The organism is Burkholderia sp. Bp9012 (assembly GCF_003853825.1).
Classification (GTDB): Bacteria; Pseudomonadota; Gammaproteobacteria; order Burkholderiales; family Burkholderiaceae; genus Burkholderia; species Burkholderia diffusa.
Genome location: NZ_QTQA01000020.1, coordinates 113,908 through 155,863, shown reverse-complemented (window position 1 = coordinate 155,863; position 41,956 = coordinate 113,908). Strand labels below are relative to the sequence as shown.

General features: G+C 69.2%; 32 protein-coding genes, 1 tRNA gene and 2 riboswitches (1 of these 35 cut by a window edge). Of the genes, 17 read left to right on the top strand and 16 right to left on the bottom strand.

Annotation, left to right across the window (positions count from 1 at the left end; all coding sequences use genetic code 11):
* Window positions 1-102 precede the first annotated feature (102 nt).
* Together DIE11_RS25575 and DIE11_RS25570 are read right to left on the bottom strand one after the other, a co-directional pair.
* Window positions 103-1,968 carry a tetratricopeptide repeat protein gene (locus DIE11_RS25575; protein ID WP_124627972.1) on the bottom strand — a complete coding sequence of 622 codons (1,866 nt, stop codon included), beginning with the start codon at window positions 1,966-1,968 and terminating at the stop codon, window positions 103-105.
* Window positions 1,969-2,494: 526 nt separating this feature from the next.
* Window positions 2,495-2,570 (bottom strand) — tRNA-Arg (locus DIE11_RS25570).
* A gap of 252 nt (window positions 2,571-2,822) precedes the next feature.
* On the opposite strand from DIE11_RS25570, the gene DIE11_RS25565 reads away from it, so the two are divergent.
* Window positions 2,823-3,722: a cytochrome c5 family protein gene (locus DIE11_RS25565; protein ID WP_124627969.1), complete on the top strand. Its 900-nt coding sequence runs from the start codon at window positions 2,823-2,825 to the stop codon at window positions 3,720-3,722.
* A gap of 90 nt (window positions 3,723-3,812) precedes the next feature.
* Here DIE11_RS25565 and DIE11_RS25560 read toward each other — a convergent pair whose 3' ends face one another.
* Window positions 3,813-5,900 carry a UvrD-helicase domain-containing protein gene (locus tag DIE11_RS25560; RefSeq protein ID WP_059601965.1) on the bottom strand — a complete coding sequence of 696 codons (2,088 nt, stop codon included), beginning with the start codon at window positions 5,898-5,900 and terminating at the stop codon, window positions 3,813-3,815.
* A 392-nt stretch (window positions 5,901-6,292) separates the two neighbouring features.
* On the opposite strand from DIE11_RS25560, the gene DIE11_RS25555 reads away from it, so the two are divergent.
* On the top strand, window positions 6,293-7,732 hold the full coding sequence (locus tag DIE11_RS25555) for a glycosyltransferase family 2 protein (RefSeq protein ID WP_124627967.1): 1,440 nt from the start codon (window positions 6,293-6,295) through the stop codon (window positions 7,730-7,732).
* Between the two features lie 82 nt (window positions 7,733-7,814).
* Window positions 7,815-8,609, top strand: coding sequence for an FkbM family methyltransferase (locus DIE11_RS25550; protein ID WP_059601969.1), 795 nt, complete (start codon window positions 7,815-7,817; stop codon window positions 8,607-8,609).
* A gap of 21 nt (window positions 8,610-8,630) precedes the next feature.
* On the opposite strand, the gene DIE11_RS25545 is transcribed toward DIE11_RS25550, so the two are convergent.
* A complete protein-coding gene (locus DIE11_RS25545) occupies window positions 8,631-9,338 on the bottom strand; it encodes an SGNH/GDSL hydrolase family protein (RefSeq protein ID WP_124627965.1) in 708 nt (235 codons plus the stop codon).
* Window positions 9,339-9,581: 243 nt separating this feature from the next.
* On the opposite strand from DIE11_RS25545, the gene DIE11_RS25540 reads away from it, so the two are divergent.
* The 9 genes from DIE11_RS25540 to DIE11_RS25500 all read left to right on the top strand — a co-directional run bounded on the left by DIE11_RS25540 (window position 9,582) and on the right by DIE11_RS25500 (window position 21,943).
* Window positions 9,582-10,634: an oxidoreductase gene (locus tag DIE11_RS25540; RefSeq protein ID WP_124627963.1), complete on the top strand. Its 1,053-nt coding sequence runs from the start codon at window positions 9,582-9,584 to the stop codon at window positions 10,632-10,634.
* Between the two features lie 206 nt (window positions 10,635-10,840).
* Entirely contained in the window at window positions 10,841-11,209 is a 369-nt protein-coding gene (locus DIE11_RS25535; RefSeq protein ID WP_059601974.1) for a hypothetical protein, read from the top strand.
* Window positions 11,210-11,332: 123 nt separating this feature from the next.
* A riboswitch (glycine riboswitch) is annotated at window positions 11,333-11,440 on the top strand.
* A gap of 31 nt (window positions 11,441-11,471) precedes the next feature.
* Window positions 11,472-11,604, top strand: a riboswitch (glycine riboswitch).
* Window positions 11,605-11,688: 84 nt separating this feature from the next.
* The gene (gene gcvT, locus DIE11_RS25530; RefSeq protein ID WP_124627961.1) at window positions 11,689-12,807 is read left to right on the top strand and encodes a glycine cleavage system aminomethyltransferase GcvT; all 1,119 of its coding nucleotides are present in this window, start codon (window positions 11,689-11,691) and stop codon (window positions 12,805-12,807) included.
* 127 nt (window positions 12,808-12,934) lie between these two features.
* Entirely contained in the window at window positions 12,935-13,315 is a 381-nt protein-coding gene (gene gcvH / locus DIE11_RS25525; protein ID WP_057926424.1) for a glycine cleavage system protein GcvH, read from the top strand.
* 59 nt (window positions 13,316-13,374) lie between these two features.
* Window positions 13,375-16,302 (top strand): aminomethyl-transferring glycine dehydrogenase, encoded by a 2,928-nt coding sequence (gene gcvP, locus DIE11_RS25520; RefSeq protein WP_124627959.1) that lies wholly within the window; start codon window positions 13,375-13,377, stop codon window positions 16,300-16,302.
* Window positions 16,303-16,454: 152 nt separating this feature from the next.
* On the top strand, window positions 16,455-17,591 hold the full coding sequence (locus DIE11_RS25515) for an alginate lyase family protein (protein WP_124627957.1): 1,137 nt from the start codon (window positions 16,455-16,457) through the stop codon (window positions 17,589-17,591).
* A gap of 30 nt (window positions 17,592-17,621) precedes the next feature.
* Window positions 17,622-19,010 carry an L-serine ammonia-lyase gene (locus DIE11_RS25510; RefSeq protein ID WP_124627956.1) on the top strand — a complete coding sequence of 463 codons (1,389 nt, stop codon included), beginning with the start codon at window positions 17,622-17,624 and terminating at the stop codon, window positions 19,008-19,010.
* 138 nt (window positions 19,011-19,148) lie between these two features.
* Window positions 19,149-20,852 (top strand): thiamine pyrophosphate-binding protein, encoded by a 1,704-nt coding sequence (locus DIE11_RS25505; RefSeq protein WP_124627954.1) that lies wholly within the window; start codon window positions 19,149-19,151, stop codon window positions 20,850-20,852.
* Entirely contained in the window at window positions 20,849-21,943 is a 1,095-nt protein-coding gene (locus DIE11_RS25500) for an ADP-heptose--LPS heptosyltransferase (protein WP_124627952.1), read from the top strand. The genes DIE11_RS25505 and DIE11_RS25500 overlap by 4 nt, the downstream gene beginning before the upstream one ends.
* Window positions 21,944-22,003: 60 nt before the next feature.
* On the opposite strand, the gene DIE11_RS25495 is transcribed toward DIE11_RS25500, so the two are convergent.
* From DIE11_RS25495 to DIE11_RS25485, 3 genes are all read right to left on the bottom strand, one after another.
* Window positions 22,004-23,038 (bottom strand): helix-turn-helix domain-containing protein, encoded by a 1,035-nt coding sequence (locus tag DIE11_RS25495; RefSeq protein ID WP_124627950.1) that lies wholly within the window; start codon window positions 23,036-23,038, stop codon window positions 22,004-22,006.
* A gap of 185 nt (window positions 23,039-23,223) precedes the next feature.
* On the bottom strand, window positions 23,224-23,766 hold the full coding sequence (locus tag DIE11_RS25490; RefSeq protein WP_124627948.1) for a hypothetical protein: 543 nt from the start codon (window positions 23,764-23,766) through the stop codon (window positions 23,224-23,226).
* A 325-nt stretch (window positions 23,767-24,091) separates the two neighbouring features.
* Window positions 24,092-25,618, bottom strand: a complete 1,527-nt coding sequence (locus DIE11_RS25485; RefSeq protein ID WP_059602002.1) for an aldehyde dehydrogenase family protein — start codon at window positions 25,616-25,618, stop codon at window positions 24,092-24,094.
* A 317-nt stretch (window positions 25,619-25,935) separates the two neighbouring features.
* On the opposite strand from DIE11_RS25485, the gene DIE11_RS25480 reads away from it, so the two are divergent.
* Window positions 25,936-26,361, top strand: coding sequence for a pyridoxamine 5'-phosphate oxidase family protein (locus DIE11_RS25480; RefSeq protein WP_059602244.1), 426 nt, complete (start codon window positions 25,936-25,938; stop codon window positions 26,359-26,361).
* Between the two features lie 272 nt (window positions 26,362-26,633).
* On the opposite strand, the gene DIE11_RS25475 is transcribed toward DIE11_RS25480, so the two are convergent.
* Complete coding sequence (locus tag DIE11_RS25475) at window positions 26,634-28,238, bottom strand: MFS transporter (protein ID WP_124627946.1); 1,605 nt, start codon at window positions 28,236-28,238, stop codon at window positions 26,634-26,636.
* A gap of 151 nt (window positions 28,239-28,389) precedes the next feature.
* On the opposite strand from DIE11_RS25475, the gene DIE11_RS25470 reads away from it, so the two are divergent.
* Window positions 28,390-29,274, top strand: coding sequence for a LysR family transcriptional regulator (locus DIE11_RS25470; protein WP_124627944.1), 885 nt, complete (start codon window positions 28,390-28,392; stop codon window positions 29,272-29,274).
* Window positions 29,275-29,287: 13 nt separating this feature from the next.
* On the opposite strand, the gene eutC is transcribed toward DIE11_RS25470, so the two are convergent.
* The 4 genes from eutC to DIE11_RS25450 form a co-directional block, all read right to left on the bottom strand.
* Window positions 29,288-30,079 (bottom strand): ethanolamine ammonia-lyase subunit EutC, encoded by a 792-nt coding sequence (eutC, locus tag DIE11_RS25465; protein WP_124627942.1) that lies wholly within the window; start codon window positions 30,077-30,079, stop codon window positions 29,288-29,290.
* Window positions 30,076-31,473, bottom strand: coding sequence for an ethanolamine ammonia-lyase subunit EutB (locus DIE11_RS25460; RefSeq protein ID WP_124627941.1), 1,398 nt, complete (start codon window positions 31,471-31,473; stop codon window positions 30,076-30,078). The genes eutC and DIE11_RS25460 overlap by 4 nt, the downstream gene beginning before the upstream one ends.
* Window positions 31,474-31,579: 106 nt before the next feature.
* Window positions 31,580-32,992 (bottom strand): ethanolamine permease, encoded by a 1,413-nt coding sequence (eat, locus tag DIE11_RS25455; protein ID WP_124627939.1) that lies wholly within the window; start codon window positions 32,990-32,992, stop codon window positions 31,580-31,582.
* A 241-nt stretch (window positions 32,993-33,233) separates the two neighbouring features.
* Window positions 33,234-34,697 carry a mechanosensitive ion channel gene (locus tag DIE11_RS25450; RefSeq protein ID WP_124627937.1) on the bottom strand — a complete coding sequence of 488 codons (1,464 nt, stop codon included), beginning with the start codon at window positions 34,695-34,697 and terminating at the stop codon, window positions 33,234-33,236.
* A gap of 278 nt (window positions 34,698-34,975) precedes the next feature.
* Here DIE11_RS25450 and DIE11_RS25445 point away from each other — a divergent pair, with 278 nt between their 5' ends.
* Window positions 34,976-35,854: a GyrI-like domain-containing protein gene (locus DIE11_RS25445; protein WP_124627935.1), complete on the top strand. Its 879-nt coding sequence runs from the start codon at window positions 34,976-34,978 to the stop codon at window positions 35,852-35,854.
* A gap of 81 nt (window positions 35,855-35,935) precedes the next feature.
* Here DIE11_RS25445 and DIE11_RS25440 read toward each other — a convergent pair whose 3' ends face one another.
* Together DIE11_RS25440 and DIE11_RS25435 are read right to left on the bottom strand one after the other, a co-directional pair.
* Window positions 35,936-36,316 carry a zinc ribbon domain-containing protein gene (locus DIE11_RS25440; protein ID WP_124627933.1) on the bottom strand — a complete coding sequence of 127 codons (381 nt, stop codon included), beginning with the start codon at window positions 36,314-36,316 and terminating at the stop codon, window positions 35,936-35,938.
* Between the two features lie 10 nt (window positions 36,317-36,326).
* On the bottom strand, window positions 36,327-38,912 hold the full coding sequence (locus tag DIE11_RS25435) for a heavy metal translocating P-type ATPase (protein ID WP_124627931.1): 2,586 nt from the start codon (window positions 38,910-38,912) through the stop codon (window positions 36,327-36,329).
* Window positions 38,913-38,993: 81 nt separating this feature from the next.
* Here DIE11_RS25435 and cadR point away from each other — a divergent pair, with 81 nt between their 5' ends.
* Together cadR and DIE11_RS25425 are read left to right on the top strand one after the other, a co-directional pair.
* A complete protein-coding gene (gene cadR / locus DIE11_RS25430) occupies window positions 38,994-39,425 on the top strand; it encodes a Cd(II)/Pb(II)-responsive transcriptional regulator (RefSeq protein ID WP_059602032.1) in 432 nt (143 codons plus the stop codon).
* 68 nt (window positions 39,426-39,493) lie between these two features.
* Window positions 39,494-40,066 (top strand): PadR family transcriptional regulator, encoded by a 573-nt coding sequence (locus DIE11_RS25425; RefSeq protein WP_124627929.1) that lies wholly within the window; start codon window positions 39,494-39,496, stop codon window positions 40,064-40,066.
* 25 nt (window positions 40,067-40,091) lie between these two features.
* Here the strand turns inward: DIE11_RS25425 and DIE11_RS25420 are convergent, their stop codons facing one another.
* Together DIE11_RS25420 and DIE11_RS25415 are read right to left on the bottom strand one after the other, a co-directional pair.
* The gene (locus tag DIE11_RS25420; RefSeq protein WP_124627927.1) at window positions 40,092-41,522 is read right to left on the bottom strand and encodes an FAD-binding oxidoreductase; all 1,431 of its coding nucleotides are present in this window, start codon (window positions 41,520-41,522) and stop codon (window positions 40,092-40,094) included.
* A 12-nt stretch (window positions 41,523-41,534) separates the two neighbouring features.
* Window positions 41,535-41,956, bottom strand: the 3' portion of a protein-coding gene (locus tag DIE11_RS25415) for an ABC transporter substrate-binding protein (RefSeq protein ID WP_124627925.1). 367 nt of this gene lie beyond the right edge of the window; 422 of the gene's 789 nt are visible here — the last part of the coding sequence; the start codon falls outside the window, past its right edge; the stop codon is at window positions 41,535-41,537.

The following is a 41,956-nucleotide window of genomic DNA, read 5'->3' as shown; positions in this document are numbered from 1 at the left end:
CGCCTTCGCGTCGCCCAGCCGGCCCGCCTGGTGATGCGCCAGTGCGGCGCCGAGAATGTCCGTGGTCTGTTGCATGTGGTCGCTTCGTCGTTCGCGCGCGGTTCAGTCGATGCGTGAGTCGTGCGGGCCGGCGACGTTGCCGGCCTGGCCCGCGCGACGGGCCCACATTCCGTGGAACGCCTCCTCGAGATGCCGCGCGAAGCGCGGCGCATTGCACAGCGGCGATGCGATCAACTGCATGCGCAGGCCGGTCCGCAGCAGGCGCAGTTGCGCCGGGTCGGTCGCGAAGGCCACGGCCTTCTCGACGTAGTCGTCTTCGTCGCGCGCGACCCAGTCGGCCAGGCCGACCGTCTGCAGCAGGCTTTCGCAGATGTGCGTGACGAACCGGTCGCCCCGGATGCCGAGCACGGGCACGCCCATCCACAACGCATCGGCGGTCGTCGTGCCGCCCGAATACGGAAACGGGCTCAGCATCATGTCGACGCGACGGTACGACGCCAGGTATTCCCCGCGCGGCGCATTCGGCTCGAGCAGCAGCCGCGACGGATCGATGCCGTGCTGCGCGAACCGCTCGCGCGTGCGGCGCACCGCATACGCGCCGGCCAGCTCGCTCGCCTTGAGCAGCAGCCGCGATCGCGGCACAGCCGCGAGCACCCGCGACCAGACGCGCACGACCGCGTCGCTCATCTTGCCGAGCTTGCCGAAATAACCGAACGTCACCGCGCCGCCGGCCAGTTGCGGCAGCGGGCCCGGCACGATCGCGTCGCGCGGCGGCGTGTAGCACAGATAGCTGTCGGGCAGGCGCCACGGACGCTCGACGAAATGCGCTTCCTCGTCGGCCGGCAGCACGTGGCGATCGCCCAGCACGTAATCGATCGCGTCCAGCCCGGTGGTCGCGACATAACCGATCCACGAAACCTGCACCGGCGCCGGCTTCCACGCGAACAGCGCGAGCCGGTTGAAGATCGTGTGGCCCGCCGCGTCGACCAGGATGTCGATCGCATCGTCGCGAATGCGCCGGGCCGCGGCCTCGTCGCTCAGCGCGGCGAGACTCGTCCAGCCCGCGAACAGCGGGCGCAGCCGCTGGGTCAGGTCGTCCTCGACATCGCGGGTCGGATACGCGACGAACACGACGCGCGTGCGATCGGTCGCGCGCAGCACGCTTTCGAGGAAATAGCCGACCGGGTGATGCTTCAGGTCGCCCGATACGACGCCGACCCGCAGCGGTCTCGCGCCGTCGGCCGTCGGCCACGACCGGTACGGCACCGCTCGCGCGGCGGCCTGCGCGCCGTAGCGCCGCGCGGCATCGAAATGAACGTGCGGTGCGGCGGCCGCGCTGTAATTCAACGCGAACAGCAGGTTGTCGTGCGGCTCGAGAAGATCCGGCCGCAACGCGATCGCGGCGCGGTAGCCTTCAAGCGCGGCCTCCAGTTCGCCCGCATCGAGCATCGCGTTCGCGAGATTGTTGTAGGCCTGCGCATGGTCGGGCCGCAGCCGGATCGCCGTGCCCAGCGCCTCCACCGCGCCTTCGCAATCCTTCAGCGTTCGCAACGCGTTGCCGAGGTTGTTGTACGCGTCCGCATCGTCCGGTTGCAGCGCGAGCGCCTGCCGGAAGCACTCGGCCGCCGCCGCGGGCCGGTTGTGCGCGGCCATCACGGTGCCCAGGTTGTAGTAATAGCGTGCCTGCGGATCGCGCCGGATCGCGTCCGCGATCGCCGCGACGGCCCCGTCGAAGTCCCCGCGGCGAAACGCGACCAGCCCGTGAACGTGCAGCGCCTCGGCCCGCTCGGGCTCGCGCTGCCGCACCTGCCGGCACAGATCCTCGGCAGCGTCGAGCCGGCCCGCGTCGTAATGTTCCAGCGCGCACGCCAGCAGCGCCTCGACCGGCGTGTCCGCGCCGGACAGTCCGTCGGACGGTTCACGTACGCCGCCGGACGGGTGTCCGCGTTCGAGGAGATTTTCGTTCATAGGCCGGGCTTCCGCTGGGTCCGCTGGGTGTGCTGGGTGTGCGATAGGCATGGATGACGAACCGGCCGCCCCGGGGCGACTGGCCCGAACGATGCCGGGACGGCGCTTTCGGCGCGCGACAGCCGGCGCCCCCGCCATCAGGCCGAGCGCGCCGGGTCGCATGAAAGGCGGGCGCGAACATGCCGGCGCGTCGGCGCCGACGGCAGGAAACTCGCGGATATTGTCGCGACGTTCGCTGTGTTTCGAAGGGACGATCAGTCGAGCAAAACACCCGCAATTCGTCGCATCGCGCGACGGGGCGGTGGCGAGACCCGGATCGGATCGTTTCAGCGCTCGGGCGCATTGCGCTGGCGGCCGCTGTGATCGACGGGCTGGGATTGAAGTTGCGAGGGGGCGCCTCGCATCACGGAGTTACGGCGAAACGGGCGGGAAAACCTCGCAGACTCGACCGCATGCGCGATGCGGTGCGACGCTTCAGCGAATTCGGAAAACGGATCGGGAATTCAGTGCCTGGAATCAGGCTGTTTGGCGCGCCCGGCTGGGATCGAACCAGCAACCCCTGCCTTCGGAGGGCAGTACTCTATCCATTGAGCTACGGGCGCATGTGACAGTGAAACGACCCCAATAAACCGGCCGCCCACCATTGGCAAGACGGCAAGGATACCCGGTTTCCCATGAAGCGTCCACCTTGCCTGCAGAATCCCCGTCAGGCCCCCATTCGTGCGGGTAAACACGCGCCTTCGCACCGCTCGCCGTGATGTAAACGTTCCGTCTATAATCGTCCGTGCTTCATTGGACTGCCATTTTGCCGTTGCACCGCGCTCACAATTCCTATTCACGGAGACGAGGCAAGCATGAGCGAAGCACCCCACGAATCTCCCGTCAAAACCCCCGGGCAGCTGATTGCCGTCGTCATCGCATCATTCGCGATTCCGATCGCCCTGATCGTCCTGTTTGCCACCTATGCCAACCATGCGTTCCGCTCGGGCGCCGGCACGGACGCGCTATCGGACGAACAGGTCGCCGCGCGGATCGCACCGCTCGCGAAAGTCGACGTGAAGGACGCCAACGCGCCCCGCACGTACAAGACCGGCGAGGAAGTCTACAAGGCCGTGTGCGTGACCTGTCACGGCACGGGCGCCGCCGGCGCGCCGAAGTTCGGCAACAAGGATGACTGGGCGCCGCGCATCTCGCAGGGCTTCGACACGCTGCTGAAGACGGCGCTGTCGGGCAAGGGCGCGATGCCGCCGCGTGGCGGCACGAATCCCGACGACGTCAGCGACTATGAAATCGCGCGCGCGATCGTCTACATGGCGAACAACGACGGCGCGAACTTCCCCGAGCCGGCTGCCCCGGCCGCCAATGCAGCGCCGACGGCGAGCGGCGCGGCGGGTGCGGCAGGCGCGTCGGGCGCGGATGCGTCGAACGCGCAGGCCGCGGCAGCAATGGCCGCGATCGCCGCGATTCCGAAGGCCGGCGAAAAGCCCGCGGCTGCGCCGACCAGCGCCGACGCCGCATCGGCCGGCAAGGCGCTGTACACGCAGGTCTGCCAGGCATGCCATGCGGCCGGCGTGCTCGGCGCGCCGAAGTTCGGCAGCAAGGAAGACTGGGCGCCGCGCCTGAAGGACTCGATGGATACCGTCTACAACTACGCGCTGCACGGCAAGGGCGCGATGCCGCCGAAGGGCGGGTCGAGCGCGTCCGACGCCGACGTGAAGGCGGCCGTCGACTACATGGTCAACGCGTCGAAGTAACGTCTGCCGGCCAGAAAAAACCCCCGCGGCGCACGCGCATCGCGGGGGTTTTCCTTTGTCGGGACGGCAGCGCCGGCCGCCTCTCGCACGTCACTTCTGCAACAGCGCCTTCAGGCTCGCGAGCCGGTCCTTCGGTGTCATCGGGGCTTCCTCCGGCGTCGGCGGCGGCGCTTCGTCGAGGCCCATCTCGGGGATGAAGCGCGACGGCTCGCACACGACCGTCTCGCGCGCCCGCTTGCGCTTCTTGCACCAGTTCAGATGCAGGCTGCGCTGCGCGCGCGTGATCGCGACGTACATCAGCCGGCGCTCTTCCTCGATCCGCTCGTTGTCGATGGGGCCGTCGTCCTCGCTGCCGCCGCGATGCGGCATGATCCCCTCCTCGACGCCGACCAGGAACACGTGCGGATACTCGAGCCCCTTCGACGCATGGACGGTCGACAGCCGCACCGCGTCCGGATCCTCGTCCTTGCCTTCGAGCATCGACATCAGCGCGACGGTCTGGATCAGGCCGAGCAGGTTCTTGCCGGTGTCCGCCAGCCCGTCGGCGTTGTGGAACCCGTCCGCCTCGCCGTCGACGGCTTCCGTCTCGGGCTTGGTGCCCTTGCGCTTCAGCCATTCGAGGAATTCGAGCACGTTCTGCCACTTCGACTGCGCCTGCCGCTCGTCGAACGCGTCGTACAGATAGGCCTCGTAGTGGATGGCCTCCATCATGTCGTCGAGCACGACGGTCGCGGGCTCCTTGTCCGCGCGATCGGTCAGGCGCTGGATGAAGTCGCAGAACATCCTGAGCGGCTCGACCTGGCGCGCGGACAGCCGCGCCTCGATCCCGCCCATGTACACGGCCTCGAACAGCGACACCTTCGCCTGGCCCGCAAACGAGCCGAGCGCTTCCAGCGTCGTGTTGCCGATCCCGCGGCGCGGCGTCGTGACCGCGCGGATGAACGCGGGATCGTCGTCGGCGTTCGCGATCAGGCGCAGGTACGCGCACAGGTCCTTGATCTCGGCCTTGTCGAAGAACGACTGGCCGCCCGACAGCACGTACGGGATCCGCTCACGCCGCAGCACCTGCTCGAAGATGCGCGCCTGGAAGTTGCCGCGATACAGGATCGCGTAGTCGCGGAACTGCGTGCGCCGCTCGAACTTGTGCGCGGACAGCCGGAACACGACCGATTCGGCTTCGTGTTCCTCGTCGTTGCACGGCGTGACGGTGATCGAGTCGCCCATCCCGTGCTCGGACCACAGCTTCTTCTCGAACAGCTTCGGGTTGTTCGCGATCACGTTGTTCGCGGCGGTCAGGATGCGCACCGTCGACCGGTAGTTCTGCTCGAGCTTGATCACGTGCAGCTTCGGGAAATCCTTGCCGAGCTGCGCGAGGTTCTCGAGCGTCGCGCCACGCCAGCCGTAGATCGCCTGGTCGTCGTCGCCCACCGCCGTGAACGCGGCGCGCGGGCCGGCGAGCAGCTTGAGCAGCTCGTACTGGCACGCGTTGGTGTCCTGGTATTCGTCGATCAGCAGGTAGCGCAGCTTGTTCTGCCAGCGGTCGCGCACCTGCTCGTTCTTCGCGAACAGCTCGGCGGGCAGGCGGATCAGGTCGTCGAAGTCGACCGCCTGATACGCGTGCAGCGTCGCGACGTAGTTGCGGTAGACCAGCGCGGCCTGGTGCTCGTCCTCGTTGGCCGCGATCGCCATCGCTTCATCGGGCATGATCAGGCCGTTCTTCCACAGCGAGATCGTGCTCTGGATCTTGCGGATCAGGCCCTTGTCGGTGGTGCCGATCTGCTCCTGGATCATCCCGAAGCAGTCGTCCGAATCCATGATCGAGAACTGCGGCTTCAGGCCGACGTGCTCGGCCTCCTGGCGCAGGATCTGCACGCCGAGCGAGTGGAACGTGCACACGGTGAGCTGGTTGACGGGCACCTTGCGGCCTTCCTTGCCGGGCGTGGTGAGCGTCTTGCCCTCCAGCAGCTTCGACACGCGCTCGCGCATCTCGGCCGCGGCCTTGTTCGTGAACGTGACGGCCGCGATGTGGCGCGGCTCGAAACCTTTCGCTTCGATCAGGTGCGCGATCTTCTGCGTGATCACGCGGGTCTTGCCGCTGCCCGCGCCGGCGAGCACGAGGCAGGGACCGTCGAGGTAGCGCACCGCTTCGTTCTGAGCGGGGTTGAGGCCTGCGGACATGATGACGGATGATGTTGCGGTTGACGGCGGAACGCCGGGAGGATGCCGCGCGCGGCAGGCCTGGAATGCAGGCGGACACGCGGGGCAGGACGCGCATGTTAACACGTCGGCGGCGGCCGGCGGATGACGATACCGCCGGGTGGCGACGCGCGACACCGGCGGGCTTCGCGCCCCTTTTTCTGCGCCCTTTTCCTGCCCCCTTTCCCCGCGCGCTTTCCGCGCGCTGCCCGCGCCGGTGGACGCGCCGGTGGACGCGCGCCGAACATCCGAACAGGCAGCAAATCTCCCCTCTGTTTGATCCATGACCGCGCGGCCCCCGGCGGCAAGATACGCGAAACGTCGGCGAGTACGCGCCGCCGCCCCTTCATTCGCCGTCATCGACTTCCGCCGCCATGAATGACACCGTCATCGCCGCCCCCGTTTCCGAGGCCGAGCTGGCCCACGCAGCCGCGCTTCACGCCGCCGGCTCGCTTCAGGACGCGGAGCAGGCCTACCGCCAGATCCTGCAAGCGCATCCCGAACATGCCGATTCTCACCTCCGCCTCGCGACGGTGCTCGAACAGCTCGACCGGCGCGACGCCGCGCTGCGGCACTTCCGGGCCGCGGTGGCGACCGAGCCGTCGCAGCGGCGCTACTGGATCGCGTGCATCGACGCGCTGACGCGCGACAACCAGATGGATGCGGCGCGCGCGCTGGTCGCGCAGGCCCGCACGCACGGCATCGACGCGTTGTCGCTCGAACTCGCGGCAGCCGATGCGCCGTCGGCCTCCGCCGACGAGCTGGCGGCCGTCCTCTCCGAATTCATGAATACGCTCGCGGCGCTGCTCGACAAGCGGCAATTCGCGCAGGCCGAAGGCATCGCGACCCAGCTGACCGAATGGATGCCCGACATCGGGCTCGGCTGGCGGGCGCTGGCCGTCACGCTGGTTCAGCAGGAGCGTCACGCGGAGGCACTCGCGCCGATGCGCAAGGCCGCCGCGCTGATGCCCGACGACGCCGACACGCGGCAGGACCTCGCCGACCTCGAGGCGCATGTGATGCAATCCGCGCCGGCGCCGCAGCCCGTCGCGATGCCCCTGGTGCCGAACGCGACGCTCTGCACGACGCTGCCGGGCAGCCGTCAGTTCCGGCATTTCGCGGGCGGCCTGGTCGCCACGGTGCCGGTGCTGATCCCGACCTTCAACAATCCGACCTATACGCGCCGGATGGTGGCCCAGCTGAAGGCGCGCGGCCTGCGCAACATCGTGATCGTCGACAACGCGTCGAGCGCGCCGGACATGCTCGCGTTCCTGGAAAGCGTGCAGGACGACGTGACCGTCGTGCGCCTCGATCGCAACGCGGGCCCGCGCGACCTGTTCCTGTCGGACGCGAACTACGCGCGCCTGCCGGAGCTCTTCTGCGTCACCGATCCGGACCTCGAACTGAACGACGCGCTGCCGCCCGAATTTCTGTTCGAACTGATCGATGCGACCGAAGCGTTCCAGACCGGCAAGGCCGGCTTCGCGCTCGACATCTCGCAACCCGAGCTGATGAAGGAAACGACGCTCTTCTGCGGCGACCGCCAATACACGACGCTCGAATGGGAGGCGAACTTCTGGCGCCACCAGATCGGCAGCACGGCGGGCGGCGACCCGATCTACAACGCGCCGATCGATACCACGTTCGCCGTCTACAACAAGCGCTACTTCCGCCGCGAATCGCATCTCTGCGGCGTCCGGTTCGCGGGCCGCTACACCTGCAAGCACGTGCCCTGGTACAAGGAGACCGGCCTGACGGACGCGGAGGAACAGTACTACCGCGAACACCAGAAGTGGTCGAACTACCTGGCCTGACACGCGGCGGCCGGCACCGGCGCATCGCAGCGCCATGCACGCACGCCGCCCTCTTCGCCCGACAACCCTGACACCTCGCGCCATGCTACCCAGAGTCAACCTCGTCAAGACCGACAACGCCGATTACCTGCTGTTCGCAACCCGGGACGCGATTTCGGCGAACCTCTATTACAACGGCTCGTGGGACGCATCGCTGCTGACCATCAGCCAGATGTTCTACGCGAACGAGGAGGCGCCGCTGGTCCTCGACATCGGCGCGAACCTCGGCGCGTACGCGGTGCCGGTCGCCAAGAGCATCGCCGCGCAGGGCGGCATGGTCTACGCGTTCGAGCCGCAGCGCATCGTCTATTACCAGCTGTGCGGCAACGTGTTTCTGAACCGGCTCGAGAACGTGCACGCGTTCAACGTCGCGATCGGCAACCAGGACGGCATCATCCCGCTGCCAGCGATCGACTATTCGCGCTCGATCAACATCGGCGGCTTCTCCCTCGACGAGCAGTTCAACCTGCGTCGCAACTCGGTCGAGACCGTCGCGAGCCAGCAGCCGAGCGACGTGCCGATCGCCCGGCTCGACACCCTCAACTTCCCGAAGTCGCCGGCGCTGATCAAGATCGACGTCGAAGGGCTCGAACTCGACGTGCTGAAAGGCGGCACGGCTTTCCTCGAACGGCACGGCTTTCCGCCGCTGCTGCTCGAGGCCTGGAACCTCGAATGGTTCTCGGAAAAGCGCGCCGCGCTGCTCGACTACCTGAAGACGCTCGGCTACACGTGGTTCGCGATGGGCGACGAACTCGTCGCGCAGCATCCGTCGTTCGCGCGGCAGGTCAGCTTCGAGACGGGCGCCGACGGCGTGATCCGGATGAACCGCACCCGCTGACGGTTCGCACCCGGCGCAACGTTACGCGCGCAGGCGCTGCCTGAGCGCGTCGGCGGCCTGTGCGGCCCAGGCGGCGCACGCGGCCGCGCCGGGATGAAAGCCGTCCGCCGCCATCAGGTGCGGCTCGAGCGGCAGCGCGACGCGCAGGAACGTACAACGCGATTGCGTCGCGGCCCACTCGGCGAGCGTCGCGTTGAGCCGCTTCGCGCGCAGGCCGAGATACCACGCAAGGGGCTGCGGCAGCGCCGGAAAGCGCTCGATCGGCGGCACCGCCGACAGGATCACGTGCGCGACCCCGAATCGCACGGCGAGCAGATCGACGAGCGCCGCCTGCGCGGCGCGCCAGCGCGCCGGCGACACGCCGCCCGTCACGTCGTTCACGCCGAGCGACGTCACTGCCACATCGAACGGCTGCGCCGGCTCGGCGGCAAGCCAGTCGACGAGTTCCTCGGCGGTCAGTCCCGTGCGCGCCAGCAATTTCCAGCTCACGCGGTGCGATGCCGCAAGCGCGCGGGCGAGCTGCCCCGACAGCGCGTCGCGCTGCGACGCGACACCGACGCCCGCGGCAGCCGAATCGCCCAGCACCAGCACGCGCAGCGGCGGCCCGTCGCCGGCCGTGCCGTCGCGCGGGCCGGCCGCCTCGGCGAGCCGCGGCGTGACGCGGCGGACACGACGCCCCTGCATCAGCAGCAACGGGACCAGGGCGGCGGTGGCGAGCGGATATCCCATGGTTTCGATCCGGTAACGGGGCAAGCAGGCGACGCGGGACACGCGCCGGAACAGCCCCCATTGTGTCGGATTCGCGCGCTGGCGGGCGCGATCCGGCCATTCGGCCGAGGTCGTGCGCACGCGCAGCGGTTCCTTGTCCGTTCGGCCAACGCCCGCTCGCGCGCGTGCCGCCGTGCCACAATAGCCGTCCGCGCGGCCGGTGGCCGCAGCGCTTTGCCCTTCGTACGCAGCCAAGGATTTGCCATGTCGTCATTGCTCAGGATTGGTTTGATGGGTTTCGGTTTCGCCGGCGCGACGTTCCACGCGCCCGTGATTGCCACGAGCGGCCGCACCGAGATCGCCGCGATCGCGACGGGGCAGCCCGATCGCGCGCGCGCCGCATACCCGGGCGCACGCATCGTCCCCGATCTCGACACGCTGCTCGGCCTCGACGACATCGACTGCGTGGTGATCGCCACGCCGAACGACACGCACTTCACGCTCGCCCGCCAGGTGCTCGAAGCCGGCCGCCACGTCGTCGTCGACAAGCCCGTCACGCTCACGGCCGACGAAGCGCTCGCGCTCGCGCGGCTCGCGAACGCGCGCAGCCGCCTGTTCGCGCCGTTCCACAACCGCCGCTGGGACGGCGACTTCCTCACCGTGCGGCGCATCGTCGAATCCCGTGAACTCGGCCGGCTCACGTATTTCGCGTCGCACTTCGACCGCTTCCGGCCGACCCCGCGCACACGCTGGCGCGAGGAGCCCGCACGCGGCGGCGGCCTGCTGCTCGACCTCGGCCCGCACCTGATCGACCAGGCGCTCGCGCTGTTCGGGCTGCCGGAAACGGTCAGCGCCACGGTCAAGACGCGCCGCGACAACGGCACGGCGCCCGATTTCGTGCACCTGCTGCTCGGCTATCCGGACAAGGACGTCGCACTGCACGCGAGCGCGCTGTCGGCGATCGAGCCCGCGCGCTTCACGCTGCACGGCACGCGCGGCAGCTACCAGAAGTTCGGGCTCGACACGCAGGAAGATCAGTTGAAGGCAGGCCTCACGCCGGACCACGTCGAGTTCGGCGGCGGCAACCCGCCCGGCGTGCTGCGCGTGCTCGACGGCGAAGTCGAGGTCGAGCGGCCGGTGCCCACGCTCGACGGCCAGTACGCGGAGTTCTACCGCGCGCTCGCCGCGTCGGTCCACGACGGCGCGCCGTTCCCGATCACGCCGCAGGACGCCGTCGACGTGATGACGATCATCGAGCTCGCCGCGCAAAGCGAGCACGAAGGCCGCCGGGTGCCGTTCGTGCGCCGCATCGTCTAACCGCCGGCCGGGTCGGCACCGTCCCGGCCTCGGCCGCTACCCCGCGCCGCGCCGTGCCGTCCCCGGCAGCGGCCACGCGTCAGCCGCCGCGACGGCACGGTCCCGAACATTCCGTTACAAATGGTGCGGGAACGAAAGTCATCGGTCGCCCAGTCTGATGCGTTTCTCAAAAAGTCGATCCGACACCAAACCGTCAGGAGAATGTGATGCAACGGTTGATTCGCGCAGCGGCATGCTGCGTCCTGGTTTCCTCGCTCGCGGCCTGTATCGTGCAGCCGCAGCGGCCGGCCCGACAGGCGCCTCCGCCCCCGCCGCGGCCAAATCCGCAGGTCGTCGCGAACGATCGCCTGCTGGAGGTCCAGGGCCGGATCGACAACCTGCACCGCCGGATCGACTCACGCGTCAACGGCGGCTACTATCCCCCGCCGTACGGCGCGCAGCTGCACCACCGGCTCGACGTGATCCGCCAGGAAGCGAACGACATGTCGGCGCAGCACAACGGCGGCCTATCCGGCGACGAGCAGCGCGTGCTGAACCAGGAACTCGACACGGCCGCGCGCGCGATCGGCGAGTAATACCGGCCCTGCCGGGACCGGCCGGTGCCGGCAAACGCGGCGGCGCCCCTCGCGCCGCCGCTTGTCGCGAAGCGACATTCTTTTGCTCAAATTGACAATGCCCACCCGCTCGCGTACAGTCGCCCGCACGCGTCGGGAGAGCGTGTGACCGCGTAGCAACTCGCAACGCCGGTCGCGCCGCCGAAGGGGCACACCCGCAAACTCTCAGGCAAAAGGACCGACCGCGTCGGGGAATCCCGTCCGCGCTTCGCGCGGGCCGCACTCCCCGCACTCTGGAGAGCGGCAGTAGCCCGCTGCGCGATTGCAGCGCGGGCAGGCTGCCCACCGAAGGGGCGCGCGTTCGCCGGCTTTGCCCGCGGCGCAATCTCTCAGGTATCGAGGACAGAGGGGCATGTATCGCATCGCTCGCAGGCCCAAGGCCGCGGCGGTCGGCACATGGCCGTTCTGACCCGCGCGCAAGCGCCTTGCCTGAGGCCTCGATGACTGCACTGAATCAAACCCCGCTCAACGCCGCGCACCGCGCGCTCAATGCCCGCATGGTCGACTTCGGCGGCTGGGACATGCCCGTCAACTACGGCTCGCAGATCGAAGAACACGAAGCCGTGCGCACCGACGCCGGCATGTTCGACGTATCGCACATGTGCGTCGTCGATTTCACCGGCAGCCGCGTGCGCGCGTTCTTCGAACACGCGATCGCGAACAACGTCGGCAAGCTCAAGACCCCCGGCAAGGCGCTCTACTCGTGCCTGCTCAATCCGCAGGGCGGCGTCGTCGACGACCTGATCGTCTATTACTTCACCGAAGACTTCTTCCGCGTCGTCGTCAACGCCGGCACGGCCGAGAAGGACATCGCGTGGTTCAACCAGCTCAACGAACAAGGCGGCTACGGCCTGACCATCGCGCCGCGCCGCGATTTCGCGATCGTCGCCGTGCAGGGCCCGAACGCCCGTGAAAAGGTCTGGACGACGGTGCCCGCCGCGCGTGCCGCGACCAGCGAACTGAAGCCGTTCAACGCCGCGCAGGTCGCCGGCACGCCGTTCGGCGATCTCACCGTCGCGCGCACCGGCTACACCGGCGAAGACGGCTTCGAAGTGATCGTCCCGGCCGTGCACGTCGAAGCGCTGTGGGCCGCGCTGCAGCAAAACGGCGTGCGCCCCTGCGGGCTCGGCGCGCGCGACACGCTGCGCCTCGAGGCCGGCATGAACCTGTATGGCCAGGACATGGACGACACCGTGTCCCCGCTCGACGCGGGCCTCGCATGGACGGTCGACCTGTCGGCGCCGCGCGAGTTCGTCGGCCGCGCCGCGCTCGAGCGCGACGGCTCGCGCGCTGCGTTCGTCGGCCTGATCCTGCAGAAGGAAAACGGCAAGGCGGGCGGCGTGCTGCGCGCGCACCAGAAGGTCGTCACGCCGCACGGCGAAGGCGAGATCACGAGCGGCACGTTCTCGCCGTCGATGCAGGAATCGATCGCGTTCGCGCGCGTGCCGGCGGCCGTCCAGGTCGGCGACACCGTTCATGTGCAGATTCGAGACAAGCAACTTCCCGCGCGCGTGGTAAAACTGCCGTTCGTGCGCAACGGCAAGGTCCTCGCTGCGTAACGACCGAGAGGCGACCGGGAGGCCGCCTCCCGGGGAAGCCGGGAAATGGCGCCCGGCGCAACCACACCCGGCGCGCCCCGGCGGCGCGCCAGCATAACGAACACACCCTTTTATCCAGGAGCATCCGATGAGCAACGTCCCGGCCGATCTGAAGTACACCGACGAACACGAGTGGATCCGCACCGAAGCCGACGGCACGCTGACGGTCGGCATCACCGATCACGCGCAGAGCACGCTCGGCGACATCGTCTTCCTCGAACTGCCGCAAGTCGGCAAGTCGGTGAACGCGGGCGACGCCGTCGGCGTCGTCGAATCGGTGAAGGCGGCATCCGACATCTACTCGCCGGTGTCCGGCGAAGTCGTCGCCATCAACGAAGAAGCCGCCGACTCGCCGGAAGAAGTGAACAGCGACGCATACGGCACGTGGCTCTTCAAGATCAAGCTCGCGGCCGGCGCCTCGACCGACAAGCTGATCGACGCTGACGCCTACAGCAAGCTGATCGACTAATTTTCCCTACCCGAACCGCGCGGCCGGCCAGCCGGGCCGCGCGGGACCAGAGTCACGCCATGAAGCTCGAACACCCGGACCGCCTGATGAACCGCACGCCCCTCTCGCTCGCCGCGCTCGAAACGCACGACGCGTTCGCCGAACGCCACATCGGCCCCGATGCCGCCAGCCAGCAGGCCATGCTCGACACGCTCGGCTTCGCGTCGCGCGCCGCCCTGATCGACGCCGTGATCCCGGCCTCGATCCGCCGCGCCGAAACGCTGCCGCTCGGCCCGTTCGCGCAACCGAAGAGCGAGGCCGAAGCCCTCGCCGCGCTGCGCGCCCTCGCGGACAAGAACCAGGTGTTCCGCTCGTATATCGGCCAGGGCTATTACGACTCGCACACGCCGGCCGTGATCCTGCGCAACGTGCTCGAAAACCCGGCGTGGTACACGGCCTACACGCCGTACCAGCCCGAAATTTCCCAGGGTCGCCTCGAGGCGCTCCTGAACTTCCAGCAGATGGTCGCCGACCTCACGGGCCTCGCGATCTCGAACGCGTCGCTGCTCGACGAAGCAACGGCCGCGGCCGAAGCGATGACGCTGCTGCAGCGCACCGGCAAGCCGGCGTCGAACGTGTTCTACGTCGCCGACGACGTGCTGCCGCAGACGCTCGAGGTGATCCGCACGCGCGCGCTGCCGATCGGCATCGAGGTCAAGACGGGCCCGGCGGCCGACGCCGCGCAGGCCAACGCGTTCGGCGTGCTGCTCCAGTACCCGGGCGTCAACGGCGACGTGCGCGACTACCGCGCGCTCACCGAAGCGATCCACGCGGCGGGCGGCCATGTCGTCGTCGCGGCCGACCTGCTCGCACTGACCGTGCTGACGCCGCCGGGCGAATGGGGCGCGGACGTCGCGGTCGGCAACACGCAGCGCTTCGGCGTGCCGATGGGCTTCGGCGGCCCGCACGCCGCCTACATGGCCGTGCGTGACGAATTCAAGCGCCAGATGCCGGGCCGCCTCGTCGGCGTGACCGTCGACGCGCAGGGCAAGCCCGCGCTGCGTCTCGCGCTGCAGACCCGCGAACAGCACATCCGCCGCGAGAAGGCGACGTCGAACGTGTGTACCGCGCAGGCGCTGCTCGCGATCATGGCGAGCATGTACGCGGTCTACCACGGCCCGCACGGCCTGAAGACGATCGCGCTGCGCGTGAACCGCATCGCGGCGCTCGTCGCCGCCGGCGTGAAGCAGCTCGGCTTCGCGACCGTCAACGACACGTTCTTCGACACGCTGACGATCGACACCGGCGCGCGCACCGCGCAGGTTCACGAATTCGCGAAGGCCAAGCGCATCAACCTGCGCCGCGTGAGCGACACGCAAGTCGGCGTGTCGGTCGATGAAACGACGACCCGCGACGACCTCGCCGATCTCCTCGCCGTGTTCGCGCAGGCCGCGGGCGGCACCGCGCCGACCGTCGACGCGCTGGACGCGAGCCTCGCCAGCGTCGCCGCGCTGCCGGCCGGCCTCGAGCGCACGAGTGCGTACCTGACGCACCACGTGTTCAACCGCCACCATTCCGAAACCGAAATGCTGCGCTACCTGCGCAGCCTGTCGGACAAGGATCTCGCGCTCGACCGCTCGATGATCCCGCTCGGCTCGTGCACGATGAAGCTGAACGCGACGTCGGAAATGCTGCCGGTCACGTGGCCCGAATTCGGCCGGATCCACCCGTTCGCGCCGGCCGAGCAGACCGTCGGCTACCGCGAGATGATCGACCAGCTCGAGCAGATGCTGGTCGCGGCCACCGGCTACGCGGCCGTGTCGCTGCAACCGAATGCCGGCTCGCAGGGCGAGTACGCGGGCCTGCTGATCATCCACGCGTACCACGCTTCGCGCGGCGAAGCGCATCGCGACGTGTGCCTGATCCCGGCATCCGCGCACGGTACGAACCCGGCGTCCGCGCACATGGCCGGCATGAAGGTGGTGGTCGTCGCCTGCGACGCGCAGGGCAACGTCGACATCGCCGACCTGAAGGCGAAGGCCGAGCAGCACGCGAACGACCTCGCGGCGATCATGATCACGTATCCGTCGACCCACGGCGTGTTCGAGCAGAACGTCCGCGAGATCTGCGAGATCGTGCACGCGCACGGCGGCCAGGTGTACGTCGACGGCGCGAACATGAACGCGATGGTCGGCCTGACCGCGCCGGGCCAGTTCGGCGGCGACGTGTCGCACCTGAACCTGCACAAGACCTTCTGCATCCCGCACGGCGGCGGCGGCCCGGGCGTCGGCCCGGTCGCGGTCGGCGCGCACCTCGCGAAGTTCCTGCCGAACCAGCGCTCGACCGGCTACGCGCGCGCGGAAGACGGCATCGGCGCGGTGTCGGCCGCACCGTACGGCTCGGCGTCGATCCTGCCGATCTCGTGGATGTACATCGCGATGATGGGCGCGAAGAACCTGACCGCCGCCACCGAAACCGCGATCCTCAACGCGAACTACATCGCGAAGCGCCTCGCGCCGCACTACCCGGTGCTGTATTCGGGCCCGGGCGGGCTGGTCGCGCACGAGTGCATTCTCGACCTGCGTCCGCTCAAGGAAACCAGCGGCATCAGCGTCGACGACGTCGCGAAGCGCCTGATGGACTACGGCTTCCACGCACCGACGATGAGCTTCCCGGTGCCGGGCACGCTGATGGTCGAGCCGACGGAATCGGAATCGCAGGAAGAACTCGACCGTTTCATCGCCGCGATGATCGCGATCCGCGATGAAATCCGTGCGGTCGAGGAAGGCCGCGCCGATCGCGAGGACAACCCGCTGCGTCACGCGCCGCACACGGCAGCTGTCGTCACCGCGAACGAATGGCCGCACGCGTACTCGCGCGAGCAGGCCGCGTACCCGGTCGCATCGCTCGGCACGAACAAGTACTGGCCGCCGGTCGGCCGTGCGGACAACGCCTACGGCGACCGCAACCTGTTCTGCTCGTGCGTGCCGATGTCGGAATACGCATAACGCCCGTCGCGCACCGGAGTCCGGCCGTGACCACACCGCACGCAACCTCCGGTTGCGTGCGGTTTTTGCGTTCGCCGCCAGCCCGATCGATTCACGCTTGCCCCCCAATCCGGCTAACATCACACGCGATCCAGCCAATCAAGGAGTTCCGCATGGTGCGTCCGATGTTTCCGGGCCATGGTGCAGCGCACGAGCGGCCGCGCACGCGCCGCTTCGTGCCGCTGCTCGTCGCGTCGCTGTCGTTTGCCGTCGCCGGCCTTGGCACGCCGGGCAGCGCACGCGCGGCGATGAATTTCTGCGCGGCGCCCGCGTTGCAGGCGAGCGAGACGACGCAGGCCGAGCCGGGCGTGCAGGCGCTGATCCGCAGCGTCGACGCGCGTATCGGCGAGCAGCCGAAGGCGTTGGCGCGCGTGCACACCGAAGGCACGCTGCCGCACGAAGGCATCTACGACCAGAGCGCCGACGCGCTGAAGGACATGGAGCTGATGCGCGACGCCGCGCTCGCGTGGCGCGTGACCAATGCGCCGCGTTACCTGCAGCTCGTCGACCGCTTCCTGTCCGCGTGGGTCGCGACCTACCAGCCGAGCTTCAACCCGATCGACGAGACGCGCTTCGACAGCCTGATCGTCGCGTACGACATGACGGCGAGCGCGCTGCCGGTGAAGACCCGCAACGCGACGGCGGCGTTCATCGCGAAGCTCGGCGCCGGTTACGTCGCGCAGATCGACGCGCAGAAGCGCCCGCTCACCGGCACCTGGCGCAACAACTGGCAAAGCCACCGGATCAAGCTGATTGCGCTGTCCGCGTTCACGCTCGGCGACCGCAAGATGATGAACGCCGCGCAGCGGCTGTTCGTCGAGCATCTCGCCGACAACATCGGCCCGGACGGCAAGACCTGGGATTTCGAGGAGCGCGACGCGCTGCACTACGCGGTGTACGACCTGCAGCCGCTGGTGACGGCCGCGCTCGCCGCGCGCCGCTTCAACCGCAACTGGCTGCGCGAGCGCGGCGCGAACGGCGCGACGCTCGCGGCCGCGCTCGACTGGCTCGTGCCGTACGCGCTCGGCGAGAAGACGCACGAGGAATTCGTGAATTCGCCGGTGCCGTTCGACGCGAAGCGCCGCGAAGCCGGCTTGCCGGGCTACACGGGGCAGTGGGACCCGAAAAACGCCACTGAACTCTTTCATCTGGCCGCGCGGCTCGACGGGCGTTATGCCCGCGTCGCGCGGCAGCTCTCCCCCATGCCGCCCGCATGGCTCGCCGCGTGCCTGCCATTGCAGGCGCGTTAGCACTATTCTCAAAGCAAGGCAGGAATCGAAATGGCAGTCAGCGTGTTTGACCTCTTCAAGATCGGCATCGGCCCGTCCAGTTCGCATACGGTCGGACCGATGCGCGCGGCGCTGATGTTCGTCCAGGGCCTCGAGCGCGACGGGCTGCTCGACGCGACGGCCCACGTGAAGGTCGAGCTGTACGGCTCGCTCGGCGCCACCGGCAAGGGCCACGGCACCGATCGCGGCGTGATGCTCGGGCTGCTCGGCGACGCGCCCGATACCGTCGATCCCGACACGATCGACGCGCGTCTGGAGGACGTCCGCACGTCGAAGAAGCTCGCGCTGCTCGGCACGCATCCGGTGCCGTTCGTGCTGAAGGAGAACATCGCGTTCTACCGCCAGGCGCTGCCCGAGCACCCGAACGGCATGAAGCTGCGCGCGTCCGACGCGAACGGTGAGGTGCTGGTCGAGCGCACGTACCTGTCGGTCGGCGGCGGCTTCGTCGTGACGGCCGGCGCGCCGAACACGAAGGTGCTGAGCGCGGCCGAGCAGATGACGCATCCGTTCCGCACCGGCGCCGAGCTGCTCGCGCTGACCGAGTCGACCGGCAAGTCGATCGCGCAGCTGATGTGGGAAAACGAGCGCGCGTGGCACACCGAGGAAGAGACGCGCGACGGGCTGCTGAAGATCTGGGCCGTGATGCAGTCGTGCGTGTCGCGCGGCTGCGGGATCGGCAACCCCGACGCCGACGGCAACCTGCCCGGCCCTTTCCAGGTCAAGCGCCGCGCGCCGCAGCTGTACCGCACGCTGACGGGCAGCCCGGAGCGCGCGCTGCAGGATCCGCTGTCGATGATCGACTGGATCAACCTGTATGCGATCGCCGTCAACGAGGAAAACGCGGCCGGCGGCCGCGTCGTCACCGCGCCGACCAACGGCGCGGCCGGCATCATCCCGGCCGTGCTGCACTACTACACGCGCTTCACGCCGGGTGCGAACGAACAGGGCGTGATCGACTTCCTGCTGACCGCCGCCGCGATCGGCATTCTGTACAAACTCAACGCGTCGATTTCGGGTGCGGAAGTGGGTTGCCAGGGCGAAGTGGGCGTCGCCTGCTCGATGGCGGCCGGCGCGCTCGCGGCCGTGCTCGGCGGCTCGCCGCGCCAGGTCGAGAACGCGGCCGAGATCGGGATGGAGCACAACCTCGGCCTCACCTGCGACCCGGTCGGCGGGATGGTACAGATCCCGTGCATCGAGCGCAACGCGATGGCATCGGTGAAGGCCGTCAACGCGGCACGCATGGCGCTGCGCGGCGACGGCTCGCACTACGTGTCGCTCGACTCGGTGATCAAGACGATGCGCGAGACCGGCGCCGACATGAAGACGAAGTACAAGGAAACGTCGCGCGGCGGGCTGGCGGTGAATATCGTCGAATGCTGATGCGGTGACGGCGGGCGGGCGCACGCGCCGAGGCACGCCGCCGCCCCGCTCGTTCCGATACTTTTCACCGGCCGGCGTACCGGCGCCCCGCCGACAGGCGTAAGCTGTACCTCCCGCTACCCAGGGAGACGGCAGCCCATGTCGCATTCCAAGGATCTCGAGCCGCGCGCCACCACCGGCGCGCGACTGCTCGTCGATGCGTTGCTCGCCAATCACGTCGAACGCGTGTTCTGCGTGCCGGGCGAGAGCTTCCTCGCCGTACTAGATGCGCTGGCGGACGACACCGCGCGCATCCAGACGGTCGTCTGCCGCCACGAGGCGGCCGCCGCGAACATGGCGGAGGCGGTCGGCAAGCTGACCGGCCATCCCGGCATCGCGTTCGTCACGCGCGGTCCCGGCGCGACCCACGCGTCGATCGGCGTGCATACCGCGTTCCAGGATTCGACGCCGATGATCCTGTTCGTCGGCCAATGCGCGCGCGAGCACCTCGACCGCGAAGCCTTCCAGGAAATCGACTACCGCCGGATGTTCGGCCAGATGGCGAAATGGGTCGCCCAGATCGACGACCCGCGCCGCATTCCCGAATACCTGAGCCATGCGTTCCACGTCGCCATGTCGGGCCGTCCGGGCCCGGTCGTGCTCGCGCTGCCCGAGGACGTGCTGTCCGAAGCCTGCGCGCCGCAGCCCGTCGTGCCGGCCGCGAAGCGCATCGCCGCCGCGCCGTCGGCCGCGCAGGTCGACGAGCTGCGCGAACGGCTTGCGCGCGCCGAACGGCCATTCGCGATCGTCGGCGGCAGCGGCTGGACGCCCGACGCATGCGCGAACCTGCGCACCTTCGTCGAGCGGTGGCAACTGCCGGTCGCATGCGCGTTCCGCTACCAGGACACGATCGACAACGCGCACCCGAACTACGCGGGCGACGTCGGGCTCGGGATCAACCCGGCGCTCGCGAAGCGCATCCGCGACGCCGACCTGCTGCTCGTGATCGGGCCGCGCCTCGGCGAAGCAACGACCGGCGGCTACACGCTGCTCGACATCCCGAAGACGCGCCAGACGCTGATCCACGTGCACCAGGGCGCGGACGAGCTCGGCCGCGTGTATGCGGCCGACCTGCCGATCGTGTCGGGCATGCCTGAGATCGCGGCGCCGCTCGCCGCGCTCGAACCGCCGGCGCAGCCCGCGTGGGCCGGCACGGCCGCCGACTCGCACCGCGCATACCGCGAATGGCATGCCCCGCTGCCGATGCCCGGCGACGTCCAGCTCGGCGACGTGATGGTGCAGCTGCGCGAGCGCCTGCCGCACGACGCGATCCTGACTAACGGCGCCGGCAATTACGCGATCTGGCTGCATCGCCACTTCGCGTACCGGCACTTCCGCTCGCAGCTCGCGCCGACCAGCGGCGCGATGGGCTACGGGCTGCCCGCCGCGCTCGCCGCGAAGTCGCTGTATCCGTCGCGAACCGTCGTCGCGCTCGCCGGCGACGGCTGCTTCATGATGGCCGGCAACGAACTCGCGACCGCGATGCAGTATGGACTGAACATCATCGCAATCGTCGTCAACAACGGGCATTTCGGCACGATCCGCATGCATCAGGAGCGCAACTATCCTGGGCGCGTGCATGGCACCGGGCTCACGAATCCCGATTTCGCCGCGTATGCGCGCGCGTTCGGCGCGCATGGCGAGACGGTCGAGCACACCGCCGACTTCGCGCCGGCACTGGAGCGCGCACTGACCTGCGGGCTGCCGGCGCTGATCGAGATCCGCATCCCGCAGGACGCCAGCACGCCGGCCGCGACGCTCGAGCAGATCCGCGAACAGGGCCGCCGCGCGCGCGGCGCATGACCGTGGAACTGCGCACCACACCGGCCGGCCTCGCGCTGTCGCGCGACGACGCGCTCGCCCACCCCGGCACGCTGCTCGCGCCGGACGGCACGCTCGTCGCGCCGTACGACCTCGAGCACGGCGGCGGCCCCACGGAGGGCCATGTGCCGGCCGCGCCGGCGCTCGGCCTGCTGCACGCCGCCCACCAGCCGTTCCGGCTCGACTACGACCGCATGACGGACGTGTACGTGATCAACGGAATGGGCGTCACGCTCGGCGACTCGGTGATCGGGCTGACCGCGCTCGCCGCGCTGCGCGCGATGCATCCCGGCCTGCGCTTCACGCTGTTCCGGCCGGCCCGCGCGCCGCGCTACGTCGACGCGCTGTATGCGCTCGCGGCTGACGTCGTCGCGCCGTCGCATGCGCTGCCGTGCGCCGCCGATGCACTGCCCGCGCACGCGCCGTGCGTCGATCTCGGCAATCACCTGTACTGGCCCGCGTTCGCGCGGCAGCCGATGATCGACTTCTTCCTTGACGCGCTCGGCGCGGATCCGGCCACGGTGCCGGCCGCCGCGAAGCGCAACCGCTGGCTCGCGCGGCTGCGGCTGCCCGCGCTGCCGGCCGAATGGCGGCGGCCATACGTGCTGTTCTGCCCGACCGCGAGCACCGCGGTGCGCAGCGTGCCGCCCGCGCTGCACGCGACGTTCGTCGAGCGACTCGCGCAGCGTTACGGGCTGCCGGTGGTCGGCTTCGGCCCGGTCGCGCATCCCGCCTACGTCGACGTGAGCCGCTACGCGGCCGATACCGCGCACTTCATTGCCTGGGTCGAGGGTGCGAGCATGCTGTTCGCGCCCGATACGTCCGCGCTGCATCTCGCCGACGGCTTCGACGTGCCGACGCTCGCCTGTTTCACGACGATCGGGCCGGCGCTGCGGGTGCGCGACTATCCGCACTGCGTGCCGGTCGCGCTCGACGTGCCGGACGAATTGCACGGGCTGCATCGCAGCGAGCGACCGGGCGATCTCGCGGCGGTCGAAGCCGCTTACCGGGCGATCGACTGGGATGCCGTGCCGTGGCCTGCACCGCGCGACGCGGCGACTAAGTCCGGATAGAAAAACGAAGATCACCCGAAAGATCGGGCGTGCAGCGGCAGTCACGCACCGCCGCGCGGCTCATCCGGCCGCCACCGTCACCGCCCGCTCGCGCAGCGTCTCCGACGGCCGTTTGCCGAACAGCCGCCGGTAGTCGGTCGCGAACTGGCTCAGGTGCCAGAAGCCCCACGCCTCCGCGACGTCCTGCACCGAGCCGGCCGCCCGCCCGCACAGATCACGCCGCGCGCCGTTCAGCCGCAGCGTCCGCAGGTAGGTCGCGGGCGCCATGCCGAGCACGTCCTGGAAGCAGTACTGCAGCGTGCGCCGGCTCACGTGCAGTTGCTCGCACAGCTCGGGCACGCCGACCGGGCGCGTGCGGTGCGCGAGCACGTACTCGCGCGCCTGCTCGACGATCCAGCGCCGTGTCGACGGTGCGCCGCCGGCGCCATCGTCCGCCGGTTGCGCGCACGCATCGAACAGCGCGGCCAGCACTTCGGCCTGCAGGTCGTCGCGCTGCGCGTCGGGCAGCGGCCCGCCCACGGCCGCCGCGCCGTCGAGCCGGCGGCCGAGCAGCGCGCACAGGCGCGCGAGCCGCGTATCGCCAACCTGGATCACGTGCTGCGTGAACAGCCGCTCGTCGAGCGCGCGGTGTTCGACTTCCTCCGCGTAGCGGCGCAGCACGTCGCCGCGCACGACCACGCCGTAGATCGAGAACTGCGCGGGCGTCAGCAATTCGAATTCGACGTTGCCAGGCCGGAACGCGAGCGCACCGGGCCCGATGCGGCACGCATCGACGCGCGCGGTGCCGTCGCTGACCAGCGGGATGCCGAACCAGTACGCGTCGCCGCGCACCTCGCATGCCTGGCGCAGCAGGTGGCTGGTCGATTCGCGAAACAGCTTCATCGTGTCGAGCGGCAGCTCGGTCAGCGTGCCGACGAAGCGGCCGGCCGCGAGCTGGTCGTAAGTCTGCCGCCAGCCGATCAGGTTGCGCGCCTGCTCGTCCGCGTCGTGCGCGACGCTGACCACGGCCTGGCCGGCGAGCGCGTCGTCACCCTGCGCGCTGCACCGCGTGTCCTCGGCCGTCGGCTCGGCCATGCACTCCAATCGTTGACCCATCGTGTTCTCCTCACCTGCCCGGAACCGCGTCCAACACGCAAGTCCCGTGCCGAACCGCGCGGCCCGGCGACAAGCCCGTCATTGCACGCCGTGCGGCCGCCGCGCGCCATGAGGGCGCACCCGGAGGCGGCATGCCACGCACCGTGCGGGTGCGGCTTGCGCGCCGCGGGCAGCCCGGCGACGCGCTACGCGCCCGGCCGCAACCGCACGACCCGCGTGCCGCAATTGCCGTACGCCTGCGCGACCGCCAGCTCGATGATCGGGCTGCCGGCCGGCCAGGGTGCGGCATCCGCTGCCGGCAGATCGGCACGCAACGTCGCGCGGCCGTTGATCCGATAACGGATGCCGCGCACGAAATCGATGAACAACAGCCCGATGCCGCCACCGTCGCACGCGAGCGCATCGATCCGGCCGCCGTCGCCGTGCGTCGGCAGCGCGAAGCGCAGCGTCTTCGTGTCGATCACGCGCACGGCCGGCCACAGGTCGCCGTTCGCGTCGCGCATGCCCTGCACGATGTCGCAGGTCACGCGCGCCAGGTCGCCGCGCGTCGTGCCGACGAACATGAACGGCTGCGATTCGACGAACTGGCGCACGCCGATGCTCAGCCGCGTCGTGATGACGTCGCTCATGCGCTCGGCTTCGTCGGCGACGCCGAACCGGTGCTGCGCGTCGAGCTCGCCCGCGTGAAACACGGGGTGACGCGGCCGGGATCGAGGCAGATCTGCCATGCTGGTTTCCGTCGGGGCCATCGGTGCGCGATGCGGGCGCGACCGCGCGACAACCGATGCGGTTGCCGAGGCGGGCCGCCGGCGACGCGCAGCCGACGCCGCGTATCGAATGTCGAAAGGCGAAAAAGACGAAGTGCCGGACGATCGGCCGCGAGCGCGCTGCCGCGCCGCGCGCACCGCCCGACGGCCGGGCAGCCATCGCCCGACCGTCGAACGCTGCCCGGCAATCCGGTTCCGGACACGCCGCCGTCCGGCACCGGTTGCCGTACCGGGCAGCGTCGCGCTGCCGCCCGGCCGGCCCGGCACTTCGCCCCTGCTGCGGCGATCAGAAGAACCCGAGCGCCTCGGCCTGGTAGCTGACCAGCAGGCACTTCGTCTGCTGGTAGTTCGACAGCGCCATCTTGTGCGTCTCGCGACCGATGCCCGACTGCTTGTAGCCGCCGAACGCCGCATGCGCGGGGTACAGGTGGTAGCAGTTGGTCCACACGCGGCCAGCCTCGATCTCGCGGCCCATCCGGTACGCGCGCGTGCCGTTGCGCGTCCACACGCCGGCGCCGAGCCCGTAGAACGTGTCGTTCGCGAGTTCGATCGCTTCCTGCTCGTCCTTGAACGTCATCACCGACGCGACCGGCCCGAAGATCTCTTCCTGGAACACGCGCATCTTGTTGTTGCCGAGCAGCATCGTCGGCTTCACGTAGTAGCCCGTGCCGAGGTCCGCGGCCGGTGCCGTGCGCTCGCCGCCCGTCAGGCATTGCGCGCCTTCGTCGCGGCCGATGTCGATGTACGACAGGATCTTGTCGAGCTGCTGCTGCGACGCCTGCGCGCCGATCATCGTCTGCATGTCGAGCGGATGGCCGGCCTTGATGCGCTCGACGCGCGCGACGGCCTTCTCGATGAAGCGTTCGTAGATCGATTCCTGGATCAGGATCCGCGACGGGCACGTGCACACCTCGCCCTGGTTCAGCGCGAACATCGCGAGCCCTTCGAGCGCCTTGTCGAGGAACGCATCGTCCTGGTCGAGCACGTCGGCGAAGAAGATGTTCGGGCTCTTGCCGCCCAGCTCGACCGTCGACGGGATCAGGTTCTCGGCCGCGGTGCGCAGGATGTGCTTGCCGACCGGCGTCGAGCCCGTGAACGCGATCTTCGCGATCCGCTTGCTGGTCGCGAGCGCCTCGCCCGCTTCCTTGCCGAAGCCGTTGACGATGTTGATCGTGCCGGCCGGGAACAGGTCGCCGATCAGTTCCATCAGCACCAGCACCGACGCGGGCGTCTGTTCGGCCGGCTTCATCACGACGCAGCAACCGGCCGCGAGCGCCGGCGCGAGCTTCCATGCGGCCATCAGCAGCGGGAAGTTCCACGGGATGATCTGGCCGACGACGCCGAGCGGCTCGTGGAAGTGGTACGCGACGGTGTTGTCGTCGATTTCGGAAATGCCGCCTTCCTGCGCGCGGATGCAGCCCGCGAAATAGCGGAAGTGGTCGATCGCGAGCGGCAGGTCGGCCGCCATCGTTTCACGCAGCGGCTTGCCGTTGTCGATCGTCTCGGCCACCGCGAGCAGCTTCAGGTTCTTTTCCATCCGGTCGGCGGCGGCGAGCAGCAGGTTCGCGCGCTCGGCGACCGACGTCTTGCCCCACTTGCGGCGCGCGGCGTGCGCGGCATCGAGCGCAACCTCGATGTCGTCGGCGCCCGAGCGCGGCACGCGGCAGAACGGCTTGCCGTTGATCGGCGACACGTTCTCGAAATACTCGCCCTTCACCGGCGGAACCCACTTGCCACCGATGTAGTTGTCGTACTGCTGACGATACGGATATTCGACGTCGAGGCCCAGTTGTTTCAGGTCAAACGGGTTCATACATGTCTCCTGTTCATCGTGCTTGTGTGAATGCAGCGCCGGTTGGATCGCGCTACACGGTTTACGCAACATGCGTGCCAAACCGGCCGAAAACCGAACAGGAGCGGTGTGTCCGGCCGCCCGCCGCGGACGGCGCCGGCGCACGAAAAACGAGTGTCCCGATTCTGAACATCGCGACGGCACAGCCGGCACGGCGGGTGTTCTGATTTTCCACAGCGCACCCGCGCACGCTTCGCCGTGCACCGCGCTCGCAGCGTGGCATGTCGCTTGCATGTGCAACGCGGATCCGCACGCACCGGCCACGCGCCGACCGAACCATGAACCCGGGCCCCCTCGGCGACGATGCCGTCGCGTTCATCCATGAACAGGCATTCCTGATCGTCGCGACCGCGAACGCGGCGGGCGACAGCGACTGTTCGTATCGCGGCCGGCAGCCGCGCGCGGACGGTTCGTTCGCCCCGCTCGTCGACCTGCCCGACCGTCGTACGCTCGTGCTGCCCGATTTCGCGGGCAACAACCTGTTCAACACGATCGGCAACCTGCTCGTGAATCCGGCGATCGCGCTGCTGTTCGTCGACTTCGTCCGGCAGACGACGTGGCTCGTGCAAGGTCGCGCGACGATCGATGAAGATGCCGGAAGTCGCGCGCACCTGTGGCCCGATGCGCTGCGCTACGTGGTCGTCGATGTGGAAAGCGCGCAGGCACGGGCCGATGCGGGATTGCCGCCGCTCGTGCTGGCGTGATGCGCAGCACCCTTTCGTCGTCGGCACAAGGTGGGCAGGCAATGCCCGGTGCGGTGCTGCGCACGCTTGTGCAAACGTGCTGCATCGAGCCAGTCGTCGGTGCCGGAGTACGCCGGCGCCATTCCCACAGGACGCGTGCCCGGCGGGCGACGCAACGCTCCACGCTCATTCGCGCGCGGGGCCGATCGTCGGTACACGGATTCGCGTGATCGCAACATGCGCGGGCACGCTGCCCGCGATCGTCGACCTGCGCGCCCCCTGAGACACCCCGCTCACCGCCCGCTTGCCTCCGTGCAAGCCGGTTCGGTTCGGCGGCGCGCCCGCGCGCCGGGATGCGCAGTTTCACCATCGTCGCCGCGCGCTTCCGTCACCCCGGGCCGCGCACCGAGAAATGCGAACACCACCCCCGCACACAGCACCGTGACGATCGCGAGCCCGATCAGCAGCCGATCGAACGCATGCGTATAGCTCGCGAGCAGCGCCGTACGCTCGACGCCCGGCAATACGGCCGCCGCGCCCGCGAGATCGCCGGTGGCGAGCCGCGCGGCCGCGCGCAACGCTGCGTCGGACGCGCCGGCCGCCCGCCGCAGATCGGTGTGCGCGAGCGTCGCCAGCACCGCGCCGGCGATCGCGAGCGCGATCCCCTCGCCCGCCACGCGCGTCGTGCTGAAGATCCCGGTCGCCATCCCTGCGCGCTCCTTCGGCACGACGCTGACCGACAGCCCGTCCATCAGCCCCCATGGCATGCCGGCCCCGACGCCGATCGCGAGCATCGGCGCGATCGCCGTCGGCCCTGCGCCGCCGTGCAGCGCGACGCCCAGCCACACGAGGCCCGCCGCCGCGAGCAGGAGCCCGAGCCCCGAGATCACGCCGGCCGACAGCCAGCGCGTGAGCGTCGCCGCGACGAGCGGCACGACGAGCATCGGCGCGGAAATCGCGAGCATCAGCCAGCCTGCGTCGATTTCGCTGAAACCGTCGATGCCGATGAAGCGCAGCGGCAGCACGACGAGCAGGACGATGTAGCAGCAGCAGGTCGACACCGGCAGCACCTGGACGCCGACGAAGCGCGGAATCCGGAACAGCGACAGGTCGAGCATCGGCCGCGCGACGCGCGTCTCGATCGCGACGAACGCGCATGCGCCAAGCGCCGCAGCCGCCAGCAGCGCGACGACGAGCGGATGCGCCCAGCCGCGCGCGGGCGCCTCGATCACGCCGAACGTGAACAGCGTGAGCGCGGCGGTGAACGCGGCCGTGCCGGGCCAGTCGAGCCCCGTCGCGTGCGGATCGCGCGACTCGTGCATGCGCGGCAGCCCGAACGCGAGCGACAACGCGCCTGCCGCCGCACCCGTGACGAAGATCGCGCGCCAGCCGTAGTGCGCGATCAGGCCGCCGGCGAGCACGGGCCCGAACGCGAGCCCGATCCCGAACGTCGTGCCGAGCAGGCTGAACGCGCGCGTACGCGCCGCGCCGTCGAACTCCTGCGCGAGCGCGGCCGTGCCGCCCGCGAGCGCCGCGGCCGCCGCGAGCCCCTGCGCGGCGCGCAACAGGTCGACCGCGAGCATCGACGGCGCGAACGCGAGCGCCACCGACATCAGCGTGAAGCCGCCGACGCCGATCGCGAACACGCGCTTGCGGCCGAACTGGTCGGCCAGCGCGCCCGCCGCCATCAGGAAACTGCCGAACGCGAGCATGAACGCGTTGGTGATCCAGTTCATCGCGACCGGGCCGCCGTGCAGGTCGCGGCCGATCGCGGGTGTCGCGACCGCGCCGCCCGAAAACGACAGCGGCAGCGCGACCGCGGCCATGCAGACGGCGGCCAGCACCCACGCGCGCCGACGCGCCGACGTGGCTGAAGTGGGTGAAAACGGGTGATCCATCATCGCTCCTCGAAAAGCCGGCGCGGATGCGCCTCAAGCGCGATCAAGGATAATTTCGATTCAATCTTAGAAAAACAACGCGAAGCTCCGCATATAACGGACTAAAATTCTTCAATTCAACGCTTCGCGCCCCGCTCGCCCGTCTACGTCGATGGAAAACCTGAACGGCATCGCCGCCTTCGTCCGCACCGCCGAAGCGCTCAGCTTCGTCGCGGCCGGCCGCGCGCTCGGCATCTCGGCCTCCGCCGTCGGCAAGACGATCGCGCGGCTCGAGCAGTCGCTCGGCGTGCGCCTGTTCAACCGCACGACGCGGCGCGTCACGCTGACCGACGAAGGGCGCCATTTCTACGAACGCTGCCAGCGGATCCTCGAGGATTTTCGTGATGCGGAGGCGACCGTGACGGCCTCCGCGCAGCGCCCGCGCGGCAAGCTGCGCGTGAGCCTGCCGGTGATCGGCTACCGGTTCCTGCTGCCGGTGCTGCCCGAATTCAGGTTGCGCTATCCGGACGTCGAGCTCGATCTGGATTTCAACGACCGGATGGTCGATGTCGTCGAAGGCGGCTTCGACGCGGTGATCCGCAGCGGCCCGCTGTCGGATTCGAGCCTGATGTCGCGGCGGCTCGGCCCGTTCGCGTTCGTGCTGTGCGCGACGCCCGCGTATCTCGCGCTGGCCGGCACGCCGCGGGCGCCGCACGATCTCGAAACCCACGATTGCGTGCGCTACTGTTTCCCGACCACCGGCAAGCTGCAGGACTGGGCGCTTGCCGCCGACGACGGCACGCCGCTGAAGCTGCGCACCGCGATGACCTGCAACAACATGGAAGCGCTGCGCGGCACGGTGATGGCGGGGCTCGGCATCGGCTACATGCCCGACTTCCTCGCGCGCGACGCGCTGGACGCGGGCGCGCTCGTCACCGTGCTCGACGACTACCGGATCGCGCCGGGGCAGTTCTCGATCGTGTGGCCGTCGAGCCGGCAACTGTCGCCGAAGCTGCGCGTGTTCGTCGACTTCCTGTGCGAGCGGCTGTTCAAATAGACGGTCGGCCCCGTCACGCCGCGCCGATCCGCTCCGCTTCCGCCTGCGGCAACAACGAATCGCTGTCGTCCTTCAGGCCGACGCCCGTCAGCTTGAGCCTGCGCGCATGCGTCATCAGGTAATGCAGCTTGTGCGCGGCGGCGGCATGCGGCAGCCCTTCGGGCCGCACGTTCGAGATGCAGTTGCGCAGCGCGTCGTGACAGCCGACCTTCGGCGCCCAGGTGAGGTACACACCGAGGCTGTCCGGCGAGCTGAGCCCCGGCCGTTCGCCGATCAGCATCGCGACGACCTGCGCGCGCAGCAGTTGGCCGATCTCGTCGCCGAGCGCGACGCGCGCCTGCGTCGCGACCACCACCGGGCCGACCCGCCAGCCGTCCGCGTCGAGCCGCGGCCGCACGGCCTGCAGCAACGGTAGCGCCTGCTTCGCGGCCGCGAAGGCCGACAGCCCGTCGCCCACCACGAACACGACGTCCGGCGCATCGTCGAGCGCCGCGCCGTATCCGGCCAGCAGCGCACGTCCGTCGTCGGACAGCTTGCGGCCGAGATCGGGCCGGCGCAGGTAATGCTGGCGGTCCGGCGCCGCGCTCTGCACGCCGAGCGTCGCGAAGCCGGCCGCGTCGATCTGGCGGCGCAGCGCGTCCGCGTCGAGCGGCTGATGCACGGCGTCGCGCGCCTGCGCGTGCGACAGGTTGAACGCGAGCAGCGGCGCGGTCGGCAGGCTGCTGCCCGCGCGGCCGAGCGCGATCCGCGCGTTCGTGAACGCCTTCAGCTGCGCCCACGGATTCTTTTCGACGGCGTCGCTCATGCCGAAATCCCCATCCAGTCGTTCGCGCCCGCGAGCAGCGGCACGCGCGCGTTCGCGGCGCGCAGCGCGCCGCGCGCGTCGGCGATCTCCATCGTCTCCAGCCATTCCTCGAACTCGGGCGCGCGGCGCAGGCCGAGCACCTCGCGCACGTAGAGCTGGTCGTGAAACGACGTGCTCTGGTAGTTCAGCATCACGTCGTCCGCGCCGGGAATCCCCATGATGAAGTTGATGCCGGCCGCGCCCAGCAGCGTCAGCAGCGTGTCCATGTCGTCCTGGTCGGCTTCCGCGTGATTCGTGTAGCAGATGTCGCAGCCCATCGGCACGCCGAGCAGCTTGCCGCAGAAGTGATCCTCGAGCCCCGCGCGGATGATCTGCTTGCCGTCGTACAGGTATTCGGGCCCGATGAAGCCGACCACCGTGTTCACGAGGAACGGATCGAACTTGCGCGCGACCGCATAGGCACGCACCTCGCAGGTCTGCTGGTCGACGCCGAAGTGCGCGTTCGCCGACAGCGCGCTGCCCTGGCCCGTCTCGAAATACATCAGGTTGTTGCCGACGGTGCCGCGCTTCAGCGACAACGCGGCCTCGTGCGCCTCGCCGAGCAGCGCGAGCGAGATCCCGAAGCTCGCGTTCGCCTTCTCGGTGCCCGCGATCGACTGGAACACCAGGTCGACCGGCGCGCCCTTCTCGATCGCCGCGATCGTGTTGGTCACGTGGGTGAGCACGCACGACTGCGTCGGCACGCCGTAGCGCTCGCGGAACCCGTCGATCATCGCGAGCAGCTTCACGATCGCCGCGAGGCTGTCGGTCGCCGGGTTGATGCCGATCATCGCGTCGCCGCAGCCGTACATCAGCCCGTCGAGCATCGACGCGGCGATGCCCTTCACGTCGTCGGTCGGATGGTTCGGCTGCAGCCGCACCGACATCCGGCCGGGCAGCCCGACCGTGTTGCGAAAGCGCGTGACGACGCGGCGCTTGCGCGCGGCCGCGATCAGGTCCTGGTTGCGCATCAGCTTCGACACCGCCGCGACCATCTCGGGCGTGAGGCCCGGCGCGATCCGTTCGAGCGCGGCGCCGTCGGCCGCGGGCGACAGCAGCCAGTTGCGGAAGTCGCCGACGGTGAGGTGAGAGATTTCCGCGAACGCGGCAGCGTCGTGGTCGTCGACGATCAGGCGCGTGACCTCGTCGTCTTCATACGGAATCACCGCTTCGTTCAGGAACGCCTTCAGCGGCACGCCCGCGAGCGCGATCTTCGCGGCGACGCGCTCCTCCTCGCTCGCCGCCGCGACGCCGGCGAGCTGGTCGCCGGAACGCAGCGGGCTCGCCTTCGCGAGCAGCGTCTTCAGGTCCGCGAAGCGGTACGTGCGCGGGCCGATCGTCTCCGTGTAGGACATCGTTCGAATCTCCTTGCCAGTCCTTGCCTTGCATAACGCCGACGGCGCGCCCGTTCGACGGGGCGCGCCGGATGCCGTCACCAACGGCCGTTCGGGTCCACCATCCTCATTCCTCCAGCAGCACGTCGGCCGGCGCGCTCGCACGCTGCGAGCGGGTCGCGAGGAAGTACGCGTAGCCGAGCGCGAGGAACGCGACGAACACCATCGCCACCAGCCCGTTGAAATACACCATCGTCGCGAGGCAAATCAGGGCCGCAACGATCGCGAATGCCGGGAAGAACGGGTACAGCGGCGCGCGGAACGGCCGCGCCATGTTCGGCTGCGAACGGCGCAGCTTGAACAGCGCCGCCATGCTTACGATATACATCACGATCGCGCCGAACACCGACATCGTCACGATGTTCGCGGTGAGCGTCTGGCCGCCGAACTGGATCAGCTCGTCGCTGTAGATCGCGGCGATGCCGACCACGCCGCCCGCGAGGATCGCGCGATGCGGGGTCTTGAAGCGCGGATGCACCTTGCCGAGCCACTCCGGCAGGTAGCCTTCGCGGGCCAGCGCGAAGATCTGGCGCGAATAGCCGAGGATGATCCCGTGGAACGACGCAACCAGCCCGAACAGCCCAAGCCATACGAGCATGTGCATCCAGCCGCTGTTCGCGCCGACGATGTATTTCATCGCCTGCGGCAGCGGGTCGTTGATGTTCGCGAGCTTGGTCCAGTCGCCCGCGCCGCCGGCGAACACCATCACGCCGATGGCCAGCGTGACGAGCGTCAGGATGCCGGCCACGTATGCGATCGGGATCGAGCGCTTCGGGTTCTTCGCCTCCTCGGCGGCCATCGCGACGCCTTCGATCGCGAGGAAGAACCAGATCGCGAACGGGATCGCCGCGAACATGCCGTGGAATGCGCCGACGCTGAAATGATCGGCGCCCGACCAGCCGCCCTTCATGAAATTGCTCCACGCGAAGCCCGGCGACACGACGCCCATGAACACCAGCAGCTCGAAGATCGCGAACAGCGTGACGACCAGCTCGAACGTCGCGGCAATCTGCACGCCGACGATGTTCAGCGCCATGAACACGAGATACGCGCCCATCGCCGCGTGTTTCGGTTCGAGCCCCGGGAACTGCACGTGCAGGTACGCGCCGATCGCGAGCGCGATCGCGGGCGGCGCGAACACGAACTCGACGAGCGTCGCCGCGCCGGCGAGATAGCCGCCCGCCGGGCCGAACGCGCGGCGCGCATATGCGAACGGGCCGCCCGCGTGCGGGATCGACGTCGTCAGTTCGGTGAAGCTGAAGATGAAGGTGGTGTACATCGCCGCGACGAACAACGCGGTGACGACGAAGCCCAGCGTGCCCGCACTCGCCCAGCCGTAGCTCCAGCCGAAGTATTCGCCTGAAATCACGAGGCCGACCGCGATGCCCCACAGTTGCCAGGTCCCGAGCGTCTGCTGCAGCGCGGGCTGGCCGGACGACTTGGCGCCGGCGGCGGGCCGGCCATTCGACTCTGCTTTCATCGGATTCTCTCCTCAAATGCGCCGGGCCTGGCGGCCTGCGCGACTGAGAATCGATGCTAGAGAGTCATTAAACGACGTGTTATCGAAATTCGGCAAAGATGACGGCTGACATTTCGCTGACGGAAATGCCGGCCCGGCCGGCCATGCGACGCGCGTCGATGTGCCGGGCGCGCACGCCCGACCGCCCCCTGCGGGCACCACCGTCGGCCGCGCGAAGCGGCCGGACGGGCACGCGGCAGGCTTACTGCCCGCCGCCGCGCTGGTTGAACCAGCGATCGAGCAGCTTGCCGGCCGCTTCGCGGCCGCCGAGCCCGAACGACAGCGCGACCGCCACCGCGATCGCGCCGAGCACGAGGCCGAACGCGAGCTGCACGATCTCGTTGGCGATGCCCATCGCACGCAGCCCCATCGCGAATACCAGGCCGAGGATCGCGAATTGCGCGATGCGCGCGAACAGCACGCTGTGCTCGCGGTCCGCCTGCTCGATCACGCGGCGCGCGAGACCCGCGAGCCACACGCCGATCACGAGGATCACGCCGCCCATCAGTACGTGGCCGCCGAATTCGATGAACAGCGTGACGACGTCGCGCACCTGCGTGAAGCCGAGCCGGTTCGCGGCCTCGACCGACGCGAACAGCATCGCGAAGAACACGATCAGCCGCGCGACCAGCACCGACGGCTGCAGGATCCCCGAGAACACACGCTCGACGCCGAGCACGGCCGGCAGCCCGTCGACGCCGGCGGCTTCCAGCAGCTTCTGCGCGAGCGACGCGACGAAGCGCGCGAAGTAGAACGTGACGAGCACGATCACGATCGCCGCGACGATGTCCGGCACCGCGCCGAGGAACTGGTTCAGCATGTTGGTGGCCGGAATCGAGATCGCGTCAATCTTCAGCGCGTCGAGCGCGGAGATCAGCGTCGGCACGAACACGAACACGTAGACGATGGTGCCGATCAGGCTCGATACGCGCACCGGCGTCGGGCTGTCGAGGCTTTGCGTCAGGCGATCGGCGCCGGCGGCGACGAGCAGGTTCGTCACGAGACCGCGCAACACGCGCGCGACGATCCAGCCGACGATGCCGATCACCGCGGCAGCGAACAGGTTCGGCACGATCGCGAGCAGCTTGTCGACCATCCCCTGCACCGGCGACAGCAGGCCGGACAGCGCGAACGACCCGAGAATCGCGGGCAGGAACATCAGGATCACGAGCCAGAACAGCACGTCGCCGAGATAGCCGCTCATCGGCTGCATGCCTGCGCTTTCGGACAGCTTGTCGTCGACCTTGCTCGCCTTCAGCGCGCGGTTCGCGAGGCTGCGCAGCAGCGATGCGATCAGCCACGCGATCAGCGTCAGCGCCGCGCCGCCGATCAGGTTCGGCAGGTAGTTGACGATGTGCGTGACGAGCAGCGAGAACGGATTGGACACCGCGTACAGGTTGAGCACGTTGAAGATGCCCACCGCAGTGACGAGCAGCACGAGCCAGAACAGGCCGCCGGCGATGATCCGCTCGACGTACGCGCCCTGGCCGGTGCTTTCGCTGATCCGCTGATCGACCTTCAGCGCGTTGAGCAGCCGGAGCGCGCCGGCACGCACCGCCACGGCGATCAGCCAGCCGATCACCAGGATGCCGATCGCGCCGGCGATCTTGGGCAGGTATCCGCCTAGCGTGGTCTGCAGCGACGTGATGAAGCTGGAAGCATCCATTTCTTCTTCTCCCGAAAAACGTGGCGTTGCGATTGAACATCGACGAACTACCTGCGTACTTCGAAAACCGTGCGTTGCCGTGCGAGCAACTTACCCGAGAAAAATGACGCGATCACACGATTTCACCGTCTTTAACTTTAGTCGTAGATCGCAGGGGGGCAAGACCCCATTTCGTCAGAATAAAAAGGGGCCGGATTTGTCGGCCTCCTACGCATTTCCGCAAGATTTATCAATTCGGCCCGTGCTACCGTGACGTCGGTTCCCGCCCGGACACGCCGATGACCGTCGAAACGAAACCCGACCAGCTCGCCTGGATCCGTTACGCGGCCAGCGTGGCGCGCGTCCACGAATACATTCGCGCGCACCTCGACGGCCCGCTCGACCTGAACCGGCTTGCCGAAGTCGCATGCCTGTCGCCGTATCACTGGCAGCGCGTCTATCGCGCGCTGTATGGCGAGTCGGTCGTGCTGACGGTGCGGCGGATGCGGATCGTGCGCGCGTCCGAGGATCTCGTCTGCACGGCGCGGCCGATCGACGAGATCGCACGGCGCGCGGGCTACGGTTCGACGCACGCGTTCACGCGGGCGTTTCGCGACGCTTACGGCGTGCCGCCGGTGCAGCACCGGCGCACGGGCAGCCACCGGCCCATCTATCCATTACAGCGAGGAGAAGAAGACATGTTCAAGCATGAAGTCGAAATCCGGCAGCTGCCTGAACTGCACGGCTATGCGATAGCGCACACCGGTTCGTACTTGAAGGTCAGCGAGGCGTTCATGCGGATCGGCGCGTGGGTCGGGCAGCACGGGTTGATCGGCCCCGGCGCGAAGATGATCGGCATTTTTTACGACGATCCGGACACCACGCCCGAAGCGCAGTTGCGCGCGAAGGCCTGCTTCATGCCCGCCGACGGTGCGCCGGACGTCGAGCCCGTGCCGCCGGTGGAGCGCGTGACAGTGGCGGGCGGCGAATATGCGGTGCTGTTGCATACGGGGCCGTATGCGGACCTGAAGACGGCCTACCAGTGGCTCTACGGCGACTGGCTGCGTCACTCGGGCCGAGAAGCCGCCGACGCGCCGCCGTTCGAGCTGTACCTCAATACGCCGATGAATGCGGCGCCGGCCGACCTGCGCACCGAGATCTACCTGCCGCTGCGCTGATCGAAAGACGGGTGTGCCTGCACCTGAAACGAAGCGCGCCGGCCGGCGTTCAGACGCCGCCGACGCGGATGGCCGACGAACTTACGCAGCCTGTGTCCCGCACCCGGGACAGAACCGGGCGTCGGCCGCCAGCGCAGAATGGCAGCGGCTGCAGGACTTGCCGCGTTGCGCGGCACCGCACTGCGCGCAGAAACGCGCATCCGACGCATTGAGGGCGCCGCAGCCCGCGCACGCGAGCTGGCGCAGCGGCATGTTGCCGCCCGGGCCGTCCCGCGCGTCGGTCGACGGCTGCCGGCCCCAGCCGTAGCCGTCGCGGCCGCGCGCATCGTGGCCGCCGTGACCGTCGCGTTGCTGCCCGCCGTGATGCCCGCCGCCACCGTGGCCGCCTCCCTGCCCGCTGCCGTGGCCACCACCGCCGTGACCGCCACCGTGGCCGCGCAGGATCCGTTTCAGAAAGCTCACAGCCCGCTCCTCATCGCTTCGCCGTCGCGCCGTCGAACACGCTCGTCTTCGACAGCAGCCGCAGCCCGTTGCCGACGACGATCAGGCTCGCGCCCGCATCGGCAAACACGGCCATCCACATCGTGCCGAGCCCCGCGACCGTGAGGCCGAGGAACACGATTTTCACGCCGAGCGCGAAGCCGATGTTCTGCACCAGCACGCGGTGCGTCGCGCGCGACAGCCGCACGAACGCGGGGATCTTGCGCAGGTCGTCGTCCATCAGCGCGACGTCGGCCGTCTCGATCGCCGTGTCGGTGCCCATCGCGCCCATCGCGAAGCCGATGTCGGCACGCGCGAGCGCCGGTGCGTCGTTGATGCCGTCGCCGACCATCCCGACCGCGCCCGCACCGCCCGCCGACAGTTCCTCGACCGCCGCGAGCTTGTCCTCGGGCAACTGGTTGCCGCGCGCATCGTCGATGCCGGCCTGCCGCGCGATCGCCTCCGCGGTGTGCGGGTTGTCGCCGGTCAGCATCGCGGTGCGGATGCCGAGCGCGTGCAGGTCGGCGATCGCCGCGCGGCTGGTGTCCTTGATCGTGTCGGCCACCGCGAAGATGCCGAGCACGCGCGTGTCGTCGACCAGCATCACGACGCTCTTGCCCTGCCGCTCGAGCGCGTCGAGCTTCGCCTCCAGCGCCGGCGAGCAGCGTTCGAGCTCCTCGACGAGCCGGTGGTTGCCGAGCCAGTAGCGCACACCGTCGATCGTGCCGCGCACGCCGCGCCCGACGAGTGCTTCGAAGTCCTCTACATCGGCGAACGCTGCCGTCGTCGTGTCGCGGGCCGCGGCGGCGATCGCCTGCGACACCGGGTGATCGGAGCGCGCCGCGAGGCTCGCGCCGAGGTGACGCACGCGCGCCGCGTCGACGTCCGTCGCATGCAGGTCGAAATCGGTCTGCACGGGCTTGCCGTGCGTGATCGTGCCGGTCTTGTCGAGCGCGAGCCATGCGAGCTTGCGGCCTTCTTCCAGATAGACGCCGCCCTTCACGAGAATCCCGCGCCGCGCCGCGGCTGCGAGCCCCGACACGATCGTCACCGGCGTCGAGATCACCAGCGCGCACGGGCACGCGATCACGAGCAGCACCAACGCGCGGTAGATCCAGTCGTGCCACGCGCCGCCCATGACGAGCGGCGGCGCCACCGCGACCAGCAGTGCGACCGCGAACACGATCGGCGTATAGACGCGCGCGAACTGGTCGACGAAGCGCTGCGTCGGCGCCTTCGCGCCCTGCGCTTCCTCGACCGCGTGGATGATCCGCGCGAGCGTCGAGTTGGCGGCAACCGCCGTCACGCGATAGTCGAACGAACCCGCTTCGTTGATCGTGCCCGCGTACACAGCGTCGCCTGCCGTCTTGTCGACCGGCAGGCTCTCACCGGTGATCGGCGCCTGGTTCACCGTCGAGCGGCCCGCGATGACCTCGCCGTCCAGCCCGATCCGCTCGCCCGGCTTCACGCGCACGATCGCGCCGAGCGCGACCTGCGCGGCCTCGATCGTGCGCCACGTGCCGTCGGCGTCCTGCACGGTCGCGGTGTCCGGCGCGAGCTGCATCAGGCCCTGGATCGCGTTGCGCGCGCGGTCGAGCGACTTCGCCTCGATCAGCTCGGCGATCGTGAACAGCACCATCACCATCGCGGCTTCCGGCCACTGGCCGATCGCCATCGCGCCCGTCACCGCGATGCTCATCAGCGCGTTGATGTTCAGGTTGCCGTTGCGGATCGCGATCCAGCCCTTCTTGTACGTGGTCAGCCCGCATGCGAGCACCGCCGCGAGCGCCAGCACCGCCGACAGCCACGTCGGCAGGCCGGCCCAGCTCACCGCCTCGGATGCGATCGCGGCGACGGCGGCCGCCGCAAGCGGCCACCACGGCTTCGCGGGCGGCGGCGCGACGGATGCTGCCGGTGCGTCGGCCGACGCGGCCTCCGGCGTCATCCCGAGCGTGCGGATCGCGCTTTCGATCGCCGGTTGCGCACCGGGCACGTGTTCGACGGTCAGCATCCGCTGCATCAGGTTGAATTCGAGCGCGGACACCTGCTCCATTCCGCCGAGCTTCTTGCGAATCAGGGTTTCCTCGGTCGGGCAGTCCATCTGCATGATGCGGAACGCCGAGCGGACGTGACCCGACGCGGTCGCCCGCGCGACCGGCAGCGGCGCGAGCGATAGCGCGGCCGGCGCGCAGCATGCGCCGGCCGCGTGGTCGTGGTCGTGGTCGTGGTCGTGGTCGTGGTCGTGGTCGTGGTCGTGGTCGTGACCGGCATGATCGTGCGCCGCGTGGCCGTGCGAGCACGCCGCTCCATGCTCATGCCCGTCGCCGTGCGCGTGGCCGGCATGGGTGTCGTGATCGTGCCCCGTGCCGTGCGCGGATGGGCGATCGTGGTCATGATCGTGACCGCATGCATGCGGCTGCGCGCGGTGCGCCGCCGCGTCGCCATGCGCGTGCTCGCCGGCCGCCGGCGCCGCGTCGGCAGTGGTCGCCGCCTGCGTGTCGCGCGCATCGGCGCAGCACGCATCGGCGCCGCCTGCATGACGGTGTCGTGGGTCGGGGGTACGCTGGGCGTCGGTCATGACAACCTCCTCTGTGGCTTGACGGTGTAGAGTTAACACCCTGAAGCCACTACAAGGTCAACCCTTACAACGGAGAAAGCCATGAAGATCGGCGAACTGGCCAAGGCGGCCCGCTGCACGCCCGAGACGATCCGCTTCTACGAGAAGGAAGGGCTGATGCCGGACGCCGAGCGCACCGATGCGAACTACCGCAACTACACCGACGTGCACGTCGAGCGGCTGCGCTTCATACGCAACTGCCGGGCGCTCGACATGGCGCACGACGAAATCCGCGCGCTGTTGCAGCTCACCGACACGCCGGCCGACCCGTGCGATTCGGTCAACGCGCTGCTCGACGAGCACATCGGCCACGTCGACGCGCGCCTCGCCGAACTGACGCATCTGCGCGACCAGCTCACCGAATTGCGCCGCCAGTGCGTCGGCGAACATTCGGTCGAGGACTGCGGAATCGTCCACGGTCTCACGACGATGGAAACCGTCGCGCCAGCCGCGAAGCGCTCACACCTCGGCTGAAACGCTTGTGGAATATGATAGTCTAGTCGATACTAGTTATATTCTTACTAGACATAATCGAACTATTCATGGCAACAAGCCGCCCGTCTCCGCTCGCGCTCGCGGTCCTCGCGACGCTCACCGAAACGCCGATGCATCCGTACGGAATGCTCCAGCAGTTGAAAGCGCGCGGCTATGACGAAGTCGTCAACGTGCGACAGCGCACGAGCCTCTACCAGACGATCGACCGGCTGCTGCGCGACGGGCTGATCGCGGTGCACGACACCGAGCGCGACGGCGCGTTTCCCGAACGCACGCTGTACACGCTGACCGAAGCCGGGCATACGGCCGGGCAGGCGTGGCTGCATACGCTGCTCGCGGAGCCCGCGCGCGAGTTTCCGGCGTTCGGCGCCGGTCTCGCATTCCTGCCGCTGCTCGACGCCGACGATGCGCGCCAGCAACTCGAGCGCCGCATCGCCGCGCTCGAGGCCGAACGCGAACGTCTCGAGTCGCTGCGCAACGCCGCGCAGAACGACCAGGTGCCGCGCCTGTTCCTGTTGCAGAACGAACATGCGCTCGTGCTGCTCAACGCGGAACTCGACTGGGCGCGCAGCGTCGTCGAACACCTGAGGATCGGCGCACTGCGCTGGGTCGACGGCTGACGCGCCCGCCATCGGCGCGTGCCGATCAAAGCACCTTGCCGGGATTGAGCACGCCGGCGGGATCGAGCGCGGCCTTCAGGCGCCGCATCAAGCCGATTTCCGCTTCGCTGCGCGTGTGCGCGAGATAGGCCCGCTTGAGCATGCCGATGCCGTGCTCCGCCGACACCGACCCGCCCATGTCTCGAACGACCGCGTACACGCAGCGATCGATCGCATCGGCGTCCGCGTCGCGCATGCCGGTGAGCGATACGCCGATATGCACGTTGCCGTCGCCGACGTGGCCGAAGAACAGGCAAACGATGCCGGGCCAGACCGCACGCAACGCCGCCTCGCAGCGCGAGGCGAACAGGCCGAGCTCCCCCGTCGGCAGGCTCACGTCGAAGTTCACCAGATGCGGCAGCGCATCGATCGCGAGGCCTTCGCGCAACGTCCACAGGTCGCGCGCCTGCCGCTCGGATGTCGCGAGCGCCGCATCGTCGACGAGCCCCGCGTCGATCGCATCCGCCAGGCCGGTTTCCAGCGCCTGGCGCGCATCGCCGCCCGGCGCGCTCGTCGCGCACTCGATCAGCACCGCGAAGCCGCCGTCGCCCGCGAACGGCGCGACGACGCCGGGCGTGTGGCCCGCGACGTAGTCGTAGAAGGCCGGCCACATCGCTTCGAAACTGACGATCTCGGGCAGTGCGCGCAGGCGGTTCCACAACCCGACGACGGCGTCGTAGCCATGCACGCGGCAGAGCGCGGTGGCCGGCGCGGCGAGCTTCGGATGCAGCCGCAGCACGGCGCGCGTGATGATGCCGAGCGTGCCTTCGCTGCCGATGAACAGCTGCTTCAGATCGTAGCCCGCGTTGTTCTTCAGCATCCGGTTCATCGACGACACGATGGTGCCGTCGGCGAGCACGGCCTCGAGCCCGAGCACCTGCTCGCGCATCATTCCGTAGCGAATCGCGCGCGTGCCGCCCGCGTTGGTCGCGAGCATGCCGCCGATCTGGCACGAACCGCGTGCGCCGAGATCGACGCCGAACGTGAAGCCCGCCGCGTCCGCGGCCTCCTGCACCGTCTGCAGCGGCGTCCCGGCGCGCACCGTCATCGTGCCCGCCGCCGCGTCGATTGCCTCGACACCCGCGAAACGCTCCATCGACAGCACGATCTCGCCGCCCAGCGCGACCGCGCCGCGGGCGAGCCCGGTGAGACCGCCCTGCGGCACGACCGGCTGCCCGAGCCGCGTGCACAGCGCGAGCGTGCGCGACACGTCGCCGACGCTGCGCGGCCGCACCAGCGCGCGCGGCCGCACACCGGCCGGCTCGTTGTACGCGGTGAAGTAGCGCGGATCGATCTCGGCCGCCCGCGTGACCAGCGAGTCGCCCAGGCCGGCGACGAGCGCCGCCTCGAGCGCGTCGTCCGCCTGCACCGTCGCACCGTGGCCGCCAGTCTCTCCGCCCGTATCCAGGCTCTGCATCGTATGCGTCCGTTATTTGGTGGAGATGTCGATATCGCCGAAGTATTTCTGGCCGAGCGACTTCACCGTGCCGTCCGCCTTCAGCTTGTCGATCGCGGAATCGAGTTTCGCTTTCAGCGCGTCGTCGCCCTTGCGCAGGCCGAACGCGATCCCGCTGCCGAGAATCCGGTCGTCGCGCACCGGCTGGCCGACGAACGCGAAACCGTTGCCGTCCGGGCGCGACAGGAAACCGCGCTGACCGGCCGGCGCGAGCACCAGCGTCGCGTCGAGACGGCCCGCCACGAGATCCGCATACACCTGGTTCTGATCCTGGTACGCGACGATCGACACGCCGGCCGGCTCCCAGTGCGCCTTCGCGTAGGTTTCCTGGATCGATGCCTGCAACACGCCGACGCGCTTGCCCTTCAGCGATTCCGGCGTCGGCAGCAGGCCGC

What these genes read in the sequence shown, in the direction of transcription:
- DIE11_RS25515 (WP_124627957.1), top strand. Translation starts at nt 16,455, where the DNA reads ATGGTGCGTCCGATGTTTCCGGGCCATGGTGCAGCGCACGAGCGGCCG.
- gcvT (WP_124627961.1), top strand. Translation starts at nt 11,689, where the DNA reads ATGACTGCACTGAATCAAACCCCGCTCAACGCCGCGCACCGCGCGCTC.
- DIE11_RS25505 (WP_124627954.1), top strand. Translation starts at nt 19,149, where the DNA reads ATGTCGCATTCCAAGGATCTCGAGCCGCGCGCCACCACCGGCGCGCGA.
- DIE11_RS25460 (WP_124627941.1), bottom strand. Translation starts at nt 31,473, where the DNA reads ATGTCCTACACGGAGACGATCGGCCCGCGCACGTACCGCTTCGCGGAC.
- DIE11_RS25500 (WP_124627952.1), top strand. Translation starts at nt 20,849, where the DNA reads ATGACCGTGGAACTGCGCACCACACCGGCCGGCCTCGCGCTGTCGCGC.
- DIE11_RS25560 (WP_059601965.1), bottom strand. Translation starts at nt 5,900, where the DNA reads ATGTCCGCAGGCCTCAACCCCGCTCAGAACGAAGCGGTGCGCTACCTC.
- DIE11_RS25540 (WP_124627963.1), top strand. Translation starts at nt 9,582, where the DNA reads ATGTCGTCATTGCTCAGGATTGGTTTGATGGGTTTCGGTTTCGCCGGC.
- DIE11_RS25480 (WP_059602244.1), top strand. Translation starts at nt 25,936, where the DNA reads ATGAACCCGGGCCCCCTCGGCGACGATGCCGTCGCGTTCATCCATGAA.
- DIE11_RS25550 (WP_059601969.1), top strand. Translation starts at nt 7,815, where the DNA reads ATGCTACCCAGAGTCAACCTCGTCAAGACCGACAACGCCGATTACCTG.
- DIE11_RS25450 (WP_124627937.1), bottom strand. Translation starts at nt 34,697, where the DNA reads ATGGATGCTTCCAGCTTCATCACGTCGCTGCAGACCACGCTAGGCGGA.
- gcvP (WP_124627959.1), top strand. Translation starts at nt 13,375, where the DNA reads ATGAAGCTCGAACACCCGGACCGCCTGATGAACCGCACGCCCCTCTCG.
- eat (WP_124627939.1), bottom strand. Translation starts at nt 32,992, where the DNA reads ATGAAAGCAGAGTCGAATGGCCGGCCCGCCGCCGGCGCCAAGTCGTCC.
- DIE11_RS25475 (WP_124627946.1), bottom strand. Translation starts at nt 28,238, where the DNA reads ATGGATCACCCGTTTTCACCCACTTCAGCCACGTCGGCGCGTCGGCGC.
- DIE11_RS25495 (WP_124627950.1), bottom strand. Translation starts at nt 23,038, where the DNA reads ATGGGTCAACGATTGGAGTGCATGGCCGAGCCGACGGCCGAGGACACG.
- DIE11_RS25555 (WP_124627967.1), top strand. Translation starts at nt 6,293, where the DNA reads ATGAATGACACCGTCATCGCCGCCCCCGTTTCCGAGGCCGAGCTGGCC.
- DIE11_RS25420 (WP_124627927.1), bottom strand. Translation starts at nt 41,522, where the DNA reads ATGCAGAGCCTGGATACGGGCGGAGAGACTGGCGGCCACGGTGCGACG.
- DIE11_RS25545 (WP_124627965.1), bottom strand. Translation starts at nt 9,338, where the DNA reads ATGGGATATCCGCTCGCCACCGCCGCCCTGGTCCCGTTGCTGCTGATG.
- DIE11_RS25445 (WP_124627935.1), top strand. Translation starts at nt 34,976, where the DNA reads ATGACCGTCGAAACGAAACCCGACCAGCTCGCCTGGATCCGTTACGCG.
- DIE11_RS25425 (WP_124627929.1), top strand. Translation starts at nt 39,494, where the DNA reads ATGGCAACAAGCCGCCCGTCTCCGCTCGCGCTCGCGGTCCTCGCGACG.
- cadR (WP_059602032.1), top strand. Translation starts at nt 38,994, where the DNA reads ATGAAGATCGGCGAACTGGCCAAGGCGGCCCGCTGCACGCCCGAGACG.
- DIE11_RS25575 (WP_124627972.1), bottom strand. Translation starts at nt 1,968, where the DNA reads ATGAACGAAAATCTCCTCGAACGCGGACACCCGTCCGGCGGCGTACGT.
- DIE11_RS25535 (WP_059601974.1), top strand. Translation starts at nt 10,841, where the DNA reads ATGCAACGGTTGATTCGCGCAGCGGCATGCTGCGTCCTGGTTTCCTCG.
- DIE11_RS25470 (WP_124627944.1), top strand. Translation starts at nt 28,390, where the DNA reads ATGGAAAACCTGAACGGCATCGCCGCCTTCGTCCGCACCGCCGAAGCG.
- DIE11_RS25565 (WP_124627969.1), top strand. Translation starts at nt 2,823, where the DNA reads ATGAGCGAAGCACCCCACGAATCTCCCGTCAAAACCCCCGGGCAGCTG.
- gcvH (WP_057926424.1), top strand. Translation starts at nt 12,935, where the DNA reads ATGAGCAACGTCCCGGCCGATCTGAAGTACACCGACGAACACGAGTGG.
- DIE11_RS25485 (WP_059602002.1), bottom strand. Translation starts at nt 25,618, where the DNA reads ATGAACCCGTTTGACCTGAAACAACTGGGCCTCGACGTCGAATATCCG.
- eutC (WP_124627942.1), bottom strand. Translation starts at nt 30,079, where the DNA reads ATGAGCGACGCCGTCGAAAAGAATCCGTGGGCGCAGCTGAAGGCGTTC.
- DIE11_RS25510 (WP_124627956.1), top strand. Translation starts at nt 17,622, where the DNA reads ATGGCAGTCAGCGTGTTTGACCTCTTCAAGATCGGCATCGGCCCGTCC.
- DIE11_RS25490 (WP_124627948.1), bottom strand. Translation starts at nt 23,766, where the DNA reads ATGGCAGATCTGCCTCGATCCCGGCCGCGTCACCCCGTGTTTCACGCG.
- DIE11_RS25435 (WP_124627931.1), bottom strand. Translation starts at nt 38,912, where the DNA reads ATGACCGACGCCCAGCGTACCCCCGACCCACGACACCGTCATGCAGGC.